Below are 57,671 nucleotides of genomic sequence, written 5' to 3'. Positions count from 1 at the left end.
AGCGCAGGATGTAGATTATATTTATCCTGAAGAAAGGGGATGCCTTTTTGAAGAGGGAACTGCTATACGGAAAGGAACTCCCAATATAGATGCTGCAGAAGAATTTGTGGACTATACTATCTGCGATGATACAAAATGGCTTTTACAGACCCAGCTTTTACGTCAGCCTGCAAAAGATGCTGTTACCAATAAGGATACATCTGCTGAGGATCTGAAGCAGAGGCTTTTAAGTCAGCAGGAAGTTTTAAGTACCTGGAAGACCATTATGGAAGAAAAGGGCAATGCAGTTCATGAACAGTAATGGAGAAGGCAGGAAAAAGATGAGGATATTAAATAAGCTTTCATTTCATAAAAAGATCTTCCTGGCCTGTCTGCTGACAGCGCTGGTGCCTTTATTGTGTTCCAGTGTGGTTATGATCCGGCTGTTTACAGCAGCTCTTGAACGTCAGGATTTAGATGAAGGGCGGACTCAGATTATAAAGGCAGAGGCAAGACTGGAAGCAGTTTTTGAAAAATGCGAGGAAGCCTGCCAGACTATTGCAGCAGATAAAAAAACGGCCCGGACTATGATCGAAAAAAGTGAGGCAGACCATCAAAGGGAAATGTATCTTTCTTTATATCAGGCTACACAGGAAACATCCGGCTATGCTCAGTTTTCCATTTATGATGCAGGTGGTCATCTGCTTTATACAACTGACACAGAAGGAAAGGAAAAAGATCTGCCAGTATTCTGGGGGCTGTTAAGAAAGGCATCAAAGACAGATGATATTGTATATTACCGCACAGATTCTGATCTTTCTATTACAGACAGAGATATTTTGCTTCAGGGGGCAAGACCGTTATATACAGAGGGCGGCGCCAGGACGGGGTATATTGTTTTTGATTTTACCAGGGAAAATCTGGATGACCTTTTAGGAGCAGAAGTGTCATCTGGTGATATGCTGCTGCTTTTAGATGCTCATAAACGGATGGTGTACTGTTCAGGTCAGGACAAGATTCAGGTTCGCCCAGGTGACAAGATGGAAAAGATATTGGAAAACAGGAAAATGTCTGATGCAGGCCATGACAGGGAACAGTATCTGGTAAGTAACAAAGGCAAAAATGGTTTTTATTTTCTGTTATGCCGTCAGGCACCCATGAGCCAGCCGGCTGTCCAGACCATGTGGACCGTCAGCCTGTGCCTGTCGGCGCTGGGATTATTTTTATGTCTGGCTGTATCTGGTGTACTTACAGGAAGTATTGCCCGCCCGGTACAGACATTAGACGAAGCTATGGAAAAAGTAAAAAAGGGAGATCTTTCCATCCGCATCCATCCGCAGTCAAATGATGAAATGGGCCGCCTGACCAGCAGCTTTAACCAGATGACGGAAGATCTGGGGCGATATCTGGAAGATAAGGTTCAGAGGCAGAAAGACCTTAATGAAACAAAATTAAAATTATACCAGACCCAGTTAAATCCTCATTTTCTCTATAATACACTGGATACTATTAAATGGGAAGCGAGGATACGCCAGATGCCACGGATCGCTGTGCTGGCGGAAAATCTGGCGGTTATATTGCGAAAAAGCATTTCCAGTAAGCTGTTTATCCCTTTAAAAGAGGAATTAGAGACCATTGACAGTTATGTAGAAGTACAGGAGATCCGTTTTACCGGACGTTTCTTGTGCGAAAAGGAGATACCGGATCAGTTAGAGGAGTGCCTGGTTCCGAAAATGATTTTACAGCCATTAGTGGAAAATGCTATCCTACATGGTCTGGAAGGCTGTGAAAATGGATATATCTGTATTTACGCAGGTCGTGAAGGGGATGTTTTAAATATTTCTATCACCGATAATGGATGTGGAATGAGTCCAGAGATACTGGCCTGGATCAACAGCCCGGAACCAGAGAAAAGGGACGGGCACCTGGGGCTTTATAATATTATGAGGATATTAAAATTGTACTATGGAAATGAATATGGTCTGAAGGCAGAGGTGACAGAAGATGGAACAACTGTCACTTTAAGTCTTCCTGTCAGGATGGAGGGGGACGATGTATAAAGTAGTAGTGGTAGAAGATGAAGAAATCGCCAGAAAAGGTATTATATTTACTATTAACTGGGAAGCGTTAAACTGCATGATCGCTGGGGAAGCAGCTAATGGGGAAGAAGGGGCAGCGGTGATCCGCCGTCTTTCGCCGGATATTATTGTTACAGATCTGAAAATGCCCCGTATGGACGGCGTGGAAATGATCCAGATGCTGCGTTGTGAGGGAAACAGGGCGAAATTCATTATCCTGACAGCTTATGGGGATTTTAAATATGCCCAGAGTGCAGTGAAGCTGGGAGTCAGTGATTACCTGTTAAAACCATTAAAAGACGGTGATCTTGAACAGGCAGTGACTCGTATTATTGCCCAGTTAGAGGAAAGAGACCAGATCCGGCAGAAGGAAGAGGAGGAAACGCCTGTTTTCCGGTTTAATGCAGGCAGAAAAGCGAAAAATAAATATGTAGAGCAGGCAATTAAACATATCTGTGAACATTATAAAGAAGATATCAATATCAGCACTGTGGCAGAGCAGCTGCAGATCAGCGAAGGCTATTTAAGCCGCGTATTCAAAAAAGAAACGGATTATACATTTACAACCTATCTTTCCCATTACCGCATGAAGGTGGCAATGGAATTATTAAAAGAGGGAAAGTTAAAGGTATATGAGGTGGCGGATTCAGTGGGGTATTCAGATACTGCCTATTTCAGTGCCCAGTTTAAGAAAGTAGTGGGGATAGCACCATCAGAGTACCAGGAACGGGTCCGGGGATACTGATACAGTGTTTTGCTCCAGGGAAAAAGTGTGTACATCAAAAAATAATTATGTTATCATAGTGATAAGCTTGTTAAAGGGCAGAAGTGCAGGACGATACCCGGGGAGGTGGCCATAATGCTTATATTTAAAGACATCTTGGTACATGAACAGATTAAAGAGCATTTTCAGAACGCTGCAGCAATAGGAAAGGTTTCCCATGCTTATATCTTAAGCGGTGAAGCAGGAATGGGAAAGAAAACCCTTGCCAATGCTTTTGCCATGACGCTTTTGTGTGAAGAAGAGGGAAAAGAGCCGTGTATGCATTGTCACGCCTGTAAGCAGGTCCTTTCTGGAAACCACCCGGATCTGATCTATGTAACACATGAAAAACCGGCTAGTATGGGTGTAGATGATATACGTGAACAGATCAATGATACTATTATGGTGCGCCCGTACAGCAGCCAGTATAAGATCTACATTGTAGATGAAGCACAGAAAATGACGGTTCAGGCCCAGAATGCCCTTTTAAAGACCATAGAGGAGCCGCCGGCCTATGCAGTGATCATGCTTTTGACTACGAATCCGGATGCATTTTTACAGACCATTCTTTCACGATGTGTACAGCTGAAACTGAAACCATTAAAAGACTCTGTTGTGAAGGGTTATCTGGAAGACAAGCTTCAGGTAAAGGATGTTCAGGCAGAAATATACAGTGCGTTTGCAAGAGGAAATCTGGGCAAGGCAATCCATCTGGCCCAGTCTGAGGACTTTAAGATGATGTATGAAGAGATTTTAAGGCTGTTAAAAGAGATCAAGGATATGGATATTTCCCAGCTTTTAGATGTGATCCGTAAATTAAAAGATGATAATACGGATATTAAGGAATGTCTGGATTTTATGCAGATGTGGTACCGGGATATCCTGATGTATAAAACAACGAAGGACTTAAACCTTCTTATTTTCAAAGATGAATTTTCGGCAGTAAAGAAGGCGGCATCTTTAAGCAGCTATGAAGGGCTGGAACGGATCTTAGAGGCGATTGACAAAGCCAGAGTCCGTTTGGATGCCAATGTAAATATGGAACTGGTCATGGAGCTTCTGCTTCTGACTATGAAAGAGAATTAAAGTGTTTTTAAGATTTTTAAGAAAGGAAAATAAGTAAAAGAAATGTTGACAGTAATCGGAGTGCGCTTTCGGACTGCGGGAAAGATCTACTATTTTGATCCGGCAGGCCGTCAGATAAAGATCGGAGATCATGTGATCGTTGAAACTGCCAGAGGCATTGAATACGGTTATGTAGTTTTAGGAAACAGGGAAGTAGATGAGACAAAGGTAATACCACCTTTAAAGCCGGTGATCCGTATGGCAACAGATGAGGACCGCGCCATTGAGGCAAAAAATAAAGAAAAAGAAAAAGAGGCATTTAAGATCTGCCAGGAAAAGATCAAAAAACACAACCTGGAGATGAAACTGATCGATGCGGAATATACATTCGATAATAATAAGGTGCTGTTTTACTTTACGGCAGATGGAAGAATTGACTTTAGAGAGCTGGTAAAGGATCTTGCAAGTATATTTAAGACCCGTATCGAGCTGCGCCAGGTAGGTGTGAGAGATGAGACTAAGATCATGGGAGGAATCGGTATCTGCGGAAGACCGCTGTGCTGTCATTCTTATCTGTCTGAGTTTATCCCGGTTTCTATTAAAATGGCAAAGGAGCAGAACCTGTCTTTAAATCCGACTAAAATATCCGGTGTATGCGGAAGACTGATGTGCTGCCTGAAAAATGAAGAAGAGACCTATGAAGTATTAAACAGCAGGCTTCCGGGACTTGGTGATGCAGTTACAACTTCAGACGGCCTTAAAGGAGAAGTACACAGTGTCAATGTTCTGCGCCAGACTGTAAAAGTGATCGTGATCGTGGATAAGGATGAAAAAGAGATTCGTGAGTACAAGGTGGATCAGTTAAAATTCAAGCCCAGAAGGAAGAAGGGCAAAGGCGGCGAAAAACAGGAAGAAGCTGCAGAGTTAAAGAAACTGGAAGCACTGGAAAAACGGGAAGGAAAGTCAAAGCTGAATGATAAATAGTGAAATGGAACACAGCTGGAGACAGGAAGGAAATATCCTTTTAAGAGATGATGAGCGGATCGATGATCTTCAGAGAAATCATTATGGCATTATCCAGAGAAAAGGTACCTTTTGTTTTGGCATGGATGCAGTTCTGTTGTCCGGTTTTGCAGTGGTAAAGCCGGGAGAGAAAGTATTGGATCTGGGAACAGGTACGGGTATTATTCCTATTCTTTTAGAGGCAAAAACAGAAGGAAAGCATTTTACCGGTCTTGAGATCCAGGAAGAGTCTGCGGATATGGCCAGGAGAAGTGTGAAATACAATCATCTGGAAGAAAAGGTGGAGATCGTAACAGGAGATATCAAGGAGGCCGGAAGCAGGTTTGCACTGGCTTCTTTTGATGTAGTCATCAGCAATCCGCCTTATATGAATGATGCCCACGGGATCAAAAATCCGGGGGATGCCAAGGCTATTGCCCGTCATGAGGTGCTTTGTACCTTAGATGATGTGGTAAGGGAAGGCACAAGGGTGCTAAAACCAGGGGGACGATTTTACATGGTCCACAGGCCGAGAAGACTGATCGAAATATTACAGACCATGAAGCAGTATGGTCTGGAGCCCAAACGGATGAAATTTGTACATCCCTATAAGGACCGGGAAGCTAATATGGTACTCGTTGAAGCAGTAAGAGGCGGAAAAGCTTTGATGAAGGTGGAAGCGCCGGTTATTGTGTTTGATGAGAACGGGGAGTATTCACAGGAGATACGGACTACGTATGGGTATTAAAGCGTTTCGGATGCCGGACGTTGATGCGTTGACGCCAGAAGTGGGCGTTCTGCGTCCGGGACAAATGTGCTTAAGCGGAGGAAAAGTACATGACAGGAAAATTATATTTGTGTGCAACACCCATCGGTAATCTGGAAGATATTACCTACCGGGTGTTAAAAACATTAAAAGAGGCAGATCTGATCGCCGCAGAGGATACAAGACATAGTATCAAGCTGTTAAATCATTTTGACATAAAAACGCCTATGACCAGTTATCATGAGTATAACAAGGTGGAAAAGGCAAAATATCTGGTAGAGAAAATGGCAGAGGGAACCAACATTGCCCTGATCACCGATGCGGGAACTCCAGGAATCTCTGATCCGGGAGAAGAACTGGTAAGACAGTGCTATGAAGCAGGTATTCCAGTGACTTCCCTTCCAGGTCCGGCTGCCTGCATCACAGCCCTTACCATGTCCGGGCTTCCTACCAGAAGGTTCTGCTTTGAGGCATTTCTGCCTGCAGAAAAAAGTGATAAAAAAGAGCGCCAGAGGATTTTGGAAGAGCTGAAAAAAGAGACCAGGACCATGATCGTCTATGAAGCTCCTCATCATCTGGTGGCAACATTAGAAGATCTGTATGGGGCATTGGGAAACCGGAAGATCACTATCTGCAGGGAACTTACCAAAAAGTTTGAAAGTGCCTTCCAGACTACCTTTGAAGAAGCACTGGCCCACTACGAAACCGAAGAACCAAAAGGCGAGTGTGTCATCGTTATTGCCGGAAAGCCGGTAGAAGAGATCCGTGAAGAAGAGATACGCGCCTGGGAAGAGATGCCTATTGAAGAGCATATGGAGCATTATCTGTCACAGGGAATGGACAAAAAAGAAGCAATGAAAGCAGTTGCAAAGGATAGAGGCATATCCAAGAGGGATGTGTATCAGCAGCTGCTGTAAGGATATTCACTAGTACATCGTTTTCGAAATAACTATACCACTCACTTGTCTGCGAATCTGATTGCACAGGCCTAAAAGCCTCAGCGTAGCCCGCTACGCCTGCGTTTTTAGACCTGCACACTCAAATCCGCATCCTACGTGATTAGTACAGTTATTTACGAAACGATGTACTAGAGAACAGGTAAATAAAAGGCTGCCGCACAGCAGACGATTTGCTTAGGCGGCAGCCTTTTATAAATAGTATGAGTTGTTTTATTCTGTTATCTTCAGTCCGGCTAGCTTTGCCAGGGCCAGAATGGATGCTTTGGAAACTTTCTTTCCCTCGTATTCAATCAGATCTTCTGTTACACCGGTGAAGATATCTGCGTTTTCTGCCTTTTTCAGGATGATGCAGTCATCTTCGACTGTGATCTCAAGGGCGTCTTTTACGTCCAGATCCAGGCTTCGTCTAAGCTCGATGGGAAGAGTGATCCGCCCAAGCTCGTCCAGTTTTCTTATAACCCCTGTTGTTTTCATATAAAATACCTCCTGTTGTTTTAATGTACTCTTAGAATCTGATCTTCTCATAAAGTCAAGTACAAAAAGATCCCAGGACAAAAAGATCCCAAGGTACATTCCCCATACATTCCCTAACTTAAGAGACTATAATTAGAAAGTAACAAATTTTGGAAATTAAGTCAATTATCCACTGCAAAAATATTTCTTGACAAAAGTTATCTATTCCTGTAGTATTACTTTGAAGTTCAAAGTATTTATGCGGAATGGTAAGAAAAATGACTACAAAAATTATAGGAACCGGTTCTTATGTACCGGCGCAGATTGTAACCAATGATGACCTGTCAAAGATCGTTGAAACCAATGACCAGTGGATCCGCAGCCGCACGGGGATCGGAGAGAGAAGGATCGCAACAGACGACAGTACATCAGATATGGCGGCAAAAGCAGCTAAGAAAGCTATTGAGCAGGCGGGAATAGATCCTGCGCAGATCGATCTGATCATTCTGGGTACTTCATCACCGGATTACTGCTTTCCAAATGGAGCCTGTGAGATCCAGGCAAAGGTGGGCGCAGTTAATGCAGCCTGCTTTGATATCAGTTCTGCATGTACCGGTTTCGTATTTGCTTTAAGCACTGCACATGCCTATATTTCTTCCGGTCTTTATAAGACAGCTCTTGTGGTCGGTGCTGATCTGTTAAGCAAGTTAGTAGACTGGACAGACAGAAGCACCTGTGTCCTCTTTGGAGACGGAGCAGGAGCAGCAGTAGTAACAGCAGCTGAAAGTGGTATCATCGGCCTGAACATGCATTCTAATGGAGCCAAAGGCGGGGTACTTACCTGTGGCAGCCGTTCTACCGGAAACTTCTTATTAGGAAAGAAACCGGAGCTTGGCTATATGACCATGGAAGGACAGGAAGTGTTCAAATTTGCTGTAAAGCAGGTACCGGAGTGCATTAAAGAGGTTCTGGAAGAAACTGGAAATACAGCAGATGATATTGACCTGTTTGTGATCCATCAGGCAAATTACCGCATTATTGAGTCTATTGCAAAACGCCTGAAGGTGGATCTGGAAAAGTTTCCGGTAAACATGGAACATTATGGAAATACCTCCGGCGCATCTGTACCGATCTTACTGGATGAATTAAACAGGTCCGGAAAGCTGAAGCAGGGAGATAAGCTGGTTTTAGCCGGATTTGGTGCTGGTCTTACCTGGGGTGCCATGCTGTTAGAGTGGTAACACAGTAATATATACAGTAATATACACGCAGCGGCTTTGCCGCAGCGGATAAGATAAACTATAAATTTTAATCAGAAAAAGGAGAACAATATTATGTTAGAGAAGATGAAAGAAATTATTGCAGATCAGTTAAGCGTAGATGCAGACAGCATCACAGAGGCTTCCTCTTTTAAGGAAGATTTAGGAGCAGATTCCTTAGATCTGTTTGAACTGGTTATGGCTTTAGAGGATGAGTATTCCGTAGAAATCCCTGCAGAAGATTTGGAGAATCTGGCTACTGTAGGCGATGTTATGAATTATTTAAAGAACAAGGGCGTTGAGGCTTAAGTTTAAGTAAACGCAAAGAACGTTAATAGCAACAGGGGGACGGCGTGCTTACTATAGGAAGCACGCTGTTTCTACAAGACTGCGGGAAAATCCCGGAATTTTGGAGGAAAGAATGAAGACAAGAATCACAGAAATGTTAGGAATCGAATATCCCATCATTCAGGGAGGAATGGCATGGGTGGCGGAACATCACCTTGCTGCAGCTGTATCTGAGGCAGGCGGTCTGGGACTGATCGGCGGAGCAAACGCTCCTGGAGAAGTAGTCCGTGAAGAGATCCGCAAAGCAAGAAAGCTGACAGATAAGCCTTTTGGTGTAAATGTTATGCTGTTAAGCCCACACGCTGATGATGTAGCAAAGGTAGTTGTAGAAGAAGGCATCAAGGTAGTTACTACCGGTGCCGGAAACCCTGAAAAATATATGGATATGTGGAAGGCTGCAGGCGTTAAGGTCATCCCGGTTGTTGCATCAGTTGCTCTGGCACGCCGTATGGAAAAATATGGTGCTGATGCTGTTGTTGCAGAAGGAATGGAATCCGGCGGACATATCGGCGAAGAAACTACCATGACTTTAGTACCGCAGGTTGTAGATGCTGTATCTATCCCGGTTATCGCAGCAGGTGGTATTGGTGACGGAAGAGGCATTGCAGCTGCATTTATGTTAGGCGCAGAAGCAGTACAGATCGGTACCCGCTTCGTTGTTTCCAAAGAGTCTATTGTACATGAAAATTACAAAGAACGTATTATCAAGGCAAAGGATATCGACTCCACTGTTACAGGAAGAACCCATGGACATCCGGTACGCTGTCTGAGAAACCAGATGACCAGGGAATACATCAAATTAGAACAGGAAGGAAAGTCCTTTGAGGAGCTGGAATACCTGACCTTAGGAACTCTTCGTAAGGCAGTTCAGGAAGGCGATGTAAAAAATGGAACCGTTATGGCTGGTCAGATCGCAGGTCTTATTTCCAAAGAGCAGACCTGTAAGGAAATGATCGAAGAGATGATGGGTCAGGCAGAGAAACTTTTAGGTCGTTGTTAGGTACTTTTGGAACCGCTTTAAAACAGGGAGTAATGAATATGAGTAAGATCGCATTTATCTTCCCAGGTCAGGGCGCACAGACCTGCGGTATGGGAAAAGATTTTTATGAGCACACAGAAACAGGCCGTAAGGTATTTGACAAGGCCACAGAGCTTTTAGGATTTTCTGTTCCAGAGCTTTGCTTTGAGCCAAATGATAGACTGGACATTACAGAATACACACAGGCAGCCATGGTCACTGCCAGCATTGCCATGATGAAGGTTTTAGAAGAAAATGGCGTAAAACCGGATGTAGCAGCTGGTTTAAGCCTTGGTGAGTACTGTGCACTGGCAGCAGTAGGCGTTATGAGTGAAGAAGACGCGATCACCACTGTCCGTCAGAGAGGTATTTTCATGCAGGAAGAGGTTCCGGCTGGAGAAGGTGCTATGGCGGCTATCCTGGCTTTGGATGCAGCAGTAATCGAAGAAGTGACTGCAGATATGGATGGTGTGTGGATCGCAAATTATAACTGTCCGGGACAGATCGTTATTTCCGGCAGGAAAGCAGCTGTAGAAGAGGCTTGTGAAAAGTTAAAAGCAGCAGGCGCAAAACGTGCCATTATGTTAAATGTAAGCGGTCCGTTCCACTCCGGAATGTTAGTTGGTGCCGGGGAGAAGCTGGGAAAGGTTCTTGAAAATGTAGAGATCCACAAGCCGGTCATCCCATATGCAGCTAATGTGACTGCCCAGTATGTAACAGAAGCACAGCCTGTAAAAGACCTTTTAGTAAAACAGGTTTCTTCTTCCGTAAAATGGCAGCAGTGTGTGGAAACTATGCTGGCAGACGGCGTAGATACTTTCATTGAGATCGGCCCGGGAAAGACACTAGCTGGCTTTATGAAAAAGATCGACAGAAGCGTAAAAACATTAAATGTTGAGAAGTTAGAAGATATAGAAAAGGTAGTAGAAGCTTTAAAAGAGGCATAAAGGAGAATAAACATGCTGGAAGGAAAGATTGCACTGGTTACTGGCGCAAGCCGTGGAATTGGACGTCAGATCGCTAAAACATTAGCGGCAAAAGGCGCATTTGTGATCGTGAATTATAATGGTTCTGCTGCAAAGGCAGAAGAGGTAGTAAAAGAAATCCAGGCAGCCGGAGGAAACGGACAGGCAGTTCAGTGCAATGTTTCCGATTTTGAAAGCTGCAAGGAAATGTTAGATGCAGTGGTAAAAGAGCATGGACATCTGGACATCCTGGTAAACAACGCAGGTATCACAAGAGACAACCTGTTAATGAAGATGTCTGAGGAAGACTTTGATGCAGTGATCCAGACCAACTTAAAGGGCGTATTCAACTGTACCCGCCACATTGCAAGACAGATGTTAAAACAGAAGAGCGGACGTATCATCAATATCTCCTCTGTATCCGGTGTTTTAGGAAATGCCGGACAGGCAAATTATTGTGCAGCAAAAGCTGGTGTCATCGGTCTGACCAAGAGTGCGGCAAAAGAGCTGGCAAGCCGTGGAATTACTGTAAATGCAGTTGCACCTGGCTTTATTAAAACAGAGATGACAGAAGTGTTAAAGGATGAGATCAAAAATTCCATTTTAGAGCATATCCCCATGAAAGCATTTGGCGAGACAGAGGATATTGCAAATGCAGTTGCATTTTTAGCATCTGAGGAAGCACGTTATATTACCGGTCAGGTTATTTCAGTAGACGGCGGCATGGCGATGTAACGAAACAGGTATAGGGCGGAAAAAACAAGGCAGACGGGCGCGTCAAGCTTGCTTGTAAGCGCATGTATGACTTGGTTTTTACATCGGATGCCAATCCGATGCTTCTTGACGGACGTCAGTTCGTCAAGAAGATAACGCCCGAACGGCTGCGTTATATAAGATAACGCCCGTCTTACACTGGCAAGGCAAGAATAGAACAGGAGTTAAAAATATGAATACAAGAGTAGTAGTAACAGGTATGGGCGCTATTACCCCAATTGGAAATAGTGTAGAGGCTTTTTGGACTGCGGTCAAGTCAAACACAGTAGGTATTGCACCGATCACTCATTTTGATACAGCTGATTTTAAGTGCAAGCTGGCAGCAGAAGTAAAAGATTTTGATCCAAAACAGTATATGGATCCGAAAACTGCACGCCGTATGGAAACATTCTGCCAGTTTGCAGTAGCAGCAGCAAAGGAAGCTCTGGAAACATCAGGCATTGACATGGAAAAAGAAGATCCTTTCCGTGTTGGCGTAAGCGTAGGCTCCGGTATTGGTTCCTTACAGGCTTTAGAGCGCAACGAAAAAAGACTGTTAGAAAAAGGACCGGGAAGAGTAGAGCCATTATTAGTACCATTAATGATCAGCAACATGGCAGCAGGAAATGTTTCCATCCAGTTTGGTCTTAAGGGAAAATGCATTAACGTAGTAACTGCATGTGCAACCGGTACACATTCCATCGGTGAAGCATTCCGTTCTATCCAGCACGGTGAGGCAGATGTAATGGTAGCAGGCGGTACAGAAGCAAGTATTACACCAATTGGTGTAGCAGGCTTCACCTCCTTAACAGCATTAAACACCACCGATGATGTAAAGAAAGCATCCATCCCATTTGACCAGGACAGAAATGGTTTTGTTATGGGCGAAGGCGCAGGAATCGTAGTATTAGAGTCCTTAGAGCATGCCCAGGCAAGAGGAGCTAAGATCCTGGCAGAAGTAGTTGGATACGGCGCAACCTGTGATGCATACCACATCACTTCTCCTGCTGAAGACGGAAGTGGTGCTGCAAAGGCAATGGAATTTGCCATGAAGGATGCAGGCATCACCCCGGAACAGCTTGATTATGTGAATGCCCATGGAACCAGCACCCATCACAATGACTTATTCGAGACAAAGGCGATCAAACTGGCTTTAGGTGATCATGCAGATAAAGTAAAGATCAACTCTACCAAGTCCATGATCGGCCACTTATTAGGCGCAGCAGGCGGCGTAGAGTTCATTACCTGTGTAAAGAGCATTGAAGATGGTTATGTACATCCAACAGTAGGTCTGGAAACACCAGGTGAAGGCTGTGACTTAGATTACACCATGCATGAAGGCGTATCTATGGATGTAAATTATGCCATCAGCAACTCTTTAGGCTTTGGTGGACATAATGCCAGCCTGATCGTGAAGAAATTCACAGCATAAGGAAGGAGAACGTGGACAATGAATATAGATGAAATCCTGACACTGGTTCAGGCGGTATCGGATTCAAAGCTGACCAGCTTTAAACTGGATCAGGGCGATATGCACATTTCCCTGAAGAAAGAGAAAGAAGAAGCAAAGATCATCACAGTTAGTGCACCTGGCGCTGTCGCAGCTGTTCCGGCTTCAACCGCTGCACCTGTACTGACTGCAGCTTCCACAAGTGTAAACACAGAAATACCTGCAGCAGCACCAGAAGCAGCAGAACACCATGATATTGCTTCTGATAAAGTCATCACATCTCCATTGGTAGGAACCTTCTACAGCTCTTCCTCACCAGATGCAGAAAGCTTTGTAAAAGAAGGAGATACTGTGAAAAAAGGCCAGGTACTTGGCATTATCGAAGCAATGAAGCTGATGAACGAGATCGAAAGCGAATATGACGGCGTTATTGAAGCAATCCTTGTAAATAATGAGGAAGTAGTAGAGTACGGACAGCCATTATTCCGTATTAAATGATAGATGTCCTCCTGGAACCTTTCCAAATAAAAAAATGTACTCTCGGAGTCTTTCCTGCACTTGCTTTTGCGGCCGATTTTCCGCCAGTCGCACCCGAATTTTAGAGGCGGACGCAACGCCAACGTCTCAAAAATTTGGGTACAACTGACAAAAAATCTTCTCGCAAAATCAAGTACAAAAAGATTCCGAGAGTACATAAAAGGTTCCGGGAGAACATTGTATCACAGGAGGACAAAAATCATGTTAATGGGTATTAAAGAAATCCAGGAGATCATTCCGCACAGACATCCATTTCTCCTGGTAGACTGTATTGAAGAATTAGAGCCGGGCGTAAAGGCTGTTGGATATAAATCTGTAACTTATGATGAGCCATATTTCAGAGGCCATTTTCCACAGGAACCGGTTATGCCAGGTGTCCTGATCGTGGAAGCACTGGCCCAGACCGGCGCAGTAGCTATTCTTTCCCAGGAAAATTTCAAGGGAAAGACCGCTTATTTTGGCGGATTAAACAACGTAAAATTCAAACACAAAGTAGTTCCAGGTGACCGTTTAAGACTGGAATGTGAGATCATTAAACAGAAGGGACCGGTTGGCGTAGGAAAAGCAACTGCTACTGTAGATGGCAAGATTGCAGTTGTTGGCGAACTGACCTTTATGATCGGATAAGACTGGTCTATAGGAGATTAAGTATGTTTAACAAGATATTGATCGCAAACAGAGGTGAGATCGCAGTCCGTATTATCAGAGCCTGCCGTGAAATGGGTATCCGCACAGTTGCAGTTTACTCAGAGGCAGATAAGGATAGTCTTCACACGCTTCTGGCAGATGAAGCTATCTGTATCGGCCCGGCTCCTTCCAGTCAGAGCTATCTGAATATGGAGCGTATTCTCTCTGCAACTGTTGCAATGAAGGCAGATGCCATTCATCCGGGCTTTGGCTTTTTATCAGAAAATGCCCGTTTTGCAAAGCTTTGCCAGCAGTGTAACATTACCTTTATCGGACCATCTGCTGAGATCATCAACCGCATGGGAAATAAGTCAGAAGCAAGAAATACCATGATACAGGCTGGAGTTCCTGTTGTTCCGGGAAGCAAAGAGCCTGTATACACAGCAGAGGCCGGTCTTGCCGTGGCAAAGGAGATCGGTTTTCCGGTTATGATAAAGGCTTCCTCCGGTGGCGGTGGAAAGGGAATGCGTATTTCCAGAAGCGAAGAGGATTTTACAGAGCATTTTAATGCAGCCCAGTTAGAGTCTGTAAAGGGTTTTTCCGATGATACTATGTATATTGAAAAATATATTGAAAAACCCCGCCATGTGGAATTTCAGATCATGGGTGACAAGTTTGGCAATGTTGTTCATCTGGGAGAACGTGACTGCTCCATCCAGCGCCGTCATCAGAAGGTAATGGAAGAGTCTCCATGTGAGGTCATTTCCCCAAAGCTTCGTAAAAAAATGGGTGAAGTTGCAGTAAAGGCAGCGAAAGCCGTTAATTACGAGAACGCAGGAACCATCGAGTTTTTATTAGATAAAGATAAAAACTTTTATTTTATGGAAATGAACACCCGTATCCAGGTAGAGCATCCGGTAACAGAAATGGTTTCCGGCATTGACCTGATCAAAGAGCAGATCCGTGTGGCTGCAGGAGAGCCGTTAAGTGTGTCACAGGAAGATATCCAGATCAAGGGTCATGCCATTGAATGCCGTATTAATGCGGAAAACCCGAAGAAGCGCTTTATGCCATGTCCGGGCTGTATTACCAACGTGCATATCCCAGGTGGAAATGGCGTCCGTGTGGATACACATATTTACAATGGTTATAAAGTACCGGCTAACTATGATTCCATGCTCATGAAGCTGATCGTTTATGATAAAGACCGTGCATCTGCTATTGCGAAAATGCGCAGTGCGTTAGGCGAAGTTATCATAGAAGGCATTGAAACAAATATTGATTTTCAGTATGAGATCCTGGAAAATGAAGCTTTTCAGAAGGGTGATACAGACACAGGATTTATTGAAAAGTATTTTCCGGACTACGTAAAATAAATTTTAGAAATTTAATCTGGAATTTCCTCCGTGACTAGTACAGTTATTTACAAAACGATGTACCAGGCCGTGGACCGATATTTATGATCCTGAATAGGGATAATGCAGAAAGGAAGTTGTCGTATGCTGCGCAACATGTTCAGAAAAACGTATACAAAAATAGATACCAAATACAGACCGGTAAGCCAGGAAGGGGAAGAACCATCTATTCCGGAAGGTTTATGGCGCAAATGCAATAAATGCGGACAGCCGATCTATGTGGAAGACGTAAAGAACAATTATTATGTATGCCCCAAATGCGGCGGCTACTTCCGTGTTCATGCTTACCGCAGGATCGAAATGCTTACGGATGTGGGAACCTTTGAGGAATGGAATAAAGAAATGCCATTTTCCAATCCTTTAGACTTTCCTAACTATGAAAAGAAGGTAGAAGCAGCCAGAGAAAAATCCGGCCTGAATGAAGCTATTGTCATTGGAAAGGCAAAGATCGATGGAAATCCTGCTGTTGTAGGTGTGTGCGATGCCCGCTTTATTATGAGCAGTATGGGGCATGTAGTGGGAGAGAAGATCACAGAGGCAGTAGAACGTGCTACAAAGGAAAAGCTTCCGGTGATCCTGTTTGCCTGCTCCGGCGGTGCCAGAATGCAGGAAGGAATTGTTTCCCTGATGCAGATGGCAAAAACTTCCGCAGCCTTAAAACGCCACCATGAAGCAGGACAGCTGTTTATCAGCGTCCTTACTGATCCGACTACCGGAGGCGTGACCGCAAGCTTTGCAATGTTAGGCGATATCATCATTGCAGAACCAGGTGCACTGATCGGTTTTGCCGGTCCAAGAGTTATTGAGCAGACCATTGGGCAGAAGCTGCCGGAAGGTTTCCAGAGAGCTGAATTCCTGTTAGAGCATGGTTTTGTAGACATGATCCTTCCAAGAAAGGATCAAAAGCATGTGATCGGACAGATCCTTTACATGCACAGAAAACATGATATGGCTGTGGAAAAAGATGCTGTAAAAGCAGATACTGCTGTTAATGTATCAGAAGCCCGTCAGAAAAAGGAAAACACAGAAAAGAGTGCCTGGGATACAGTTCTCCTTTCCAGAAAAGCAGACAGACCAACGGCTTTAGATTATATCAACGCTGTTTTTGATGAATTTATAGAATTTCATGGTGACCGCTGCTTTAAAGACGATGGTGCTATTGTAGGCGGTATTGCCATGTTCCATGGCATGCCGGTTACAGTTATCGGACAGCAGAAGGGAAAGAACACCAAGGATAATATCCGCCGTAATTTTGGCATGCCATCCCCTGATGGTTATCGCAAGGCCCTGCGTTTAATGAAGCAGGCAGAAACCTTTGGACGCCCCATTATCTGTTTTGTAGACACACCAGGAGCTTTCTGCGGACTGGAGGCAGAGGAAAGAGGTCAGGGCGAAGCCATTGCAAAGAACCTGTTTGAAATGTCTTCCTTAAAGGTTCCGGTGCTTTCCATTGTCATCGGTGAAGGAGGAAGCGGCGGTGCTTTAGCTATGGCAGTAGCAAATGAAGTGTGGATGATGGAAAATGCCATTTATTCCATTTTATCACCGGAAGGTTTTGCGTCTATTCTTTATAAAGACAGCAAAAAAGCCCCGGAGGCAGCCAGAGTGATGAAGGTAACAGCAGCTGACTTAAAGGAACTGGGGCTGATCGAGAGGATCATTCCAGAGGAAGAACCGGCAAATACAGATACTTTGTACCGTATTGCAGGCTATATGGATCGGTCTATGATCGGATTTTTTGAAAAGTATTTGAAACTGTCCGGAGAAGAGCTGGCAGAACACAGATACGAAAGATTTAGGAGAATGTGAGAAATGAGTGGGATCAAAGCATTAACAATAGGAGATCTGGTCCTTAAAAGACCGGTGATCCAGGGCGGTATGGGTGTAGGCATCAGCCTTCATAGGCTGGCAGGAGCTGTAGCAGCCTGTGGCGGCATGGGACTTATCTCCACAGCACAGATCGGATTCAGGGAACCTGATTTTAAGACCAATTTTGTAGAAGCTAATCTGCGTGCTATCAGACGGGAAATGCAAAAAGCCAGGGAAATCGCACCAAATGGTGCTATTGGCTTTAATATCATGGTAGCTACCAAACATTATGACCTGTGGGTCAAAGAAGCCATTAAATGCGGCGCTGATGCAATTGTATCCGGCGCAGGTCTTCCAGTCCGTCTTCCAGAGTATGCACAGGCTGCATATGAGGAAATGAAAGCAGGGATCGCAGATGCAAAGGAAACCTGCGGAGAGATCTGCAAACAGGCAGTAAAGAAAGTAAAGCTGGCTCCTATTGTGTCTTCTGCCAAATCTGCACAGGTCATATGCAGACTTTGGGACAGAAAGTATAAGCAGGTTCCGGACTTTGTGGTAGTGGAAGGACCGTTAGCTGGTGGTCATCTGGGATTTTCCAGGGAAGAGCTGACAGAGTACGGTGCAGATACAAAAGATGTGCCAAATACCTACAACCAGAAAGCTTACGATAAAGAAGTCCGCTCCATTATGGAAGTAATAAAGACTTACGAAGAAAAGTACCAGAAGCATATCCCGGTAGTAACTGCCGGGGGCATTTATACCTATGAAGATGTAATGCATCAGTTTGAACTGGGGGCAGAAGGAGTGCAGGTAGGCACCCGTTTCGTTACTACTGAAGAATGTGATGCTCCGGATGCTTACAAGCAGGCCTATATCAACGCAAAAAAAGAAGATATCATCATTACCCAGAGCCCGGTAGGAATGCCGGGACGGGCTATTTTAAATCCATTTTTGCAGCAGATCAAAGAGGGAGTCCGCCCGGCTATCAAAAGCTGCTTCCAGTGTCTGGAACACTGCGACATCAGGACTATTCCTTACTGCATTACACAGGCATTGGTAAATGCAGCGGAAGGGGATGAAAATAATGCCCTTCTTTTCTGTGGCAGCAATGCTTACAGAGCAGAAAAAATCGAAAAAGTAGATGATGTGATGAAAGAACTGGTAGGGGAATAATAAGCAGCGCGGTCATCAAAAAACCGGTCATACCTTTTAAATTTTTAAAGGGCATGGCCGGTAATTTTTTTGCCGGAACCTGCATTTTTGGATATGCCAAGCTCTGCCTTTTTCCTGCAAAGAGAACTGAAACTGATACCAAGGACATCTGCTGCCTCCTTAAGCGTCCCGGTCTGGTCCAAAGCCTGTTGTATATAAGCTGCCTCAAATTGGCGAAGGGCTTCTTTTAATGGAATTAAATCCCCCTGCAGCAAATGTGCCGGATCTTTGGAATCAGCCGGCTGTTTCCCGGAAGCGGCAGCATTACTTATAGGGCGAAGGATGGACTGGGATTTTGGTGTATGCAGAGGTGTGCAGCGGGCATGGATAAATGAGTCGATCAGTTCTTTCCTGTTTTCCGACAGACAGATCTGCTGGGACAGATTGGAGATCTCTCTGATATTTCCTTTCCACTCAAGCCCGCTTAATGCAGTCATCTGGTTTTCAGAAATTGGCTGGTTTTCCAAAGTACAATCATATTCTTTCGAATAGTGTTCTATAAAAAAGCGTAGAAATAAAGGAATTTCATCTTTTCGCTTTCTTAAAGGAGGTATATGGATATTGGCTACCCGGATCCTGTAGTAGAGATCTGAACGGAAGGTTCCGGCTTTGATCATTTCCTGCAGATCCTGTCCGGAAGTGCAGATAATGCGGGTGTGGATCTCTTTGGCAGAAAGGGAACCAATGGGGGTTATAGTTTTATTCTGTAAAAAATGTAAAAGAAGAGTCTGACAATGGGGAGAAAGCTCATTGATCTCATCAAAAAGGACGGTTCCATGGTCTGCTGCTTCTAAAAGTCCGGTTTTTCCACTGGCAGAAGCACCGGTAAAGGCGTTGGGAGAATAGCCGAAAAGCTCAGAGGCAAAAAGCTCCTCTGAAATAGCACTGCAGCTGATCTTTACAAAGGGTTTACCAGATAAAGCACCACTTTTCTGGATATATTCTGCCAGAAAGCTTTTTCCAACGCCGCTTTCTCCGTAAATAAGCACAGAAGCCTGATTGTAGGCAAGAAGATTTGCCTTCTGGAAGATCTGTATCATAGACGGGGAATGAAGGATGATCTTTTTTTCAGTACCAGAAATATTATATGCCATATCGTTTCCTCTTCTTACAAAGAGTAGAAGCATCGATCCCCAGTGTTTTTGCTGCCTTTGCAGCAGAGTCGGTGTTATTTAATGCTTTTTGGATCAACTGGATCTCAAATTGTTCTACACATTCCTTTAATGTCATTTCTTTTTTGTCCCGGGTATCTCCGGAAGAAAGATCTGTGGTATCCTTCAGTTCATCTGGAAGCTGATCTGCAGTAATGGTATCACTCTGGCAGAGGACTACCATACTTTCTATCAGGTGCTGCAGCTCCCGGACATTTCCGGGCCAGGAATATTTCTGCATCAGCCGTACCGCATCAGCAGATAATATTTTATTAGTATGGTTCTGTTCGTTATACCGGTTTAAAAAGAAGGTAGACAGCAGAGGAATGTCCTCAGGGCGTTCCCGCAGAGGCGGAAGCGTCAGTTCTACTGCATTTAAACGGTAATAGAGATCCAGACGGAATTCATGGTCATCCACCATCTGCTTTAAATTACGGTTGGTAGCACATATGATGCGGAAATCTACAGGAACCGGTTCCACAGCGCCAATGGCCCGTACTTCCTTATTTTGGATCACCTGGAGAAGTTTTGCCTGGATATCTAAAGGAAGTTCTCCGATCTCATCTAAGAAAATGGTACCTTTATCAGCCAGCTGGATCAGGCCTTCTTTTCCCTGACGGGCGGCACCTGTAAAAGAACCGGGAGTGTATCCAAATAGCTCAGATTCAAATAATGGCTTTGGGATAGTTGCCATATTTACATGGATAAAGTTTTCATGCTTGCGAAGACTGCTCTGGTGGATAAAACGGGCAAGCACATCTTTACCGGTTCCGGATTCACCTGTAAGCATCACAGAAGCAGAGGTGGGAGCTAACCGGAGCGCTTTTCCGTAAATGTTATACATGGCTTTATTAGCAATGATAATGTCTTTTCCAATGCTGGAGTCTACCTGTATATTGCGCAGATGAGATTCCAGGGCCATGGCGCGCATGGTGGATTGGGATGCTTTTTCCTGAAGGCGCATCAGATCGCTGTAATTGCTCACTGAATAGATGATGTAATCGATCTCACCGGCTTTATTTAAAATAGGAGTGGCAGTAGTAAGTACATAATCCTGGGTGGGATAGCGTACAATCTGGGTCTGCTGCTGTCTGGTTTCCAGTACAGTATCGATCATGTACCGTTCTGTAGGCAGTATAACATCTTCACGCTGGGAGATCTTTCGCACATTCTGACCGAAATAATCCCTGATATCAAATTGGGCGAGACTGCTGTAATACCGGTTTCCCCAGATGATTGTCCCGTTTCCGTCAGCGATAATGATCCCAAGTTCCAAAGCATCATAGACACGGGAAACATCCCGCATCCGTATATGAGGTGATCTGGCAGCCATATAAATGTCCTTTCGGTTTGTTATTGTATGGTTTGTATGTTCCAAACATGATTTTTCTTAAGATAATAATTGAATTATTTCAATTTATATCTTAAATTTAGTATAGTTATTGAAAAAAGTCAATAAAAGAAATTAGAAACAAGCATAAAAAATATGCAGAACAGTTAAAAAAGAAAAAATAAAATTTTTATAAAAACGATAAAAAAATAACAAAAACGTAGATAAACCAAAGGTTTCTAAGAACAAAGATCAAAAGTAAACAATACATAAAGATTAGAAAATACAAAAGATGGCACGATAATTGCTTTTAATATTTAGTGATAATGTAGTTGACGGTTACAGAAAGACCAGGCGTCTGGAACATTTGATTGACAAAAAAATGACGAAATGTTTTAGATCATGTGTTCTTTCGTACAACAAAATTTATAGGAGGGGTTATTTTATGCATTATGAACATCATCGCTACGTAGGTAAAGTTTGTGTGGTAACAGGGGCTGCCAACGGCTTGGGGTTAAATCTGGTAAACAGATTAGTAGAAGAAGGTGCTTTAGTAGGTGCTCTGGATCTGGAGCAGGATACACTGGACAAGGAATTTGGGGATAAGAAAGACAAAGTGTTTACAGTTCCATGTGATGTATCATCCAAGGCAAATGTTGACGCAGCTATCGCAGCTGTGATCGAGCATTTTGGGCACATTGACGCTCTGTTTAATATTGCAGGTGTGATCGGACGCCAGTCTCTGTTAGACAGCACCGAAGAGCAGTGGCGCAAAGTCATTGATATCAACTTAAATGGTACATTCTTTGTATCTCAGGCAGTATTAAGACACATGGTAGATAAGGGAATTAAGGGAGTTGTGGTAAATACCAGTTCCGTAGCATCCCTGATCGTTTCTCCAAATACAGGTGCTTACTCCGCAAGTAAAGGCGGCGTTACCATGTTCACCAAATTCGCAGCTTTGGAAATGGCAAAATATGGAATCCGCGTTTGTGCATTCGGACCAGGAACCCATGCAACCAGACTGACAGAGGGAACCAGATTAAATCCTGAAAGATGTGAAATGTTCTTAAGAAACATTCCTATGGGACGTTTTGGTGAGCCGGATGAGGCAACTTCCGTAGCATTATTCTTAGGCTCTGATGAAGCTTCCTACTGTACAGGTCAGACCTGGATCGAAGACGGCGGAAACAGCTTATTCTAATTTGAGATCAAAAATAGAAAAACAGGAGTTGAAATAATGGATTGGCGCGAAAAATATAAAGATAAAATGACCACTGCAGCAGAAGCAGTCAGCCATGTTAAATCCGGAGAAAAAATCATATTTGCTGACTGGATCGGAGAACCGCCTGCATTGGTAGATGCACTGGTTGCACGTTATAAAGAACTGGAAAATGTAATCATTATCCACGGTATGAGTCCGGGACCAAATGAATATCTGGAAGAGAAATACGAAGGACATTTCCACCATATTTCCCTTTTCATCGGACCAAAATCAAGACCGGCTTATCATGCAGGAAGAGTAGATTATCTGGGAGGAACCAATTTCCACAACTGGCCGGATATGTTTGCAAAAAATCCTGATTTAAATCCACACTGGGCATTTATCCAGGTAACACCTCCAAATGAAGATGGTATGTGCAGCTTTGGAAATACCTGCTGCTTTACAGAACCGGCAGCAAGAACCGCAGACCGCATCATTGCCCAGGTCAATCCGGATCTGCCTTTCGTAGAAGGAAGAATGTTTGAACTGGCAAAGGCAGATTACATTGTAGAGCAGACAGCGCCTTTATACATCATCGGCAGGGCAGAGCCAAATGAAAAGATCCAGAAGATCGCAGATTACTGCGCAAGCCTGGTTGAAGACGGCGCAACCATTCAGTTAGGTATTGGAATGCTTCCAGATGCGATTGCCCGCAACCTGATGGACAAAAAGGATCTGGGTGTCCATTCTGAGACATTGACAGAGGCCATGATGGAGCTGGTAAAAGCAGGAGTTATCACCAACAAGAGAAAGACCTTAAATCCTGGTATCTGTATTGGAGCACAGGCAGCAGGAAGCGAAGAATTTTATAAATTCATTGATCATAACCCAATGTTCCAGATGCAGCCGGTTGATTATGTAAATGATCCATATGTCATCGGTCAGAACTACAAGCAGACATCTATTAACGGCTGTCTGGAAGTAGATCTTCAGGGACAGGTCAATTCCGAAACAGTAAATGGAAGACAGTACAGCGGCATCGGCGGCCAGTTAGACCATGTGCGTGGTGCACAGATCAGTGAAGGCGGAAAATCCATTATCGCACTGAATTCTACAGCAAAGAATGACACCATTTCCAAGATCGTACCATATTTCCAGCCTGGAAATATTACAACGGTTCCAAGATATGATGTAGACTATATTGTAACAGAATATGGTATTGCTCCACTGCGTTATAAGACCGTAAGACAGAGAGCAGAAAATCTGATCGCGATTGCTCATCCGAAATTCAGGGATGAACTTCTTGCAAAAGCAAAAGAAATGGGTCTGATCCCTCTGAAAGGTTAATGGTTTATGGAAATGAAAAAGCAAAAAAATCGCTGGATCATGCTTTTTTGCATTTGCTGCAACACCTTTTGTTTCGGAGGCGTATATGCATGGAGTGCATTTTCCGGTGAACTGGCAAATTACATGGGCTGGGATTACAGCAAGGTAACAGTAGCTTATTCCATTATGCTTATGTGTGTGGCTTTAATGGGACTGGTAGGAGGAATGCTGCTGCAGCGTTTCGGAGCCAGAAAGCTGATGATCGCAGCCGGTATTATGTGGGGACTTGGCTGGTTTGCAACAGGAATGGCAGGAAGTATCATTATGCTGTATGCAAGCTTCGGTATCCTTGCAGGCTGTGCCTCCGGATTTGGCTATAATCCAGGTGTTGTAACAGCTGTCAGCTGGTTTCCGGACAAAAAGGGATTTGCTTCCGGAATGGCAGTGGGAACCTGCGGAATGGCATCCCTGATCGTTGCACCGTTAGCTAATTTCTTACTGACCCGGTTTAATGTAATGACAGCGTTTCGCCTGGTAGGCGGAATGTTCTTAGTTGTTTCACTGGCAACATCCTGGTACATAGACGGTCCGCCGGCCGGTTGGAAACCGGAAGGATATACACCGGCAGCAGCCCAGGCTGCAAGGGAAGGAAAAACATGGCGGGAAATGTTAAAGGATCCAAGATGTTATCTTTTATGGGCAACACTTTTATGTGCTTCTGTAGCAGGTCTGATGCTCATCGGACATGCCTCCAGGATCGGCCAGGAAGTGGCAGGTATCACAGCGGCACAGGCAGCACTTTTAGTGGGTATCATGGCAGTTGCCAACTTTGTGGGCAGACTGGCTCTTGGTTCCCTTTCCGATGTTCTTGGGCGTCATAAAGTAGTAATAGGGGTTATGCTTTTATGTGCTCTGGACATGGTATTTTTATCCAGTGTATCTACATTCCCGGCTTTTGTGGCAGCGATCGTTATCACCGGCGTATGCTTTGGTGGAACATTAGCTACATTCTCAGCCTTAAGCTCTGATACATTTGGAGCAAAATACAATGGTATCAATTACAGCATTATTTTTACCGGATACGGCATTGCTTCTATTGTAGGACCAAATGTGGCAACAGCCATTAAGTCATCTACAGGAAATTATTCCGGTGCATTTATTTTTGCTGCAGTATGCAGTATTCTGGCAGCGGCATTATGTTTTGGAGCAAAACAGTTAAACAAAAAAATGGGGTAAATATTTCTCTTATAGGAGGAAATACATATGTTAAGTGTATTGGCAATTATCATTCCGTTGATCGTGCTGGTTATCATGATCTGGAAAAAGGTTAATATCGCAGTTTCAGCGATCGTTTGTACCGGTTTAATGGCACTGATGTCAGGCTTAAATATTTATAACTGTCTTACAAATGATTACATGGAAGCATTTGTGGGCTATATCAAGAATTACTGGCCACTGATCTTCCTGGGTGCAAGCTTTGGTAAGGCTATGCAGTTAGGCGGCGGTGCAGAAGACCTGGCAAATCTTTTAACTTCCAAGCTGGGTACAAAATTCACCATTGCAGTTTTATGTGTTACCACACTGATCTTAAGCTACGGTGGTGTATCCTGCTACGTTATCGTATTCGTTATGTATCCGATCGCATTAAATATGTTTAAGAAGGCTGATCTTCCAAGACATCTGATCCCGGCGATCGTAGCAGCAGGTTCCTTTACGGCTGTAAACTTAGGACCTGGTTCTCCATCTGTTGTAAACAATATCCCTGTAAAATATCTGGGAACATCTGCAACAGTCCTTCCTGTATATTCCGCGATCATCGCAGGTTCCTTCTTCCTGCTGGCACTGTTCTACTGCTTATGGCAGGAAAAAGTTGCACGTAAAAAAGGCGAGCACTTCAGTGCAGACGCAGCAACCCTTAAAATGATGGCAGAATATGAGCAGAAAGAGCATGGAAACGGCGCCATCGCATTTATCCCGCTGGCACTGGTAGTTATTCCGTTATTCTTTGGCGTAAACGTACTGTACACTCTGTTAATGGGATGGATCTCCATCGCTATCCTTTACTGGGATAAGATCGATAATAAGATCGAGATCCTTAACTGTGGCGTCAGTGACGCTATGGGTGCTATTGTAGCAACTTCTGCAGTTGTTGGTTTCGGCGGTGTTGCAAAACTGACAGCAGGTTATACCACTCTTGTAAACGTAGCAACCAGCATGGGAGGTTCTCCACTGATCTCCTTCTCACTTGGTACTGCACTGCTGTCTGGCGCATGCGGTTCCGGTTCCGGCGGTCTGACACTGGCTCTGGAAACACTGGCTCCAAGATACCTGGAAATGGGTATAAATCCTGGTGTCCTTCACAAGATCGCATCAGCAGCCTGCATCACACTGGATTCCCTGCCACACAACGGCGTTATGGTTACTGTACTTGCATGCTGCGGTTTGACCCATAAGGAAGGCTATAAGCATCTGTTTGCTATTACAGTAGTAGGTTCTATTATCATCCTGATAGAGGCAATTGTTCTGGCAAGTATCATGTATCCTATTGGGTGATAGAAAACAGACAGGAGATAGATATGAAAGGATACAGGGATGACCGGATCAGAGAGCTTGAAGCGCTATATCCTTTCTGGCAGGAAAAAACCATATGGGGCTTTTTTGAGGAGACAGCAGAGCGTTTCCCGGATCAGGACTTTATTGTAAGTCCCGGAGAGCGGTTCACCTATAAAGAAACAAAGGAAAAAGTCCTTCAGGTGGCAAAAGGGCTGGCAGCCATAGGTGTAAAGCCTGGTGAACATGTGGCTATGCAGATTGAAAACTGCCCGGAACAGGTATTTGTAGCTCTGGCAGTCAATGCCATAGGCGCGGTAAAGGTACCTGTAAACATTTCCCTTTCTGCCAGAGAACTGGGGTTTGTACTGGAACAGTCCCAGTCTCAGTATCTGATCACAGGTTGTCATATTGATCTTGAAAAAAACGAGACAGCTTTAAAATTAGTTGTCACATTGCCTCAGGCAGACTGTCATATGAGTGTATCTACGAAAGAATGGGCTGATTTCCTTGCAGCAGGAAAAGGAGAGATCCTTTCCCTGCGAAGGGGATCTGAATACGCTCATGATCCGTCAGATATCATTTATACATCAGGAAGCACGAAGGCACCAAAAGGTGTGGTACTTACCCATGATATGCTGATGAGAAGTGCCTATGCCAGCTGTTTAAACAGAGGATTTGAGAAGGGGCGGCGTATTTTCATCCCCCTTCCCATGTTTCATGTTTATGGATATGTAGAAGGGATGCTGGCAGCCATACTGGTGGGAGGAGCTGTGTTATTCCGCCGTGGTAAATTTGCAGCGGAGCCTGTTTTACAGTTTATGAAAGCTGAAGGTGCAAATGACATCTTAAGCGTTCCGGCACAGATGATGTCACTGATCAGTTATCTGAAAGAAAATTTTGTAGAGCTTCCGGAGCTTCATGCAGTGTACTGTTCTGCAGCTGTATGTCCTTCCTGGGTATGGCCGTCCATCAGAAAATACCTTGGTGTATCTGATGTGATCACCGGATATGGGATGACAGAAGTATGCGGGGCATCCATGCAGACTGCCCCTGATGACGGGGATGAGATCCTTGAAAGCAGAGTTGGGAAACTGCTTCCTGGCGGCTGCAGCGGGGAAAAGGCTTATGGCGGACATCAGATCGCTTACCGTGTAGCAGACCAGAAAACGGGAGAAGACTGCAGACCAGGGGAAGTTGGGGAACTCTGGTGTAAGGGAAGCGTAGTAATGAAATGCTACTTTAACCGGGAGGAAGCAAACAGGCGGGTCTTTACTGAAGATGGCTGGTTCAAGACCGGAGACTGCGGCTACTTTGATGAAAATGGATATCTTGTTTTAGCCGGCCGTGTAGACGATATGTATAAGATAAACGGGGAAAATGTATCTCCTAAGTTTTTGGAAGATGTGTTTGGAAACTGTCCCCAGATCAGCAGTGCTGCTGTTGTGGGAGTTCCGGATGAGAAACATGGTTATGTGGGAGCTGCATTTATCCAGTTACATGAGGACACAAAGGAAAACAGGGAAAAGGTAGAAAACTATAGCAAAGAGCACCTGGCAAAATTCCAGGTACCTAAATATTTCTTTTATTTAAAAAATGGGGACTGGCCCCGTACATCTACGGGAAAAGTACAGAAATTCCGGTTAAAGGAAATGGCTGGAAAATTAACAGAAACAATCAAATAACAGAATTTTGGAGGAGGTTTATTTTATGAGCAACAAATATGGATTAACAGAGGACCAGTTAAGTATTCAGGAGATGGCGAAAAAATTCGCAGATGAAGTAGTTGCTGAAACAGTTACAGATTTAGATGCACGTCACGCATTTCCGGAGGAAGAGGTAAAACAGTGTGCGGAAATGGGATTTTTAGGAATCTGCGCACCAGAAGAATACGGCGGTGCAGGAATGGATCACTTAAGCAATGTTCTTGTTATTGAGCAGATCGCAAGACATTCTGCATCTTTAGCTTCTATTATCGATGCTCATGCATCTTTAGGAAGCACTCCTATTGCTATTGCAGGTACCGATGAGCAGAAACGTAAATTCCTTACTCCTGCAGCTATGGGTGAAGGCTTATGTGCATTTGCACTGACAGAGCCTCAGTCCGGTTCTGATGCAGGACAGATCCGTACCAAGGCTGTTTTAGAAGGCGATGAGTGGGTCATCAACGGAAGCAAGGCTTTTATCACAAACAGCCCATATGCAGCTACCTTCTTAGTAGCAGCAAAGACTGATATGGAAGCAAAAGGAAGCAGAGGTATTTCCGTATTTATCGTGCCAGCAGGAACTCCTGGTCTGGAGGTTGGAAAGCCAGAGCAGAAGATGAGCAATAGAAGCTCCTATTCATGCCCACTGACCTTTACAGATGTCCGTATTCCAAAAGAGAATCTGTTAGGTGAATTAAACAGAGGCTTCCCACTGTTTATGAAGTGCGTAGATGATGGCCGTGTAGCAATTTCCGCAGTAGCAGTTGGTATGGCACAGGGCGTTTTAGAGCGTGCAGCTAAATACTCCAAGGAAAGAGTTACTTTTGGAAAGCCAATCTGCGAAAACCAGGCGATCGCATTCAAATTAGCAGAAATGGCAACAGAGATCGATGTAGCCCGTGCAATGCTTTACAATACAGCACGTATGAGTGACAACGGACTTCCATTCAGCAAAGAAGCAACCATGACAAAGATGTTCTGTTCTGAAATGTGTGTACGTGTATGTGATATGGGTCTTCAGATCATGGGCGGATATGGCCTTTGTGACGAATATCAGGTAGAGCGTATGTACCGCGACGCAAAGCTTTTAACCATCGGTGAAGGAACTTCTGAGATCTGCCGTATGGTAGTTGGAAGATTTGTATTAAAAGAGTATTAATAAAAAGCATTAATAATAAACATTAATACGAAAATACAAAAGATTGCAGGAAAAATAGATCCATTTTAGAAAACAGGAGGTTTTGAACATGAAGCGTTCTTATTTATATTTAAGTGAATTTCATGTGGGAGATAAGTTTACCACTCTTTCCCGTACTGTTACAGAAACAGACGTAGTTTTGTTTGCAGGTATTACCGGCGATAACAACCCGATCCATACAGATAAGATCTATGCAGAAAGCCTTCCATTTAAGAGCCGTATTGCCCATGGACTCTTAGGTGCAGGCATTGCTACCGGTTTATGGGGACGTATGGGACTGGTTGACGGTTCTGCTATTGCAGCTTTAAGCACAGAGTGGAAATTCGTAGGAGCCATCAAGATCGGTGATACCATTCACTGTGAGGTGGAAGTTCTGGAGGCTAAGCGCTCTAAATCAAAACCAGACAGAGGTATTTTAAATATCCAGTATTCTATTATTAACCAGGATGGGGCTGTATGCCAGGTAGGAAGCATGGCAACCATGTTATACTGGGAAGAGCCAAAGGAGGAAAATGCATGAACATCTTAGTTTGCATTAAGCAGGTTCCGGATACCACAGAGATCAAGATCGATCCGGTAACAAATACACTGATCCGTGCAGGTGTTCCAAGTATTGTCAATCCTTTTGACGCATATGCATTAGAGATTGCAGCACGTATTAAAGATGTAACACCGGAAACGAAGATCATCCTTCTTTCCATGGGTCCAAAACAGGCAGAAGCAGCTTTAAAAGAGTGTCTGGCAGTAGGCGGAGATAAGGCATATCTGGTAAGTGACAGAGCTTTCGGCGGTGCAGATACATTGGCTACCAGTTATACATTAAAAACAGCTATCGACAAGATCGAGACGCTGGAAGGCAAATTTGATATCATCTTCTGTGGTAAGCAGGCAATTGACGGTGATACCGCACAGGTAGGACCAGAAATCGCAGAGCATATGGATTGTCCACAGATCACATATGCCATTGAAGCAAAGGTAGAAAATGATGAAGTTCTGGTAAAACGTGAGACTGGGGAAGGATATGAGGTTCTGGCAGCAAAGATGCCTTGTGTGATCACAGTGACAAAGCCAAGCTTCAGCCCACGTTATCCAACTATTAAGTCAAAAATGGCAGCAAACAGAGCGACGATCAATACTTTAACTGCAGCAGATATTCCTGTAGACGCAGAACGTATTGGTTTAAAGGGATCTCCTACAAAGGTTAAGAAGAGCTTTACTCCTCCTCAGAAGCAGGGCGGCGTTGTTGTAAAAGAAGATAGTCCGGAAGCTTCTGCACAGAAACTGTTTGAATTATTAAATTCTGCACATATCGTATAAGGAGGGAGGAAGAACATGGAGGCTTTAAGCAAAGATTTATGGGTATTTATTGAAACCGATGAAGAAGGAAAGGCCAGAAATGTAGGACTGGAGCTGTTAAATCCGGGACGCAGACTGGCAGATGCCCAGGGCGGTGTTCTTGTGGCAGTTGTGATCGGTTATAAGACAGAGGCAGCTGTGAAAGAAGCAGCAGCTTATGGAGCAGATAAGATTATTGTAGTTGACGGGGAAGAATACCAGCATTATACCACAGACGCGTATGCAGATGCTATGTATGCCCTGGTAACAAAATACGGACCAACCACCATGATGATCGGTGCTACCAATGAGGGTCGTGACATGGGACCAAGGCTTTCCTGCCGTTTAAGAACTGGTCTGACAGCTGACTGTACAGCTGTAGATTATGATGAAGAAACAGGAAATATCGCATGGACCCGTCCTACCTTCGGTGGAAACCTTCTGGCTACGATCATGTGTCCGGATCATCGTCCGCAGATCGGAACTGTACGTCCGGGCGTATTTAAGAAGGGTGAGAGAAACGAGGATAACAAGCCTGAGATCATTACAGAAGATATCCACATTGCAGCAGAACGTATCCGTACCCGTCTGGTAGAGGTATTAAAAGACTTAGATGCCGGTGATGTAAATCTGGAGAGTGCAGAAGTGATCGTGTCCGGCGGACGAGGCGTTGGCGGACCTGAAGGTTTTGAACCGTTAAAGGAACTTGCAGATCTGTTAGGCGGCGTTGTAGGTGCATCCCGTGCAGCTGTTGACGCAGGCTGGATCGGACATGTTCATCAGGTTGGACAGACCGGAAAGACAGTTGGTCCAAAACTGTACATTGCATGTGGAATTTCAGGAGCAATCCAGCATGCAGCAGGTATGAGTGGTTCTGATGTGATCGTAGCTATTAATAAAGATCCAGATGCACCTATCTTTAATATGGCAGATTATGGTGTAGTAGGCGATCTGAAATTGGTGATCCCGGAACTGATCAAACAGATCAAAGAAAGCAGAAAGTAAAAAATTTGTAAGACATAATGCAGATGTCCGCCCGCCAAAGACAACTTCAGGTGAGCGGATATTTGTGTTCCTGATAACGTGTTTAAGGGAGACCGAAAGTGTATGGGACATTCAGTGCAGGTGGCAGGAAATACAGGTTGTCTTTATTTGATGGGAAACTGTATTCCTTATTATGAGATAAGAGAAAGAGAATGGATATTAATGGATTGTGGTTCCCGTCTGGCAAGAACACAACTGGCAGAATATCTTAGTAAAAACAAGATCAGTGTAAGAGCGGTACTATGCAGTCACGGGCATTATGACCATACAGAAAATAACCGCTTTCTTCAGGAGGAATATGGGGCAGAACTGGTCATGTCCTGTCTGGATGCAGGCATATTGCAGGATACATTGTCTTTAAAAACTGTTTTCTATTCGAATACGTTACAGGATAATGAAAGAGAATGTAGTGATATGCTGTGTAAAGCAGACCAGATGATCCTGCCAGGCCAGGAACAGGTTCAGGTCTGCGGCGTACAGTTCCGGATCCTTTCCCTTCCTGGGCATGCAGCCAGTCATATGGGCTTTGTTACGCCGGATGGGGTGGCTTATCTGGCAGACAGCATGTTTGACCGGGAAAGCCTGAAAAAAGGACGGCTGTTTTATATGCTCTGCTGGTCACAGACACTGAAAACACTGGAAAAGATCAAAAACCTTGGGTATAAAAAATATATTCTTGCCCATTACGGGGTTTTTGATGAAGTAAGGGAACTGGCAGAGGAGAATATACAGCGTTTTAAGGAAATCCTGAGAGATATGAAGCCACTGATCTCTGAGGACATTACTCTGGAACAGCTGACTGCAAAAGTGATCAATGATATGGGACATCCGGTAAAACGTCTGGAAAAAGCCAAATTATATGAACGGATCGTCCGTTCTATGTTGGAATATCTGCTGGAACAGGGGGATGTAAGCTGTTATGTAAGAGATAACAGCGTATGCTATTGCCTGGTAAAATAAAGGAGGACATTATGTACGAAGCATTATTTCAGCCTATGAAAATAGGAGAACTGGAAATAAAAAACCGGTTTGTGATGCCGGCTATGAACAGCCATTATGCAGATGCAAAGCATCATATGACGGAACAGGCCTGCAATTATTATGGCGAGCGGGCACTGGGGGGATTTGGGCTGCTGATCACGGAATTTTTATGTGTCAGTGAAGAAGGACTGGCTTATCCCATGCAGGCAGCTATTTATGATGATGAATTTATTCCTTCATTTTCCAGATTAACAGGACGGGTACATGAAAATGGCGGCCGTATTTTCGCCCAGCTGCAGCATTCTGGAAGAATGCAGGGAAAAGGAAGTACAGATAAAATGGCAGTGGGAGCCAGCAATATCCCGGATAAAGCCAATCTGATCCCGGTACATGAGCTGACAGAAGCAGAAGTAAAGGAAGTAGTAAAAAAATTTGTGGCTGCAGCTGTAAGGGCGCAGAAAGCCGGCTTTGATGGCGTAGAGGTCCATGGTGCCCATGGCTATCTGCTGGCCCAGTTTTTATCCCGGGGTGTAAATAAAAGGGTGGACCGGTACGGCGGAAGTGTTTCCAACCGGGCGAGGATCGTCTGTGAGATCGTAGAAGGGATCAAAGAAGCCTGTGGAAAGGCATTCCCGGTCTGCGTAAGGACCAGCGGTGATGAAGGATATGACGGTGGAAACCGCATTGAAGATGCAGCGGCACAGGCTATTCTTTTTGAGGCAGCCGGTGCAGATGCTATCCATATTTCACATGGGATTGCCATCCATTCTTATTACTCAGAAAGTGGATTTAACATCCAGAACGTGAAAATAGTAAAAGATGTAGTTTCTGTTCCTGTGATCGGAGTAGGAAGAATGAATGATCCGGCGCTGATGTTATCTGCTCTCAGGACAGGTGCAATGGATTTTGTGGCTTTAGGCAGAGAATCTGTCTGCGATCCTCATTTACCGGAAAAGATCAAAGAAGGAAGACTGGATGAGATCCTTACCTGTACCGGATGTATGCAGAGATGTCTGTATCCGAATTCCTTTGAAGAGGGCTTTGGCATTTCCTGTATGATTAATCCATTTAGTGGAAAAGAGCATATATGGGAGATCACACCGGCAGAAAAGAAAAAGAAGATCGCCGTTGTAGGAGCAGGTCCTGTTGGGCTGCAGGCAGCATGGATCCTGGCAAAACGGGGTCATGAAGTAAAGGTATATGAAAAAGAAATTACAGCAGGGGGGCAGTACCGCCTGGCAGCAGTTCCGGCTATGAAACAGGAGCTGGCCAAGACTATCAGTACTTACCTTACTTTCTGTAAGAAATATGGGGCAGAGGTCATTTACGGGGTAAAAGCCACAAAAGAAATGTTAGAACAGGAAGGCTTTGATGAGATCATCCTTGCCTGTGGTGCACAGCCTTTAGTTCCACGTATTCCGGGAATTGACGGTGAAAATGTATATCTGGCAAATCAGGTGCTTTCTTTTGATGTGCGCTTAAGTGGTCAGAAGATCCTGGTACTGGGAGCAGGATTAGTAGGCGCAGAAGCAGCAGAGGTCTTAAGTACCTACGGCAATAAAGTCACTGTTGTAGATATGCTGGATAAAGCAGCACCATTAGCGCCTCTCAGACCAAGAGAGAACCTTTTAAGCCGTTTGGATAAAGCTGGTGTGGGATTTTGTTTAAACAGCCGCGTATGTGAGATCCGTCCGGATGGTATCAGGTATGAGCAGAACGGAGAAACAAAAGAGATGACTGGATTTGACAGTATTGTCCTTGCTTTCGGTTCCCGTTCAGATAAGGCACTGGAAACAGAGTATGAAGGTGATCACCGTATTCACAGTGTAGGAGACTGTCTGACAGCAGGAGATGCCAAAAAGGGAATATATGAGGCAACGAAGCTGGCGATGGTACTGTAAAATACTACCGGGCAGAGAACATTAAATCTTACAAACTGCTGCAAAACATTACAAAACGCTTACATGCCTTGACCTTGGAGCAACTCCAAGGTGTATGCTTTCTGCATAAAACAGATATAAAAATGCAGGAGGCATTGATAAGTATGAAGAAACGTTTTGCTATTACAGCGCTGGCACTGGCTTTGACTGCAGGTAGTGCGATGACATCTTTTGCAGCAGGTTTTACAGGTACAGGAAAGGGAGTAAAGTATCAGTGGGGTGACGGATCTTACTGCACCAACAACTGGGTACAGTACAGAAATCACTGGTTCTATTTTGGTGATGACCAGTTAATGAGAACCGGATGGATCCAGAGAGATGGCACCTGGTACTATGCAGCTGATACCGGCGAACTTCAGGGCGGTATTATGAAGATCAATGGAAATGTTTATTATTTCGACACCAGCAGCTGCAAGATGGTAACTGGCAACTATAACTATAATGGCGGAAACCATGAGTTTACAGAAAATGGAACCACAGACGGCGGTCCATACGTGTACAATGAATGGAACAGCAACGGCACCATTAAACGTGGAGCTAAGTTCGGGGTAAGATAAAATGTAACCGGTACATCATTAACGAAATAATGTACCGGTTCTCTTTCTATTTTCCTGGTCATCATTGACCAAATCACAAAATCTATATAAGATATTCTTTAAGGACACATCCGGAAGAAATATCGATTATGAGAAAATGGGAAAACAGGAGAAAAGAAAGGTATGACGGAAAACAGAACAGAAATGAAACGTCGAGAGTATCTTATAGGTGATATGTCCGAGATCGTGGGCATAAGCCGGGATACTCTCCGTTTTTATGAGAAAAAAGGGATTATAAAATCAAGAAAAAAGGAAAATGGATATCGTTATTATCTGGAAGAAGATATCCTTCGGCTTATGTTTATTGTATACAGGCGGAAGATGAACCAGAGTCTGGAAGAAATTGAAAGATATATAAAGGAAGAGAATTCCTTAGAATGTATGAAAGAACATTTAGCAATGCGTATAAAACAGGAGGAAGCCAGCATACAGTATCACCAGCAGGCGATCGCACGTATGCAGCTTGCTGAACGGGATATGGATCAGGCCGAGAAATATGAGGGAAAATATACTTTTAAAAATTTCCCCACAGCTTATAAATTAGGGGTCTGCGAAAGCCTTCTTGAGGGTCTGAAGCAGTGGTTTGCCATGTCTTCGACGATAGAAGGTCTGGACATGACATATTTTTATACATTATTTTCAATGGGGAAAGACGGTCTGCAGGAGAGGGAAACCAATCTGCTTCTTTATAAAGGAGTAGAGCAGTGGATCGGAAAAGGATTTCAGCCGGAGCAGTATAAATTGACAGAACCGGCTCCCTGTATTTATACCATTGTGAAATCAGAAAGCATTTATCTGAATGAAGAGGTTGCCTGGAAAATGTATAACTGGGGAAAATCCCAGGGTGTAGAGCCGGAACAGATTTTTTATGCCAATAATATGACAACATTTTTGGGAGAGGAAAGAAATATTCACTTTATGGAGCTATATATGCTGGTGAAAAGAGAGCAGTAAAACAGGATGAGCCAGGAAAATTCAAAAGCAGATTTCCAAAATCTGTGAAAATGTGGATAAAAAATCCACAAAATTTTCTATTTCCACATAAAAATACATATTTCCCCACAGTTTCCCCATGGTTTACACACACTATAAACAGAGTTATCCCCAAAGTTATCCACATTATCCACCGACAAACACAAGATATGTGGTAAAAAAAAGGGGAAATACAAGATTTAGATTGTGGATAACTTTTGCACTACAGGAAGGTGTATTTTCCCGTGCACCAGATCATAAAATGTGTATAAATGGGTGTGTAAGGAACGCAGAAAAAGTCATATGTTAAATTATATCTGGAGCGGAATGCTTTTTCTGGGGATCATATGGGGAGCATTTCATGGAAGACTGGCTCAGGTAACAGAAGGAGCTTTAAGCGCAGCTGGGGAAGCAGTAACATTAAGCCTCACCATGGTGGGGATCGTAGCTTTCTGGAACGGGATCCTGGAGATAGGAAGCAGGGCCGGGCTGGTAGAGCAGCTTTCGGGGAAAATGAGGCCCATATTAAAGTTTCTGTTTCCAGATCTGCCAACGGACTGTGAAGCTGCCAGACAGATTTCAGTAAATTTCATTGCAAATATTTTAGGGCTTGGCTGGGCCGCAACCCCTGCGGGACTTAAGGCCATGAAAGAACTGGAAAAAATAGAAGAGATGCGCAGAAAAGAGAAAAGCACGGTTCGGGCAGTTCCCAAAGGCACTGCCAGCAATGAAATGTGTACGTTTTTGGTCATGAACATATCATCCCTTCAGCTGATCCCGGTGAATATCATCGCTTACAGAAGCCAGTATCACAGTGTATCTGCGGCAGCTGTTACAGGTCCATGTCTTGTGGCAACTATGGTAAGTACTCTGGCAGCGGTATTTTTTTGCAGGATCATGGATCGTTCCAATAAAAAAGGAGACGTACTTTAACGTCTCCTTCTGTCTAACTGTCTGTTCTTTGCATAATAGGCCCGTTTATCTTCATACATTCTGGCATCTGCTTCAGACAGAGCCTTTTCAGCATTGTCAGTACAATCTTCTACCCACACAGAGCCAAGAGCCAGGTGAACGGAGCTTTCTGCCATATCTGCCAGTATAGAACGGATCATGGACTGGAACAGATTTTCTGTAATGCCCGGTATGAGCACAATAAACTCATCACCGCCAATACGGTATACACATTCCTCCGGAAAATGGGATTTCAGTTTTTCACAGGCATAAAGAAGGGCTTTATCGCCAGCCTGATGTCCCAAAGTATCATTGATCTGTTTTAATCCCATAACATCACCGTAAAGTATGCCCAGACTTTGGCCCTTGGTAAGGGAAGCCAGCTGTTCATTCAGGGCATGGCGGTTTTTCGCACCGGTCAGCTGGTCATAATAGCTTAAGTTTTCCAGCTTTTCAACCAGATTTCTGCGTCGCAGCATGGAATCGATAAAATGTCCAAATAGCTGAAGCATAAAAGCAATATGATCCATACGATCAAGGGGTGGATTGTCGATACCATAGAAAGCGATTATATCCTGATTGCGGGAAATAGGGCTGGTGACCAGCCGTTTAATATTCTGGGGCATAAGTGTTTCATACACAACAGGATCATAAGACATAATATCATCCAAATTCCGGATGATCACGCTTTCTCCTTTCTGGAAAGTGGAAGGCCATGTTCCCAGTGCTTCCGGTGGGATATTGTGCAGCATATTTATCTGGGGAGAAACGCCACAGGTGCACCATTCAAAGGTATTATCAAAGTTGCCATGTTTATTTTTCTCGAAAATATATACCCGGTCGCTGTGGAACATCTGTCCCAGATACTGCAATAATGTATTAATAGACTGTTCAGGTGTTTCTTCTGCCAGAGCACAGCGAAGCCCTTCATTGATCAGAGCTTCAGTGTCTGTAAACTGGGAGAAAGTTTTCTTTGTCATTTCCTGGATATCCAGATCGATCGCTATTTCAATTCGGATTCTGCGCCCGTCATCAATGACCATAGTATCTTTCAGCAGAAAAGAACGATTCACCATCGGATTAAAACGGGACCATTCGTAAAATTCATCTGGTTTTAAGCGTTTATTGGTACACATTGCACAGGGAGAGGAGCATTGCTGCAGGATTTCGTAGCATTTTTTACCTTTATAAGCAGCCTTATCCTTAAAATGGAACAGATTTCTGGCTGTTTTGTTTAAATAGATCAGTTCATATGTATCTATATCAGAAGCATAAACAGCTTCATTCATATTTTCAAAAAATTCCCAAACTTTAGACATAAAAAATCGCTCCTAGTGCATAACTATATTATTTATTATATCCGATTTTTTTGAAAAATGGTAGGACAATTTTTAGACTTTCTTCGACAAATATTAATACTTATTTGCTGAAACAGAGTTATAATACCTTATATTCAGGTTCTCCACATGCCTGCTTAGCTGCCTGTTATCCCAGGCGGAAACTCTCATGAATGATTTGTGAAAAACAGAAAGGACGGGAATAGATGAAACAGAATGGGAATAAAATCCGGTATATGAAATATAAGGGTTCTCTGAAATTGGCAGCAGCAGTGCTTGCAGTTTCGCTGGCTTTTCCTATGGCAGCCCAGGCAAAAGCATGGGATTTTGAAAATGGCAGTTATGTAGATGCTTCAGGTGCGCCTGTTGAGGGGGCAGTGGCAAAAGGTATTACCGTGACAAAATACCAGAACCGTGCAAATAAGGAAAATGGTATTGATTGGGGAAAAGTGGCTGCAGATGGCGTTGGTTTTGCCATGATCCGCATTGGCTATTATAAAGACAGGGATCCGTATTTTGAACGGAATATAACAGAAGCAGCAGCCCATGGCATAAAAACAGGCGTGTTCTTCTATACGCAGGCGCTGGATGCACAGACGGCAGCAGATGAGGCAGAGTATGTGCTCCAGGTTATTAAGGATTTTCCGGTTTCCTATCCGGTAGCTTATGATGTGGAGTCTAATTACCTGTTGGAACAGGGTTTAAGTGCAGCCCAGATCACGGAAAATGTAAATGCCTTCTGCAAGGTGATCGTAGATGCAGGTTATTGCCCTATTGTGTATGCAAATAATGACTGGCTTACCAATCACTTAAATACAGCAGATATCCCATATGATATCTGGTATGCACGTTATGGCACAGTAAACAGTTATCCAAACCGCACTATCTGGCAGTGCACCCAGGAAGGAAATGTAGATGGGATTAATGATCATGTGACCATTGAACTGTCGTTTACAGACTATAGTTCTAAAATCCCTGCAAATAGCTGGAAGAAGATTGATAGCAGATGGTATTACATGAAAGATTATGTGAAGCAGACCGGCTGGGTACAGGTGGGAGATAACTGGTATTATATGGATGCAAATGGAGCCATGGTCAGCAATACGGAAATGGTCATTGATGGCAGGACTTACCGGTTCGCTGCAAATGGAGCTATGATGTATTGAAATAAAAACCCATAAACCTATTGACAGGTAGGTTTATGGGTTTTATAATACCCATAAATCAAAACCCAGTGAACAGATAGGCATATGTGCTGTGCATGGAAAGGAGCTTATTATGGCAGGAATTGTTAAGGGAGCAGCAGGATTAGTAGGAAACACACCACTTTTAGAGCCGGTAAATCTGGAGAAAAAAGAAGGATTAAAAGCAAGAATTTTACTGAAGCTGGAATACTTTAACCCGGCAGGAAGTGTAAAAGACCGTGTAGGAAAGGCAATGATCGAAGATGCAGAAGCAAGAGGCGTTTTAAAACCAGGTTCTGTTATTATTGAACCAACTTCCGGAAATACAGGTATCGGACTTGCATCTGTAGCGGCATCCAAGGGCTACCGCGTGATCTTAACCATGCCGGAGACCATGAGCGTAGAGCGCCGCAACATTTTAAAGGCATATGGCGCTGAGATCGTCCTTACACCTGGGGATAAGGGAATGAGCGGAGCTATCGCAAAGGCAGATGAACTGGCAAAAGAGATCCCGGACAGCTTTATCCCAGGCCAGTTTGTAAACCCTGTAAACCCGAAGATCCACAAAGAGACCACAGGTCCTGAGATCTGGAGAGATGCAGAGGGTCAGGTAGACTTCTTCGTAGCAGGTGTAGGTACAGGCGGCACAATTACCGGTGTTGGCACATACTTAAAAGAGCAGAACCAAAATGTAAAGGTAGTAGCAGTAGAGCCTGCAACTTCTCCTGTTCTCTCTGAAGGACATGGCGGTGCACATAAGATCCAGGGAATCGGTGCTGGTTTCGTACCCAAGGTACTGGATACCAAGATCTACGATGAGGTTATGCCCATCGACAATGAGCATCCATTTGAAGCATCCAAGCTTCTTGCAAAGACAGAAGGTATCTTAACCGGTATCTCTTCTGGTGCAGCTTTATATGCAGCCATCCAGCTGGCAAAACGTCCTGAAAACGAAGGAAAGACCATTGTAGCTCTTCTTCCAGACAGCGGTGACAGATACTACTCCACTCCATTATTTACTGAGGCATAATTCCGGGTATCGTATACTCTCATCCCCATATTCATAAAAATATCCATTTCCACGTATGTTGTAAAAACAAAGCATGTGTGGGGATGGGTATTTTTTATGGGTTTTCTTTTGTTTTTATCAGATCTTATGGTTCCACTTATTATTTTTTATATTGTTGGTTTCGGCATTCTTGGAAAACGTCAGGTATTTGATGATTTTCTGTGGGGCGCAAAAGAAGGGATGGGCACTGTAGTTCAGGTAGTACCTTCTCTGGTGGGGCTGATGACCGCGGTAGGCGTACTTCGGGCTTCTGGATTTTTAGAATTTTTAAGTCAGATTTTAGAAGCACCGGCCACTTCCCTGGGTCTTCCGGGGCAAATTATCCCTATTGCATTTGTGCGTCTGATTTCCAACTCCGCCGCTGTGGGTCTGTTATTGGACTTGTTTAAAAATTATGGCCCGGACTCCCGGATCGGCCTTATGGCCTCCATTCTTATGGGAAGTACAGAAACTGTACTTTATTGCATGAGTGTATATTTTGGTTTTGTTGGTATCAGCCGTACCCGGTACACGCTTGCAGGGGGACTTTTGGCTGCGCTTGTCAGTCTGGCAGTGGGGGTATTTCTGGCTGACCGTCTGGTGGTTTTATAGGATCTGTTTTGTTACTTTTCACGGGTAGGAATTTTCTGAACTGAAAATTCCGTATGATACAGTTGTGAACTCTGTTTTTTCACATTTAAATACGGCAAGTATATTCTATTGAATAAATCCTCATTCTCCGATATACTAATACAGGAAATGAATTTTCAGAGTCTTTTCTCGCAAAATCAAGTACAAAAAGATTCCGAGAGTACATTAGACACACAGGAGGCTGCAATAAAATGGATAATGATTATCTGATAAAAAAACCGCCCTTACAGGCGTTATTTTTATTTTCACTGCCAATGATTATAGGAAACCTGTTCCAGCAGACTTATACCATGGTAGACTCTGCCATTGTAGGCCGTTATGTCAGTGAGCAGGCTCTGGCAGCGGTAGGTGCTTCCTATGCACTGACCAACATCTTTATTTGTGTAGCCATTGGCGGCGGTATCGGTGCATCGGTGATCGTAAGCCGCTGTTTTGGTGCAAAAGAATACGGGAGAATGAAAACAGCTGTATTTACAGCTCTTTTATCCTTCCTTGGTATCAGCTTATGTCTTGGTGTGGCAGGTCTGGTCCTTGGAAAACAGATCATGATCTGGTTAAATACTCCGTCAGACTGTCTGGATATGGCAGCACAGTATTTGCGGATCTATTTTCTGGGACTGCCCTTCCTTTTTATGTACAACGTGCTTTCTGCCATGTTCAACGCACTGGGAAAATCCAGGATCCCACTGTATTTCCTGATATTCTCTTCTGTATTTAATGTAGCCCTTGATATTATCATGGTCACAAAAATGGATATGGGAGTAGCCGGTGTTGCATGGGCCACTTTGATCGCACAGGGAATTTCCGCTGTCCTTTCCTTTGCGGTTCTTATTAAAAACCTGAACGATCTGGAAGGAAAGCAGAAAACACTGTTTGATACAATGGAGCTGTCAGAAATGACCCGTATAGCTATTCCGTCTATTCTCCAGCAGTCTACTGTATCCATTGGTATGATGCTGGTACAGTCTGTAGTCAACGGCTTTGGTTCCGAGGCACTGGCAGGTTTTTCAGCAGCCATGCGTATTGAGTCCATCTGTGTTGTGCCAATGTCTGCCATCGGAAATGCCGTTTCATCCTATACAGCGCAAAATATCGGAGCACAGCAGAAAGACCGTGTCGTTCAGGGACTTCACGCAGCCAGTAAAATGGTCATTGTCTGTGCAGCAGTTATCTGCTTCTTTTTAGAGGTATTTAACCGGGGTATGATCGGACTGTTCATTGGAAATGAAGGAACGGCAGTTGCACTTTCCACAGGAATCGGTTATCTTACCTTTATGGGTTGGTTTTTCTGCTTTATTGGTTTTAAAATGTCAGTGGATGGCCTGCTGCGCGGTGCCGGTGATATGAAAATGTTTACCGTTGCCAATCTGGTAAACTTAGGAATCCGTGTGATCATCGCCATTACGTGTGCCCCAAGATTTGGCATTGCCATGGTCTGGTGCGCAGTTCCTGTGGGCTGGTTTGCAAACTGGGCCATCTCCTATGCAGAGTACCGCACAGGAAAATGGAAGACAATGTAATGCGTACAGAGAGAACATATAATTGAGAAAGAGGTACAAAATGGAACGTTACCTGAAATTCAGAAAAGAATATCCCCGTTTCTTCTACAGAGGTTACAGCACAGAAGAAACATTAAACGAATTAAAGATCACATATACCTTTGAAATAGAAGGCCTTTCCGAATTTACTCCCACGTGGATATTTCCCAAAAATGGAAATACACAGGTGAAATGGAATGAAGACCCATTGATGAAGAAAATGATCTTTTCCCTGGGAATGGTAGAACTGGTCAGCTACTGGAAGATCACCTGTTCACCACAGGTAGTGATCGAAGCAGGCGCTTTAAACAAAGATCAGATCCTCTGGTGGAAAGATCTGTATTTTAATGGTCTTGGGGAATTTTTCTACGTAAATAAGATCACAGAAGCAGATCAGGAAGGCTTTATGGAGATCGTCTGCGAATTGGGTGAAGAAAACAAACAGAAAAATGACTACGGAAAGAAACAGGATACGAAAGGCTCTGAAAAGGGCATTCTTGTGCCTGTAGGTGGCGGGAAGGATTCGGCTGTCACTTTGGAACTGTTAAAAAGTGCAGATGTGCCTGTGTTCGCCTATATCATTAATCCCAGAGGCGCTACCATCCATACTACGGAATCTGCAAAACTGGACGCAGACCATGTGGTAAGTGTACATCGTACACTGGATAAGCGCATGCTCCAGTTAAATAAAGAAGGTTTCTTAAACGGACATACCCCATTTTCCGCGCTGGTGGCATTTTCCACTGTGATCGCAGCAAGGATGGCAGGTCTTTCTTATATTGCGCTGTCCAATGAATCCAGTGCAAATGAAAGCACAGTCCAGGGAAGTACGGTAAACCACCAGTATTCCAAGAGCTTTAAATTTGAGACAGATTTTCATCGTTATCAGACTGACTATCTGACGGGAAGTGCCTACTATTTCAGTATGCTGCGCCCATTAAGCGAGTTCCAGATCGCAAAATATTTCGCAAAACAGAAGCAGTACCACGCTATATTCAGAAGCTGTAATGCGGGAAGCAAAACAGACAGCTGGTGCGGCCATTGTCCGAAGTGCTTATTTGTATACTTTATTCTTTCCCCTTTCCTTTCCAGGGAAGAAGTGAAAGAAATCTTTGGAACGGATATGTTAGAAGATGAGACCATGCAGTCTACTATGGAACAGCTGGTCGGCATCCAGGAAGAAAAGCCATTTGAGTGTGTGGGAAGCAGGGATGAGATCAACACAGCCCTTGTTATGACAATTGACTGTCTGGAAAAAGATGGGGAAAAACTGCCTTATCTTTTAAAATATTATAAGACTACCGGTCTGTATGAAGAATACAAGGCCAAAGGAGATCATTTCTCCGGATATTTTGATGAGCAGAACCTGGTTCCAACAGCCTGGGAGGAATTAGTACGTAAGAACTGCAAATCACAAGAGTGTGAAGAAGAGGCATAAAACTATGATGATCGAAAGAATAATTCCCTGGGTAAAGGGAAAAAAGGTACTGATACTGGGGTTTGGACGTGAAGGTAAATCTACCTGGAATGTGTTAAAAAAGCTGGATTGCTGTGCCCTTGTAGATGTGGCAGATATGGCACATCCTAAAGAAAAGCCGGAAGGTATTGGCAAATGGACTGCAGGTGAGGACTATCAGAAATGCTTAAACGACTATGATGTGGTATTTAAAAGTCCGGGTGTAGTCCTTGAAAAGCCGGTTAAGGAGTATACCAGCCAGATATTATCCCAGACAGAGCTGTTTTTCCAGTGCTTCAGGGACCAGATCATCGGAATTACCGGAACTAAGGGAAAAAGCACTATTACCACTCTGATCTATCATCTGTTAAAAGAAGCGGGAATGGATACCATTCTGGTTGGAAATATCGGTATCCCGGTATTTGACCATATGGAAGAAGTGGGACCGGATACCAGGATCGTTTGCGAACTTTCCTGTCATCAGCTGGAATACATGACTGTTTCCCCCCATATTGCTATTCTCACCAATCTCCATGAGGAGCATTTAGATCACTATGGCACTCTGGAAAAATATGTGCAGGCAAAGCGTCATATTTATTCAAACCAGAAGGAGGGAGACGTTCTTGTATGCAATGTGCAGTGTCTGCCAAAGAAGGGAACCTGCACCTCTAAGCTGATCGCAGCAAAGCCTTCTTTTGAGGAAACATTATTTGAAATACCAGGTGTTTCAGGACAGGAAGCAGTCCTGCCGGAACAGATCGATATCTGGAAAAAAATGGAGATCATACAGGAAAATGATGGAACAAAAGCCAGCTATGACGGTCATTTTATAAAGATCCCAACAGACCAGATCCGGCTTTTAGGACAGCACAATTATTTTGATATCGGCATTGCCTATGCAGTGTGCAGCCTTTTAAAAATAGAAGATACAGTATTTATCAATGGTCTTAAGTCCTATCAGCCGCTGCCTCACCGCTTACAGCCATTAGGGGAAAAAGACGGCATTAAATATTATGATGACTCTATTTCCACTATCTGTGAGACGACCATTCAGGCGTTAAATACACTGAAAGATGTGGATACAGTCCTCATAGGCGGCATGGACCGGGGGATCGATTACAGTGAACTGATTAATTTCCTTTCCGGACATAAGGTTCCCCATATTATCCTGATGGAAGCTACCGGAAAGCGTATTTTAGAGGAGATCCTGAATGGATATCCGGATTTTCAGGATAAAGACCGTCTGGTGCTGACGGATCATCTGGAGGATGCAGTAGCCAAAGCAAAAGAACTGACCAGACCAGGGCACAGCTGTCTTATGTCACCGGCAGCAGCCAGCTATGGTATTTTTAAAAACTTTGAAGAGCGGGGTGAAGTTTTTGCACGCCTGGTGTCTGGATCAGACAAGTTAATGTAAAACTATGTGGAAACACAGAAAAATCACAGGTTTTTAAGAATTTTATAAGGAATTAGGGGCTTGTGTACATGGATAAAATACGATACAATCTGTAAGAAGCTTTTTAGAAACGTGAAAGGGAAGAATGTGGGAACCTACGATACACTGAATGATGTACTTGTGAACCTGTTTCGGGATATCAATAGTATAGAAGAGAAAGCGATAGCCAGTCAGGAATATCAGGATCTGACCAATAACGATATGCATGTGATCAATGCTATCGGGATCGGTACAACTAAAAATATGTCATCCATTGCAAAGGAATTGTCAGTGACCGTGGGTACGCTGACTATTTCTATGAACAGCCTTGTGAAAAAAGGCTATGTGATCCGGTGCCGCAGTACACAGGATCGACGGGTAGTTCATATCTCTCTTTCAGAAAAAGGTGTCAAAGCATATTATCACCATAAACATTTCCATGAACAGATGATCCAGGGAGTGGTTGGTGTGCTGACAGAAGAGGAACTTCAGGCGCTGATCAAAGCACTGACAAAGTTAAATTCCTGGTTCAGAAGCTTTGGCGAGAACGAATAAGGAGGCAACATTACAATGAAAAAATGGTTATTAGGTCTGCTGACAGCTATGATGGCAGTTTCACTGGCTGCATGTACACCGACCACTGAAAAACAGAAAGAAACAAAATCAGCTGCAGAAGCGCAGACACAGATGGAAGCACAGACTACTGGCGGTGCCAGTGATAAAGTACCGGATCCAAACGTAGCTCCGGTTGCTATTATTTCTATATATCACAAGGGTGACGGTGACAGCCTTGTCCAGGATATGGATTCCCTGGACAGTGATGAACTGGATCCGCAAGCTTTAGTAAATAAGATGATGGAGTACGGTATCTTTACAGAAGGAACTGAGGTTTTGGATTTCAACATTACCGGTGAAGATGACAACAAGACAGCTGTCTTAAATCTGAACCAGGCAGAAAATAACGAAGGCGTTTCTGATAATGCATTTCTGGTAGAAATTGGAAATACCTTTGTAGAAAATTTTGAATTATCCAAGCTGACTCTTCAGGTAAACGGAAAAGACCTGGCAGGTGCGGCAGATCTTTCTTATGAAGCTGATTATGAAAATGTAGACTGATAAGATTGTATGACACCTGTATCATTTTATAAACCTTAGCGGAAATATTTGATCCCCCAGAAGGCATAGAGAAATGCTTTTTGGGGGATTTTTTTAACTCCTTGTGCATAAAATTAATACTGATATCAAATACAACAGCAATCATAGTTTCTGTATAGGGGAGCAAGGAGTGAGGATATGACAGGTTATCGCAGGTTAATATCGTATATTTATGCTTATGAAGGAGAAGAAAAGGGAAAAAATATCGGTTTTGTAAAGCTGGAGTCCAGAAACGGCCAGTGCCGCCTTAGTGTAAACGTAAAAAAGATATATGCAGGGGGAAATGATATTGGTGTTTATCTGATCGCTTCAGGTCAGGAGATCCCTTTGGGAAATATCTTTATAAGAAATGGCTGTGGCGAGTTCCGCACCATTATAAATGTGGAAAATGTAATGGGGACAGGCAATTCCCTGGATAGCTACATTGGTCTGGTCATTCATGAAAAAGGGGAAGAATGGCGTGTATACAAGACGGTCTGGGAAGATGCAGTGGCTCAGGCGGCAGAGTTGGAGCTGGCAGAGGCAGCGGAAAAAAAGCCGGATGATACACAGGAACGGGATAAACGGCTGAAAAAGCAGATTGAAGAGCTGAACCGGGAGATCGATGAGGCGGCGAAAGTGGGTGATAATATAGCGGAAAAGGAAAATGTGGAAAAGGAAAGTGCGGCAAAGGGAAATGCGGCAGAAGATACAGCACCAGCAGCATCCGGGGCACCGCAAAATACATCTGAACCGAAGCTTCTGCAGCAATTACAGCCGTCTGGAGACCCGCCTAAGCAACCATCCGCAGCCCAGTCACCACAACCATCCGCAGATCAGTGGGTGCAGCCACCCGCAGATTGGCAGTCCCAGCCACCCGCAGACCAGCTGGCCCAGCCGCCCGCAGATCGAAACTCCCAGCCACCCACAGACCAGCAGCCACAGTCACCCCAGTCTTCGTCCAGCCCATTTATCCAAAGCACACAGCAGGAAGAAATCCCCCTTGGCGATCCAAAAGCCTTAGAACATCTGGACGCAGAAGAAGAAAAATGGGGTCCGGAGGTGCTTTGGGACCGTTTCCGGAAACATTATCCCAAAATGCAGGCTTTTGACAGTCCGGGAACTGCTGAAATACTTACGATCCGTCCTCAGGATATCGGGCTTCTTCCAAGAGAAAACTGGGGATACGGCAACAATAGTTTTCTCCTTCACGGCTATTATAACTACCGCTATCTGATATTTGCCAGAGTAGGTGATGAAAAACATACCAGAGCACGTTACATACTGGGAGTTCCCGGTCATTACTACAGCAATGAAAAATATATGGCATCTATGTTCGGCTTTCCGCATTTTGTCCTCGCAAAGACTCAGCCGGCCCAGGACGGTCGTTTTGGCTACTGGTATGCGGACGTAAGGATGGAGAATGTGGAGTAAATGTGCTATAATCCAACAGACAGACCGCTTTCGTTTTGAAACTGTATACTCAAATCTGCATCTTCCGTCATTGGACCGGTTATTTACGAAAGGATGCACTGATACAGGAATGCGGGAAATCCAATGAACTTTAGAAAGGTAGATATACTCTATGGATGAAGCCACCCAGAAAGAACTTGCCACCAGACAGCGCCGCTGGGAAGCAAGAAATGAAAAACGCCGCCTGAAAGCTTTAGAAGAAGAGGCGAAAGCTGCAAAAATTAAAGCTGAAGACGAAAAATATATGAAAGAAGCCATTAAGCAGGCAAAAAAAGCAGCCAAAATAGGAGATGTTCCCATTGGTTGTGTCCTTGTAAAAGATGGACAGATCATTGCAAGAGGCTATAACCGGAGAAACGCAGATAAAACGGTTCTTTCCCACGCTGAGGTCACTTCCATTAAAAAAGCCTGTAAAAAAGAAGGGGACTGGCGTCTGGAAGATTGTACACTGTACGTGACTTTGGAACCATGTCCCATGTGCGCCGGTGCTATTGTCCAGGCGAGAATACCAAGAGTGGTCATTGGCTCCATGAACAGCAAAGCAGGCTGTGCCGGTTCTGTTCTCAATTTATTAAAAGAGCCTGGTTTCAATCACCAGGCTCAGATCGTTACAGGAATATTAGAAGAAGAATGTTCAGAAATGATGTCAGGCTTTTTTACTGAGCTGCGGAAGAAGAAACATCTTCCGGGAACTCCTTAAAAATACCCCGGATCACAAAAAGTGCCAGTAAAAAAGTGGCAATATCTGCCAGTGGCTGGGCACACTGGATTCCCAGAAGTCCTAAGGATAAAGTCAGAATTATAAGCAGCGGAATCAGGAAAATCCCCTGACGGGCGGTAGATACCAAAGTTGCCCTGAAACCATACCCAATGGACTGAGGCATCATATTACCCATGATCACAGTACCCTGAAGGGGAAGAGTGAGCAGCTGCATCCGCAGTGCCAGTGTTCCGATCTCAATAACCACCGGATCGTTGCGGCGGAACAGGGAGATGATAGCGTGGGATGCCGGGAAACAGATCACACTGAGCACCAGAAGGATAATGGTACTTATGCGGATACAGAACCAGCAGGCTTTCTTCACACGGTTATAAAGCCCAGCGCCGAAGCAGTAGCTGCAAACCGGCTGGAAGCCCTGACCAAAGCCTATGATAACGGAGTTGATAAAGAACATAAAGCGGCTGACAATGGACATGGCTGCAATGGCTGCATCCCCGTAAGGCTGGCACATAAAGTTTAAAAGGATGGTTGCCACGCTGGCAATTCCCTGACGTCCCAAAGATGGGATGCCGCCGTAAATGATCTCACGGTAAATAGCCAGTTTCGGGCGGAATTTGCGTATGCTGATAGAAATACAGCTTTCCTGATGATTGCACATCCATAAAAGGATGCAGAAGCTGATAAACTGGGAAAGTCCTGTAGCTAAAGCAGCTCCGGCAGTACCCATTCCAAGGGTAAAGATAAACAGCGGATCCAGGGCGATATTTAAAAGACCGCCGATGGTAATACCAACCATGGCATAAGAAGCCTTCCCCTGAAAGCGCAGCAGATTGTTCATGATGAAAGAGCAGATCATAAATGGCGCTGCAATAAAAATATACTGTGCATAGGCTTTAGCATAAGGGGCAATGGTTTCTGTTGCGCCTAAAAGCAGGACGATTTTGTGGATATTAAAGGTAGCGGAAACAGTGATCACCAGTCCCATGATGATACCGGTAAAAAAGGCAATGGAAACGATCTGTTCTGCCAGTTCCCGCTTACCGGCGCCTAAAGAACGGGTCATGTAATTGCCGCTTCCCATTCCGATCATAAATGCCAGTGCCTGGATAATGGCCATGGCAGAAAAGATAACGCCTACAGCACCGGAAGCACTGGTGCCTAACTGGCTTACAAAAAATGTATCAGCCATGTTGTAAATAGAGCTGATCAGCATACTGACAATGGTCGGTGCCGCAAGCTTTGGTATAATGTGGCTGATAGGAGAATGGGCCATTTCATAATACTGGTCATGTTTTTCTTTTGTATGATTCATGAAAATGCTCCTTATTTGTAAAAATTTGTAAAACTCTATGTAAATTTAAAAGTTTGAAAAAAGACTCTGAAGCTTATTATAACAGAGGAAAATAAGGATAACAAGATGAATCACTTGACAAAAACACGCCCCACAGGTATACTGGATAAGCATAAATTTGTTATAAAGTTTCCACGCAGCCGGGGAGATAGCGGTGCCCTGTATCTGCAATCCGCTCCAGCAGAGGTGATGCCTTGCCCCGGACCGACCATTGCAAAGCTGCCTTGTGTAAGTGGCGTTGACGTTTGGGTCTTACGCAACGGAAACCTGTGAACCGTGTCAGGGCAGGAATGCAGCAGCACTAAGCAGGACCTTTCGTGTGCCGTAAGGCAGCCTGGACTGAGTTAACTGCATGAGTAACGTTTGTGATGCCGGTACAAAGCAAGGCGCGTGGATCTCTAACTCATAAATTCAAACCTGCAGGTTTTGGAAAGATCATTCCATTATCTGCGGGTTTTTTGCTGTCTAAAACAAGCTAAAATCCAGATTCTGTTCATTTATTATTATCCGTTGCAGTTCATTTATGCGCTGGTTTGAATGAGAAAATGCGCTTGCCCCTTGAAAACCTTTGCGCTATAATTACAAAATGGGTATAATAGAATCATTCTTATGGGCAACAACGAAAAATCCAGATTTCTGATTATGGAGGAAATGCGATATGAGAAGAATAGGTATCTTAACAAGCGGCGGTGATTGCCAGGCATTAAATGCGACTATGCGAGGTGTGGCAAAGTCCCTGTACAATATGCTGGATGATGTGGAGATCATCGGATTTGAAGACGGATATAAAGGCCTTATGTATGCAGATTATCAGATTATGAAACCAGCGGATTTTTCCGGTATCCTTACTCAGGGCGGAACCATTCTGGGAACATCCCGACAGCCATTTAAACAGATGCGCCTTCCGGATGAGAATGGCCTGGATAAGGTTGAAGCCATGAAACATACCTATAAGAAACTGAAATTAAGCTGTCTGGTGGTATTAGGCGGAAACGGAAGCCAGAAGACTGCCAATATGCTCAGCGAGGAAGGCTTAAATGTAGTATCTCTTCCAAAGACCATTGATAATGACCTTTGGGGAACAGATATGACCTTCGGATTCCAGAGCGCAGTAGATGTGGCAACCAATGCCATTGACTGTATCCATACAACAGCCGCTTCCCACGGAAGAGTTTTTATTGTAGAAGTTATGGGACATAAAGTTGGCTGGCTTACCTTATATGCAGGACTTGCAGGCGGTGCGGATATTATCCTTCTTCCAGAGGTACCCTATGATATTCAGGTAGTCTGCGATGCCATTACAAAGCGGACTAAAGCCGGAAAACGTTTTTCTATTCTTGCAGTGGCAGAGGGGGCTATTTCCAAAGAAGATGCTGCCATGTCTAAAAAGGAATTAAAAGAAAAGAAGAAAAGCGGCGTTGTCTATCCGTCTGTTGCATACGAGATCGGAGCACGCATTCAGGAAGTTACAGGCAGTGAAGTGAGAGTCACCGTTCCGGGCCATATGCAGCGGGGCGGAGAACCGTGTCCATATGACCGTGTGCTGGCAACCAGACTGGGCGCTGCAGCGGCAGAGCTTATTATAAATGAAGAATACGGCTATATGGCAGCTGTAAAGAATAATGAGATCACCAAAGTACCATTATCCGAAGTGGCCGGAAAATTAAAGACTGTAGATCCGGACTGCTCCATGATCAGGGAAGCAAAACGGATCGGTATCAGCTTTGGTGATGAGTAATAGTGATCAGTAAAAGCAAGGAGTAAGAAAATGTCGTATACGGCATTATATAGAAAATGGCGTCCTGTCTCTTTTGAAGATGTAAAGGGACAGGACCCTATTGTCCAGACCTTAAAAAACCAGATAACATCAGAGCGCATTGGCCATGCATACCTGTTTTGCGGGACAAGAGGTACTGGTAAGACCAGTATTGCGAAAATATATGCAAGAGCGGTCAACTGTGAGCATCCGGTAGACGGAAGCCCCTGTAATGAATGTGCCTCCTGTAAGTCCATTTTAGCAGGCACCTCCATGAACGTAGTGGAGATCGATGCGGCTTCCAATAATGGCGTGGAAAATATCCGTGATATCAGGGAACAGGTGCAGTATCCGCCTACAGAAGGAAAATACAGAGTCTATATCATCGATGAGGTACACATGTTATCCATTGGTGCATTTAATGCTTTATTAAAGACTCTGGAAGAGCCGCCATCTTATGTGATCTTCATACTGGCAACGACTGAAGTCCATAAAATCCCAATCACCATTCTTTCCAGGTGCCAAAGATACGATTTTAAGAGGATTTCCCTGGAGACCATTGCAGGAAGACTTCGCCAGCTGACAGAAGCGGAGCACATTGAGACCGAAGATAAGGCCCTTATGTACATTGCCAAGGCAGCAGATGGTTCCCTGCGAGATGCCCTAAGCCTTTTGGACCAGTGCGTAGCTTTCCACTATGGAAAACTTCTGACTTATGAAAATGTACTGGATGTCCTTGGGGCAGTAGATTCCGGTGTGTTCAGCAGCATGTTCAATGCTGTGATCGAAGGACGTACTAAAGACTGTATTACACAGTTGGAGGAGATCGTGATCCAGGGCCGTGAATTAGGCCAGTTTGTCACTGATTTTATCTGGTATCTGCGAAATCTGCTGCTAGTCCAGAGCACAGATGATGCAGAAGGCCTTTTGGACATGTCAGAAGAAAATTTAAAACAGTTAAAAGAAGATTCCACAAAAACAGATGGAAATACATTGATGCGCTATATCCGTGTGCTTTCTGAGCTTTCCAACCAGCTGCGTTATGCCAGCCAGAAGCGTGTTATGGTGGAAGTTGCCCTGATCAAGCTGACCAGACCGTCTATGGAGCCGGATATGGATTCTGTTCTCCAGCGGTTAAAGCAGTTAGAGGCAGCTGTAGAAGATCTGGAGGCAGGTGGATTTATGCCAAAAGCAGGTATGCCGCCCCAGGTGGGAATGTTACCGGCAAATGCAGGTATGCAGGGAGCGCAGCCCAAAATGGCAGCTATCCCGGTGCAGGCAGCAGGCACGCCGGGTGTTCCATCAGGAAATGCTTCTGAAGCAGCAGGCATTGTCCCGCCAAACCAGGTCAGTCTTCCACCGGCCCAGTTAGAGGACTTAAATCTTATCAGAAATGAATGGGCGAAGATCATACGGAGCGCAGGAGGCAGTGCAAGAGCCTGCTTCAGGGATACAGTGGTAGAACCTGGTGGAGAAGGCTGTCTTACCATTGTATTTCTTGACTCTATGAGCTATGATATGGGAAGGCGTCCTACTGTAATAGGCCAGTTAGAACAGCTGGTCCAGGATAATTATGGAAAATCCATTTATTTTAAGACCCGGCTGGCCGGACGTGGAGAGCGCTTAGATACCATATACGTTACAAAAGAAGACTTAGAAGATAAGATCCATATGGATATTACGTATGAAGATTAAAAATTAAGAAAAATTCAAAATGATCATGAGGAGGAACGCACCATGGCAAAACGTGGCGGATTCCCAGGCGGTATGCCGGGAAATATGAACAATATTATGAAGCAGGCACAGCGTATGCAGCGCCAGATGGAAGAGACAACAAAGGAACTGGAAGAGAAGGAATACACAGCAGCAGCAGGCGGCGGTGCCGTTACTGTAACTGTATCTGGTAAAAAAGAGGTAGTTTCCATTAAATTATCAGAAGAAGTAGTAGATCCGGATGATATTGAGATGCTGCAGGATCTGATCGTGGCAGCAACTAATGAAGCATTCCGCCAGATGGAAGCTGCAAACAGCGAAGCTATGTCCAGACTTACAGGCGGACTGGGCGGCGCCTTAGGCGGAGGCTTTCCGTTCTAATGGATTATTACAGCAGTCAGATCAGCAAATTGATCGAAGAATTATCTAAGCTTCCGGGAGTGGGAGCAAAGTCTGCTCAGCGCCTTGCCTTTCATATTATCAATATGCCGAAAGAGCAGGTAGATGAACTGGCCGGCGCCATGACCGGTGCCAGAAATAATGTACGTTACTGCAAAGAATGTTTTACACTGACGGACAAAGAACTTTGTCCTATCTGCAGCAGTGACAAGAGAAACCATAAGACTATTATGGTAGTGGAAAATACCAGGGATCTGGCGGCCTATGAAAAGACCGGGAAATACAACGGAGTATATCATGTGCTCCATGGCGCTATTTCACCTATGTTAGGGATCGGGCCGAATGATATTAAATTAAAGGAACTGATGCACCGCCTTCAGGCAGATGTGGAAGAAGTGATCATTGCCACAAATTCCAGTCTGGAAGGTGAAACTACGGCTATGTATATCAGCAAGCTGATAAAGCCAACAGGCATTAAAGTCACCAGGATCGCCAGCGGAGTGCCGGTTGGCGGAGATCTGGAGTATATTGATGAAGTAACCCTTTTAAGAGCACTGGAAGGCAGAATAGAGCTGTAGCTGCGGGGAAAAGCACAGGGAGATACAAAAAAGATGGATAAATACGAGTTTAATATTAAAGTTGAGCAGATTAAAAAACTGATCAACAAAAGCGATTATGAGACAGCTATGAAGATCGCGGATACCATTGATTGGAGAAGAGTCCGCAATGTAAATATTTTGTCTATGGTTGCAGGTATTTATGAGAAAAATGGAGAGTTCCAGGAAGCAAAAGATATCCTGCTTCTGGCCTTCGAACGTGCGCCTATTGGAAAACGCCTGCTTTATAAATTGTCAGAGCTGGCATTAAAGGAAGGCAGTATAGAAGAGGCGGAGGACTATTATAAGGAATTCTGCGACCTGGCTGCAGATGATGCGCGTCAGTATATTTTAAGATATATGATCTTAAAGGCCAAAGGTGCACCTGCAGAACAGCTGATCCATACCTTAGAGCAGTATTGCAATGCAGAGCTGGATGAAAAATGGATGTATGAGCTGGCAGAATTGTACAACAAGGCTGGAATGGAGCAGCTTTGCGTTATGACCTGCGATAAGATCATGCTTATGTTTGGTCTTGGAAAATATGTAGACAAGGCTATGGAGTTAAAGCTTCAGTATGCACCGTTGAATAAGTACCAGATGGATCTGGTAGAAAATAAAGACAAATATGAAGCAAAATTAAAGGCAGTAGAGCAGGAATACCGCCAGGGCACATCCTTTGTTCAGCCTGTAGAAAATACAGACCGCCGTCAGCTGGATCGTGAAGAAGAGGCAGAAGATGAGATGGTCTATGCAGAAGAAACACAGGATCAGGATGCTGGCTATGAGCAGGAATATCCGGAGGAAGAAGAACCGGAAGAATATGAAGAAGAGTTTACGGAAGAACCGGTACGGGAACCTGCAGTTACCATTCAGGAAGATGATGTGACAGAAGAGGAACCAACATCAGAAAAAGCGGAAGCTGGTGAAGATAGGGAAGTTGTTTCGGAAGAAGAACAGGTTTCTGAAGATGAGGCTATTTATGAGACAGCTGCCGCAGATGAAGATATCCGTGCCCGTTTCCATGAAGCTCAGGCACAGGAAAATCTTGCGAGAGAAATGTCAAAATTATCTGTTACAGCTATGGAAGAAGATATTCCGGAAGATGAAATGGCACAGACAAGAGCTCTTGCAGATATCAGAGAGATCCGCAAAGGTCCGGTTTACACAGGATCTAACCATCTGATGATCGAGGCTGAGGTTCCTGAAAAAGGGCTGGAACTGGCTATTGAAGCATTGCGCAAGGTACATAAAGAAACGGGTGTAAAAAACCAGGCTGCAAAGATCTCCGGGGAAAAATTAAACCGCAGAGGTGTATTTGCCCTGGCTGATAAACTGACAGGAAAGGACCTGATCATCGAAAAAGCAGGTGATATGACAGAAGCCATTCTTCAGGAATTAAACCAGCTGATGGCAAGAGATGAGACAGGAATGAATGTTGTCCTGATCGATACTGCAAAGCGTTTAGAAGAACTTCACCGGGTATATCCGGGGCTTGCAAAGCGTTTTGAATGCATTGGTACTTCTGACAGTATCAAAGCAAAAAAAGCAGAAAAACAGCCTGTTAAAGAGGCAGAGCCTGTAAGAGAAATGAAGCTGGCAGCTGCTGTAAAACCACAGGCACCGGCAGCTAAAATCCCAGAAACCACAAAGAAGGTACAGCCTTCTGAAAGGCCGGCAGTAAAGCCGCAAATGGTTCAAAAATCACCTGAAAAACCAGTTAAAAAAACTGTTGGACCAAAGCCGGCTGTAAAACCAGCCCCACAACCGGAAAAGAAACAGGCTGCAAATCCACAGGCTCAGAAACGTCCGGTACAGGCACCGGTAGTAAAAGAACCAAAGCGTCCGGCAGAAGAGCCAAAAGAAGTGGAAATGGATATTGATGAGTTTGCAAAATATGCCTGCCAGTACGCTGGAAAGATCGATTGCAGCATTTCCGGTAAGAGTATGCTGGCTCTCTATGAGCGCATTGAGATCATGGAAGAAGATGGGATCGCACTCACAAAAGCAGAGGCAGAAAATCTGATCGAAGAGGCGGCAGACAGAGCAGAAAATCCATCTTTCTTTAAGAAACTCACAGGTATTTTCTCTTCAAAATATGATAAAGAAGGACTCCTGATACTGAAGGAGGAACATTTCTTATGAAAACAATAAAATTGATCGCTCTGGATCTGGATGGAACCCTTTTAAACATGGAGAAAAAGGTTCCTCAGGGAAATTATGAGGCTTTAAAGCAGTGTGAGGCGGCAGGTATCCAGATCGTACCGGCTACAGGAAGAGGCGTAGGCGGTATTCCGCCTATGATCCGGGAGCTTCCAGGGGCAAACTATGCCATTACTACCAATGGGGCGGTCATAGCGGATCTGAAAACCAATAAGGCTATCCGGACCTGCGGACTTTCCAATGAAATGGTCCAGCGCATTTTGAATATTGCAAAGAAATATCATTCCGCAACGGATCCTTTCATTGACGGAAGGGCCATTACCCAGCCTTCTTCCATTGATCATATGGATGAATTTGGTCTCAGTCCACAGATGCAGAAACTGATCCGCGATACCAGGGAAGTAGTTCCGGATGTAATGGAATACGTAAAAACTACAGGTGCTCAGGCAGAAAAGATCAATATTTTTATGGCTGATCTGGAAGAAAGGGAAATCCTGCGTAGAGAATTAATGGCAATGCCGGAGCTTTCTATCAGTTCTTCTATGTATAATAACCTGGAAGTAAATGCAAAAGGTGCTGATAAGGGATCAGCGCTGTTGTGGCTTGCAGATCATCTGGGTATTTCCAGAGAAGAAACAATGGCCTTTGGAGATGGGGAAAATGATATTCCTATGATCAAAGATGCCGGTATTGGTGTAGCCATGGAAAATGCCCTGGATGCAGTAAAAGAAGCAGCAGATACCATTACTCTCAATAATGATGAGGATGGTGTGGCAGCTGCAATCAGAAAATTTATATTTGGATCAAGTGAAGAATGATGACAGAACATTGGTTATCCATCGCAGCAGGTGTTTTTTTAGTGGGGGCGATGCTATATGGTCATTACCGGGGCCTGCTGCGTCAGTGCGTTTCCTTAGGAGCACTGATATTAACAATCATCACGGTAAAAATAGCAACGCCCTATGTGGCTGATT

The 57,671-nt window shown here is 44.2% G+C and carries 54 protein-coding genes and 1 other RNA gene (2 of these 55 only partly in view); 50 read left to right on the top strand and 5 right to left on the bottom strand.

What is annotated here, in order from left to right; genetic code table 11:
* From OGM16_05690 to rsmI, 7 genes are all read left to right on the top strand, one after another.
* Positions 1-301: the 3' portion of an extracellular solute-binding protein gene (locus OGM16_05690; protein UYJ47747.1), read on the top strand. The gene continues 743 nt to the left of window position 1, outside the view; the window shows 301 of its 1,044 coding nt (coding positions 744-1,044); its start codon lies beyond the left edge, outside the window; its stop codon occupies positions 299-301.
* Positions 302-320: 19 nt separating this feature from the next.
* Positions 321-2,039: a sensor histidine kinase gene (locus tag OGM16_05685; GenBank protein ID UYJ47746.1), complete on the top strand. Its 1,719-nt coding sequence runs from the start codon at positions 321-323 to the stop codon at positions 2,037-2,039.
* Entirely contained in the window at positions 2,032-2,802 is a 771-nt protein-coding gene (locus tag OGM16_05680; GenBank protein ID UYJ47745.1) for a response regulator, read from the top strand. Before OGM16_05685 ends, OGM16_05680 begins: the two co-directional genes overlap by 8 nt.
* Positions 2,803-2,916: 114 nt before the next feature.
* Positions 2,917-3,906, top strand: coding sequence for a DNA polymerase III subunit delta' (gene holB / locus OGM16_05675; protein UYJ47744.1), 990 nt, complete (start codon positions 2,917-2,919; stop codon positions 3,904-3,906).
* Positions 3,907-3,948: 42 nt separating this feature from the next.
* Positions 3,949-4,869 (top strand): stage 0 sporulation family protein, encoded by a 921-nt coding sequence (locus OGM16_05670; GenBank protein UYJ47743.1) that lies wholly within the window; start codon positions 3,949-3,951, stop codon positions 4,867-4,869.
* A 4-nt stretch (positions 4,870-4,873) separates the two neighbouring features.
* On the top strand, positions 4,874-5,635 hold the full coding sequence (locus tag OGM16_05665; protein UYJ48400.1) for a tRNA1(Val) (adenine(37)-N6)-methyltransferase: 762 nt from the start codon (positions 4,874-4,876) through the stop codon (positions 5,633-5,635).
* 89 nt (positions 5,636-5,724) lie between these two features.
* Complete coding sequence (gene rsmI / locus OGM16_05660) at positions 5,725-6,570, top strand: 16S rRNA (cytidine(1402)-2'-O)-methyltransferase (protein UYJ47742.1); 846 nt, start codon at positions 5,725-5,727, stop codon at positions 6,568-6,570.
* Between the two features lie 252 nt (positions 6,571-6,822).
* Here rsmI and OGM16_05655 read toward each other — a convergent pair whose 3' ends face one another.
* Positions 6,823-7,086: an AbrB/MazE/SpoVT family DNA-binding domain-containing protein gene (locus OGM16_05655; protein ID UYJ47741.1), complete on the bottom strand. Its 264-nt coding sequence runs from the start codon at positions 7,084-7,086 to the stop codon at positions 6,823-6,825.
* A gap of 257 nt (positions 7,087-7,343) precedes the next feature.
* On the opposite strand from OGM16_05655, the gene OGM16_05650 reads away from it, so the two are divergent.
* The 11 genes from OGM16_05650 (at position 7,344) to OGM16_05600 (ending at position 18,419) form a co-directional block, all read left to right on the top strand.
* Positions 7,344-8,306, top strand: coding sequence for a ketoacyl-ACP synthase III (locus tag OGM16_05650; GenBank protein ID UYJ47740.1), 963 nt, complete (start codon positions 7,344-7,346; stop codon positions 8,304-8,306).
* A gap of 93 nt (positions 8,307-8,399) precedes the next feature.
* A complete protein-coding gene (gene acpP / locus OGM16_05645) occupies positions 8,400-8,633 on the top strand; it encodes an acyl carrier protein (GenBank protein ID UYJ47739.1) in 234 nt (77 codons plus the stop codon).
* 112 nt (positions 8,634-8,745) lie between these two features.
* A complete protein-coding gene (gene fabK, locus OGM16_05640) occupies positions 8,746-9,672 on the top strand; it encodes an enoyl-[acyl-carrier-protein] reductase FabK (protein UYJ47738.1) in 927 nt (308 codons plus the stop codon).
* A 38-nt stretch (positions 9,673-9,710) separates the two neighbouring features.
* Positions 9,711-10,637, top strand: coding sequence for an ACP S-malonyltransferase (gene fabD, locus OGM16_05635; protein ID UYJ47737.1), 927 nt, complete (start codon positions 9,711-9,713; stop codon positions 10,635-10,637).
* A gap of 12 nt (positions 10,638-10,649) precedes the next feature.
* Entirely contained in the window at positions 10,650-11,390 is a 741-nt protein-coding gene (gene fabG, locus OGM16_05630) for a 3-oxoacyl-[acyl-carrier-protein] reductase (GenBank protein UYJ47736.1), read from the top strand.
* A 211-nt stretch (positions 11,391-11,601) separates the two neighbouring features.
* Positions 11,602-12,840 (top strand): beta-ketoacyl-ACP synthase II, encoded by a 1,239-nt coding sequence (gene fabF / locus OGM16_05625; protein UYJ47735.1) that lies wholly within the window; start codon positions 11,602-11,604, stop codon positions 12,838-12,840.
* 18 nt (positions 12,841-12,858) lie between these two features.
* The gene (gene accB, locus OGM16_05620) at positions 12,859-13,356 is read left to right on the top strand and encodes an acetyl-CoA carboxylase biotin carboxyl carrier protein (protein UYJ47734.1); all 498 of its coding nucleotides are present in this window, start codon (positions 12,859-12,861) and stop codon (positions 13,354-13,356) included.
* Positions 13,357-13,596: 240 nt separating this feature from the next.
* Positions 13,597-14,022: a 3-hydroxyacyl-ACP dehydratase FabZ gene (fabZ, locus tag OGM16_05615; protein ID UYJ47733.1), complete on the top strand. Its 426-nt coding sequence runs from the start codon at positions 13,597-13,599 to the stop codon at positions 14,020-14,022.
* A gap of 23 nt (positions 14,023-14,045) precedes the next feature.
* Positions 14,046-15,398, top strand: coding sequence for an acetyl-CoA carboxylase biotin carboxylase subunit (locus tag OGM16_05610; GenBank protein ID UYJ47732.1), 1,353 nt, complete (start codon positions 14,046-14,048; stop codon positions 15,396-15,398).
* Positions 15,399-15,521: 123 nt separating this feature from the next.
* Positions 15,522-17,246, top strand: a complete 1,725-nt coding sequence (gene accA, locus OGM16_05605; GenBank protein ID UYJ47731.1) for an acetyl-CoA carboxylase carboxyl transferase subunit alpha — start codon at positions 15,522-15,524, stop codon at positions 17,244-17,246.
* Between the two features lie 3 nt (positions 17,247-17,249).
* Entirely contained in the window at positions 17,250-18,419 is a 1,170-nt protein-coding gene (locus tag OGM16_05600) for a nitronate monooxygenase family protein (protein ID UYJ47730.1), read from the top strand.
* 44 nt (positions 18,420-18,463) lie between these two features.
* Here the strand turns inward: OGM16_05600 and OGM16_05595 are convergent, their stop codons facing one another.
* Positions 18,464-19,552: a sigma 54-interacting transcriptional regulator gene (locus OGM16_05595; protein ID UYJ47729.1), complete on the bottom strand. Its 1,089-nt coding sequence runs from the start codon at positions 19,550-19,552 to the stop codon at positions 18,464-18,466.
* Positions 19,542-20,942 carry a sigma 54-interacting transcriptional regulator gene (locus OGM16_05590; protein ID UYJ47728.1) on the bottom strand — a complete coding sequence of 467 codons (1,401 nt, stop codon included), beginning with the start codon at positions 20,940-20,942 and terminating at the stop codon, positions 19,542-19,544. The genes OGM16_05595 and OGM16_05590 overlap by 11 nt, the downstream gene beginning before the upstream one ends.
* Before the next feature lie 442 nt (positions 20,943-21,384).
* Between OGM16_05590 and OGM16_05585 the strand changes: the two genes are divergently transcribed.
* From OGM16_05585 to OGM16_05520, 14 genes are all read left to right on the top strand, one after another.
* On the top strand, positions 21,385-22,143 hold the full coding sequence (locus OGM16_05585; protein UYJ47727.1) for an SDR family oxidoreductase: 759 nt from the start codon (positions 21,385-21,387) through the stop codon (positions 22,141-22,143).
* 36 nt (positions 22,144-22,179) lie between these two features.
* Positions 22,180-23,490, top strand: a complete 1,311-nt coding sequence (locus OGM16_05580; GenBank protein ID UYJ47726.1) for an acetyl-CoA hydrolase/transferase family protein — start codon at positions 22,180-22,182, stop codon at positions 23,488-23,490.
* Between the two features lie 6 nt (positions 23,491-23,496).
* Positions 23,497-24,705 (top strand): OFA family MFS transporter, encoded by a 1,209-nt coding sequence (locus OGM16_05575; protein ID UYJ47725.1) that lies wholly within the window; start codon positions 23,497-23,499, stop codon positions 24,703-24,705.
* Positions 24,706-24,732: 27 nt separating this feature from the next.
* Positions 24,733-26,022, top strand: coding sequence for a hypothetical protein (locus OGM16_05570; GenBank protein UYJ47724.1), 1,290 nt, complete (start codon positions 24,733-24,735; stop codon positions 26,020-26,022).
* Positions 26,023-26,045: 23 nt separating this feature from the next.
* Positions 26,046-27,704, top strand: a complete 1,659-nt coding sequence (locus tag OGM16_05565) for an acyl--CoA ligase (protein ID UYJ47723.1) — start codon at positions 26,046-26,048, stop codon at positions 27,702-27,704.
* A gap of 25 nt (positions 27,705-27,729) precedes the next feature.
* Positions 27,730-28,884: an acyl-CoA dehydrogenase family protein gene (locus tag OGM16_05560; GenBank protein UYJ47722.1), complete on the top strand. Its 1,155-nt coding sequence runs from the start codon at positions 27,730-27,732 to the stop codon at positions 28,882-28,884.
* An 88-nt stretch (positions 28,885-28,972) separates the two neighbouring features.
* A complete protein-coding gene (locus tag OGM16_05555) occupies positions 28,973-29,443 on the top strand; it encodes a MaoC/PaaZ C-terminal domain-containing protein (GenBank protein UYJ47721.1) in 471 nt (156 codons plus the stop codon).
* A complete protein-coding gene (locus tag OGM16_05550) occupies positions 29,440-30,240 on the top strand; it encodes an electron transfer flavoprotein subunit beta/FixA family protein (GenBank protein UYJ47720.1) in 801 nt (266 codons plus the stop codon). The genes OGM16_05555 and OGM16_05550 overlap by 4 nt, the downstream gene beginning before the upstream one ends.
* A 15-nt stretch (positions 30,241-30,255) precedes the next feature.
* Complete coding sequence (locus OGM16_05545) at positions 30,256-31,263, top strand: electron transfer flavoprotein subunit alpha/FixB family protein (protein UYJ47719.1); 1,008 nt, start codon at positions 30,256-30,258, stop codon at positions 31,261-31,263.
* A 102-nt stretch (positions 31,264-31,365) separates the two neighbouring features.
* The gene (locus OGM16_05540) at positions 31,366-32,262 is read left to right on the top strand and encodes an MBL fold metallo-hydrolase (GenBank protein UYJ47718.1); all 897 of its coding nucleotides are present in this window, start codon (positions 31,366-31,368) and stop codon (positions 32,260-32,262) included.
* A gap of 11 nt (positions 32,263-32,273) precedes the next feature.
* On the top strand, positions 32,274-34,184 hold the full coding sequence (locus OGM16_05535) for an FAD-dependent oxidoreductase (GenBank protein UYJ47717.1): 1,911 nt from the start codon (positions 32,274-32,276) through the stop codon (positions 34,182-34,184).
* 143 nt (positions 34,185-34,327) lie between these two features.
* Positions 34,328-34,780 (top strand): hypothetical protein, encoded by a 453-nt coding sequence (locus OGM16_05530; GenBank protein UYJ47716.1) that lies wholly within the window; start codon positions 34,328-34,330, stop codon positions 34,778-34,780.
* 162 nt (positions 34,781-34,942) lie between these two features.
* A complete protein-coding gene (locus OGM16_05525; GenBank protein UYJ47715.1) occupies positions 34,943-35,773 on the top strand; it encodes a MerR family transcriptional regulator in 831 nt (276 codons plus the stop codon).
* A gap of 321 nt (positions 35,774-36,094) precedes the next feature.
* Positions 36,095-36,724: a nucleoside recognition protein gene (locus OGM16_05520; protein ID UYJ47714.1), complete on the top strand. Its 630-nt coding sequence runs from the start codon at positions 36,095-36,097 to the stop codon at positions 36,722-36,724.
* Here OGM16_05520 and OGM16_05515 read toward each other — a convergent pair.
* Positions 36,721-38,061: a GGDEF domain-containing protein gene (locus tag OGM16_05515; GenBank protein ID UYJ47713.1), complete on the bottom strand. Its 1,341-nt coding sequence runs from the start codon at positions 38,059-38,061 to the stop codon at positions 36,721-36,723. The genes OGM16_05520 and OGM16_05515 overlap by 4 nt on opposite strands.
* A gap of 224 nt (positions 38,062-38,285) precedes the next feature.
* On the opposite strand from OGM16_05515, the gene OGM16_05510 reads away from it, so the two are divergent.
* The 10 genes from OGM16_05510 (at position 38,286) to tadA (ending at position 48,698) form a co-directional block, all read left to right on the top strand.
* On the top strand, positions 38,286-39,245 hold the full coding sequence (locus tag OGM16_05510; protein UYJ47712.1) for a GH25 family lysozyme: 960 nt from the start codon (positions 38,286-38,288) through the stop codon (positions 39,243-39,245).
* A 112-nt stretch (positions 39,246-39,357) separates the two neighbouring features.
* Positions 39,358-40,293, top strand: a complete 936-nt coding sequence (gene cysK / locus OGM16_05505; GenBank protein ID UYJ47711.1) for a cysteine synthase A — start codon at positions 39,358-39,360, stop codon at positions 40,291-40,293.
* Positions 40,294-40,389: 96 nt separating this feature from the next.
* Positions 40,390-40,923 (top strand): spore maturation protein, encoded by a 534-nt coding sequence (locus OGM16_05500; GenBank protein ID UYJ47710.1) that lies wholly within the window; start codon positions 40,390-40,392, stop codon positions 40,921-40,923.
* Positions 40,924-41,153: 230 nt separating this feature from the next.
* Positions 41,154-42,482: an MATE family efflux transporter gene (locus OGM16_05495; GenBank protein ID UYJ47709.1), complete on the top strand. Its 1,329-nt coding sequence runs from the start codon at positions 41,154-41,156 to the stop codon at positions 42,480-42,482.
* 40 nt (positions 42,483-42,522) lie between these two features.
* The gene (locus tag OGM16_05490; protein ID UYJ47708.1) at positions 42,523-43,938 is read left to right on the top strand and encodes a hypothetical protein; all 1,416 of its coding nucleotides are present in this window, start codon (positions 42,523-42,525) and stop codon (positions 43,936-43,938) included.
* A 7-nt stretch (positions 43,939-43,945) separates the two neighbouring features.
* Positions 43,946-45,373 carry a UDP-N-acetylmuramoyl-L-alanine--D-glutamate ligase gene (murD, locus tag OGM16_05485; protein ID UYJ48399.1) on the top strand — a complete coding sequence of 476 codons (1,428 nt, stop codon included), beginning with the start codon at positions 43,946-43,948 and terminating at the stop codon, positions 45,371-45,373.
* Positions 45,374-45,433: 60 nt separating this feature from the next.
* Positions 45,434-45,946: a MarR family winged helix-turn-helix transcriptional regulator gene (locus tag OGM16_05480; protein UYJ47707.1), complete on the top strand. Its 513-nt coding sequence runs from the start codon at positions 45,434-45,436 to the stop codon at positions 45,944-45,946.
* A gap of 15 nt (positions 45,947-45,961) precedes the next feature.
* Positions 45,962-46,507: a GerMN domain-containing protein gene (locus tag OGM16_05475; GenBank protein UYJ47706.1), complete on the top strand. Its 546-nt coding sequence runs from the start codon at positions 45,962-45,964 to the stop codon at positions 46,505-46,507.
* 177 nt (positions 46,508-46,684) lie between these two features.
* A complete protein-coding gene (locus OGM16_05470; GenBank protein UYJ47705.1) occupies positions 46,685-47,959 on the top strand; it encodes a DUF6128 domain-containing protein in 1,275 nt (424 codons plus the stop codon).
* Between the two features lie 151 nt (positions 47,960-48,110).
* Positions 48,111-48,698: a tRNA adenosine(34) deaminase TadA gene (gene tadA, locus OGM16_05465; GenBank protein ID UYJ47704.1), complete on the top strand. Its 588-nt coding sequence runs from the start codon at positions 48,111-48,113 to the stop codon at positions 48,696-48,698.
* Here the strand turns inward: tadA and OGM16_05460 are convergent.
* The gene (locus tag OGM16_05460; GenBank protein UYJ47703.1) at positions 48,655-50,031 is read right to left on the bottom strand and encodes an MATE family efflux transporter; all 1,377 of its coding nucleotides are present in this window, start codon (positions 50,029-50,031) and stop codon (positions 48,655-48,657) included. The two genes, tadA and OGM16_05460, sit on opposite strands and share 44 nt — an antisense overlap.
* A gap of 171 nt (positions 50,032-50,202) precedes the next feature.
* On the opposite strand from OGM16_05460, the gene ffs reads away from it, so the two are divergent.
* From ffs to OGM16_05420, 8 genes are all read left to right on the top strand, one after another.
* Positions 50,203-50,464: signal recognition particle sRNA large type (gene ffs, locus OGM16_05455), an RNA gene on the top strand.
* 264 nt (positions 50,465-50,728) lie between these two features.
* On the top strand, positions 50,729-51,808 hold the full coding sequence (locus OGM16_05450) for a 6-phosphofructokinase (protein ID UYJ47702.1): 1,080 nt from the start codon (positions 50,729-50,731) through the stop codon (positions 51,806-51,808).
* Positions 51,809-51,838: 30 nt separating this feature from the next.
* Positions 51,839-53,521, top strand: coding sequence for a DNA polymerase III subunit gamma/tau (gene dnaX / locus OGM16_05445; GenBank protein ID UYJ47701.1), 1,683 nt, complete (start codon positions 51,839-51,841; stop codon positions 53,519-53,521).
* 42 nt (positions 53,522-53,563) lie between these two features.
* Complete coding sequence (locus OGM16_05440) at positions 53,564-53,920, top strand: YbaB/EbfC family nucleoid-associated protein (GenBank protein ID UYJ47700.1); 357 nt, start codon at positions 53,564-53,566, stop codon at positions 53,918-53,920.
* Positions 53,920-54,516 (top strand): recombination mediator RecR, encoded by a 597-nt coding sequence (gene recR, locus OGM16_05435; GenBank protein UYJ47699.1) that lies wholly within the window; start codon positions 53,920-53,922, stop codon positions 54,514-54,516. The genes OGM16_05440 and recR overlap by 1 nt, the downstream gene beginning before the upstream one ends.
* A 33-nt stretch (positions 54,517-54,549) precedes the next feature.
* Positions 54,550-56,679 carry a hypothetical protein gene (locus OGM16_05430; protein ID UYJ47698.1) on the top strand — a complete coding sequence of 710 codons (2,130 nt, stop codon included), beginning with the start codon at positions 54,550-54,552 and terminating at the stop codon, positions 56,677-56,679.
* On the top strand, positions 56,676-57,515 hold the full coding sequence (locus OGM16_05425; protein UYJ47697.1) for a Cof-type HAD-IIB family hydrolase: 840 nt from the start codon (positions 56,676-56,678) through the stop codon (positions 57,513-57,515). Before OGM16_05430 ends, OGM16_05425 begins: the two co-directional genes overlap by 4 nt.
* Positions 57,512-57,671, top strand: partial view of a CvpA family protein gene (locus OGM16_05420; GenBank protein ID UYJ47696.1) — the 5' portion only. It continues 557 nt past the right edge of the window; the window shows 160 of its 717 coding nt (coding positions 1-160); its start codon is at positions 57,512-57,514; the stop codon falls past the right edge of the window. Before OGM16_05425 ends, OGM16_05420 begins: the two co-directional genes overlap by 4 nt.

It is taken from the genome of Lachnospiraceae bacterium (assembly GCA_025758065.1).
In the GTDB taxonomy this organism is placed as follows: Bacteria; Bacillota; Clostridia; order Lachnospirales; family Lachnospiraceae; genus Enterocloster.
The sequence above is the reverse complement of the archived record's forward strand: the minus strand, read 5'-3'. Positions and strand labels throughout refer to the sequence as shown.

Coding starts and splice junctions, on each gene's coding strand:
- recR (UYJ47699.1), top strand. CDS start 53,920: ATGGATTATTACAGCAGTCAGATCAGCAAATTGATCGAAGAATTATCT.
- rsmI (UYJ47742.1), top strand. CDS start 5,725: ATGACAGGAAAATTATATTTGTGTGCAACACCCATCGGTAATCTGGAA.
- fabD (UYJ47737.1), top strand. CDS start 9,711: ATGAGTAAGATCGCATTTATCTTCCCAGGTCAGGGCGCACAGACCTGC.
- OGM16_05555 (UYJ47721.1), top strand. CDS start 28,973: ATGAAGCGTTCTTATTTATATTTAAGTGAATTTCATGTGGGAGATAAG.
- OGM16_05565 (UYJ47723.1), top strand. CDS start 26,046: ATGAAAGGATACAGGGATGACCGGATCAGAGAGCTTGAAGCGCTATAT.
- fabG (UYJ47736.1), top strand. CDS start 10,650: ATGCTGGAAGGAAAGATTGCACTGGTTACTGGCGCAAGCCGTGGAATT.
- OGM16_05520 (UYJ47714.1), top strand. CDS start 36,095: ATGTTAAATTATATCTGGAGCGGAATGCTTTTTCTGGGGATCATATGG.
- OGM16_05580 (UYJ47726.1), top strand. CDS start 22,180: ATGGATTGGCGCGAAAAATATAAAGATAAAATGACCACTGCAGCAGAA.
- OGM16_05540 (UYJ47718.1), top strand. CDS start 31,366: ATGGGACATTCAGTGCAGGTGGCAGGAAATACAGGTTGTCTTTATTTG.
- murD (UYJ48399.1), top strand. CDS start 43,946: ATGATCGAAAGAATAATTCCCTGGGTAAAGGGAAAAAAGGTACTGATA.
- holB (UYJ47744.1), top strand. CDS start 2,917: ATGCTTATATTTAAAGACATCTTGGTACATGAACAGATTAAAGAGCAT.
- OGM16_05610 (UYJ47732.1), top strand. CDS start 14,046: ATGTTTAACAAGATATTGATCGCAAACAGAGGTGAGATCGCAGTCCGT.
- OGM16_05470 (UYJ47705.1), top strand. CDS start 46,685: ATGACAGGTTATCGCAGGTTAATATCGTATATTTATGCTTATGAAGGA.
- OGM16_05685 (UYJ47746.1), top strand. CDS start 321: ATGAGGATATTAAATAAGCTTTCATTTCATAAAAAGATCTTCCTGGCC.
- OGM16_05530 (UYJ47716.1), top strand. CDS start 34,328: ATGAAGAAACGTTTTGCTATTACAGCGCTGGCACTGGCTTTGACTGCA.
- OGM16_05430 (UYJ47698.1), top strand. CDS start 54,550: ATGGATAAATACGAGTTTAATATTAAAGTTGAGCAGATTAAAAAACTG.
- tadA (UYJ47704.1), top strand. CDS start 48,111: ATGGATGAAGCCACCCAGAAAGAACTTGCCACCAGACAGCGCCGCTGG.
- OGM16_05440 (UYJ47700.1), top strand. CDS start 53,564: ATGGCAAAACGTGGCGGATTCCCAGGCGGTATGCCGGGAAATATGAAC.
- OGM16_05650 (UYJ47740.1), top strand. CDS start 7,344: ATGACTACAAAAATTATAGGAACCGGTTCTTATGTACCGGCGCAGATT.
- OGM16_05590 (UYJ47728.1), bottom strand. CDS start 20,942: ATGGCTGCCAGATCACCTCATATACGGATGCGGGATGTTTCCCGTGTC.
- OGM16_05535 (UYJ47717.1), top strand. CDS start 32,274: ATGTACGAAGCATTATTTCAGCCTATGAAAATAGGAGAACTGGAAATA.
- fabZ (UYJ47733.1), top strand. CDS start 13,597: ATGTTAATGGGTATTAAAGAAATCCAGGAGATCATTCCGCACAGACAT.
- acpP (UYJ47739.1), top strand. CDS start 8,400: ATGTTAGAGAAGATGAAAGAAATTATTGCAGATCAGTTAAGCGTAGAT.
- OGM16_05570 (UYJ47724.1), top strand. CDS start 24,733: ATGTTAAGTGTATTGGCAATTATCATTCCGTTGATCGTGCTGGTTATC.
- OGM16_05560 (UYJ47722.1), top strand. CDS start 27,730: ATGAGCAACAAATATGGATTAACAGAGGACCAGTTAAGTATTCAGGAG.
- fabK (UYJ47738.1), top strand. CDS start 8,746: ATGAAGACAAGAATCACAGAAATGTTAGGAATCGAATATCCCATCATT.
- OGM16_05525 (UYJ47715.1), top strand. CDS start 34,943: ATGACGGAAAACAGAACAGAAATGAAACGTCGAGAGTATCTTATAGGT.
- OGM16_05550 (UYJ47720.1), top strand. CDS start 29,440: ATGAACATCTTAGTTTGCATTAAGCAGGTTCCGGATACCACAGAGATC.
- OGM16_05575 (UYJ47725.1), top strand. CDS start 23,497: ATGGAAATGAAAAAGCAAAAAAATCGCTGGATCATGCTTTTTTGCATT.
- OGM16_05585 (UYJ47727.1), top strand. CDS start 21,385: ATGCATTATGAACATCATCGCTACGTAGGTAAAGTTTGTGTGGTAACA.
- accA (UYJ47731.1), top strand. CDS start 15,522: ATGCTGCGCAACATGTTCAGAAAAACGTATACAAAAATAGATACCAAA.
- OGM16_05510 (UYJ47712.1), top strand. CDS start 38,286: ATGAAACAGAATGGGAATAAAATCCGGTATATGAAATATAAGGGTTCT.
- OGM16_05425 (UYJ47697.1), top strand. CDS start 56,676: ATGAAAACAATAAAATTGATCGCTCTGGATCTGGATGGAACCCTTTTA.
- OGM16_05490 (UYJ47708.1), top strand. CDS start 42,523: ATGGAACGTTACCTGAAATTCAGAAAAGAATATCCCCGTTTCTTCTAC.
- OGM16_05515 (UYJ47713.1), bottom strand. CDS start 38,061: ATGTCTAAAGTTTGGGAATTTTTTGAAAATATGAATGAAGCTGTTTAT.
- OGM16_05500 (UYJ47710.1), top strand. CDS start 40,390: ATGGGTTTTCTTTTGTTTTTATCAGATCTTATGGTTCCACTTATTATT.
- cysK (UYJ47711.1), top strand. CDS start 39,358: ATGGCAGGAATTGTTAAGGGAGCAGCAGGATTAGTAGGAAACACACCA.
- dnaX (UYJ47701.1), top strand. CDS start 51,839: ATGTCGTATACGGCATTATATAGAAAATGGCGTCCTGTCTCTTTTGAA.
- OGM16_05460 (UYJ47703.1), bottom strand. CDS start 50,031: ATGAATCATACAAAAGAAAAACATGACCAGTATTATGAAATGGCCCAT.
- OGM16_05475 (UYJ47706.1), top strand. CDS start 45,962: ATGAAAAAATGGTTATTAGGTCTGCTGACAGCTATGATGGCAGTTTCA.
- OGM16_05450 (UYJ47702.1), top strand. CDS start 50,729: ATGAGAAGAATAGGTATCTTAACAAGCGGCGGTGATTGCCAGGCATTA.
- OGM16_05670 (UYJ47743.1), top strand. CDS start 3,949: ATGTTGACAGTAATCGGAGTGCGCTTTCGGACTGCGGGAAAGATCTAC.
- OGM16_05595 (UYJ47729.1), bottom strand. CDS start 19,552: ATGGCATATAATATTTCTGGTACTGAAAAAAAGATCATCCTTCATTCC.
- OGM16_05495 (UYJ47709.1), top strand. CDS start 41,154: ATGGATAATGATTATCTGATAAAAAAACCGCCCTTACAGGCGTTATTT.
- OGM16_05655 (UYJ47741.1), bottom strand. CDS start 7,086: ATGAAAACAACAGGGGTTATAAGAAAACTGGACGAGCTTGGGCGGATC.
- OGM16_05600 (UYJ47730.1), top strand. CDS start 17,250: ATGAGTGGGATCAAAGCATTAACAATAGGAGATCTGGTCCTTAAAAGA.
- OGM16_05680 (UYJ47745.1), top strand. CDS start 2,032: ATGTATAAAGTAGTAGTGGTAGAAGATGAAGAAATCGCCAGAAAAGGT.
- OGM16_05545 (UYJ47719.1), top strand. CDS start 30,256: ATGGAGGCTTTAAGCAAAGATTTATGGGTATTTATTGAAACCGATGAA.
- fabF (UYJ47735.1), top strand. CDS start 11,602: ATGAATACAAGAGTAGTAGTAACAGGTATGGGCGCTATTACCCCAATT.
- accB (UYJ47734.1), top strand. CDS start 12,859: ATGAATATAGATGAAATCCTGACACTGGTTCAGGCGGTATCGGATTCA.
- OGM16_05665 (UYJ48400.1), top strand. CDS start 4,874: ATGGAACACAGCTGGAGACAGGAAGGAAATATCCTTTTAAGAGATGAT.